53 protein-coding genes (2 of these 53 cut by a window edge) are annotated in these 57671 nt (G+C 35.3%); 26 read left to right on the top strand and 27 right to left on the bottom strand.

Annotated elements, in window-relative coordinates; all coding sequences use genetic code 11:
• The 3 genes from I5168_RS04980 to I5168_RS04970 all read right to left on the bottom strand — a co-directional run.
• A protein-coding gene (locus I5168_RS04980) for an ATP-binding protein (protein WP_431472591.1) crosses the window boundary here: on the bottom strand, window positions 1-1445 show its 5' portion. It extends 13 nt beyond the left edge of the window; the window shows 1445 of its 1458 coding nt (coding positions 1-1445); it begins with the start codon at window positions 1443-1445; its stop codon lies off the left edge, out of view.
• Window positions 1446-1765: 320 nt separating this feature from the next.
• On the bottom strand, window positions 1766-2326 hold the full coding sequence (locus I5168_RS04975; protein ID WP_431472590.1) for a GNAT family N-acetyltransferase: 561 nt from the start codon (window positions 2324-2326) through the stop codon (window positions 1766-1768).
• A gap of 15 nt (window positions 2327-2341) precedes the next feature.
• A complete protein-coding gene (locus I5168_RS04970) occupies window positions 2342-3307 on the bottom strand; it encodes an SPOR domain-containing protein (RefSeq protein WP_105017985.1) in 966 nt (321 codons plus the stop codon).
• A 212-nt stretch (window positions 3308-3519) separates the two neighbouring features.
• Between I5168_RS04970 and pheS the strand changes: the two genes are divergently transcribed.
• From pheS to I5168_RS04955, 3 genes are read left to right on the top strand one after another with little or no spacing between them, the layout of a single operon-like run.
• The gene (gene pheS, locus I5168_RS04965) at window positions 3520-4539 is read left to right on the top strand and encodes a phenylalanine--tRNA ligase subunit alpha (RefSeq protein WP_105017984.1); all 1020 of its coding nucleotides are present in this window, start codon (window positions 3520-3522) and stop codon (window positions 4537-4539) included.
• Window positions 4539-4940 (top strand): GTPase, encoded by a 402-nt coding sequence (locus I5168_RS04960; RefSeq protein ID WP_431472589.1) that lies wholly within the window; start codon window positions 4539-4541, stop codon window positions 4938-4940. Before pheS ends, I5168_RS04960 begins: the two co-directional genes overlap by 1 nt.
• Window positions 4937-5335 carry a hypothetical protein gene (locus I5168_RS04955; protein ID WP_431472588.1) on the top strand — a complete coding sequence of 133 codons (399 nt, stop codon included), beginning with the start codon at window positions 4937-4939 and terminating at the stop codon, window positions 5333-5335. Before I5168_RS04960 ends, I5168_RS04955 begins: the two co-directional genes overlap by 4 nt.
• Window positions 5336-5408: 73 nt before the next feature.
• Here I5168_RS04955 and I5168_RS04950 read toward each other — a convergent pair whose 3' ends face one another.
• The 7 genes from I5168_RS04950 to I5168_RS04920 form a co-directional block, all read right to left on the bottom strand.
• Complete coding sequence (locus tag I5168_RS04950; protein WP_042277147.1) at window positions 5409-5918, bottom strand: OmpH family outer membrane protein; 510 nt, start codon at window positions 5916-5918, stop codon at window positions 5409-5411.
• A 64-nt stretch (window positions 5919-5982) separates the two neighbouring features.
• Window positions 5983-6849, bottom strand: coding sequence for an OmpH family outer membrane protein (locus I5168_RS04945; protein ID WP_060523631.1), 867 nt, complete (start codon window positions 6847-6849; stop codon window positions 5983-5985).
• A gap of 34 nt (window positions 6850-6883) precedes the next feature.
• Complete coding sequence (locus tag I5168_RS04940; protein WP_431472587.1) at window positions 6884-9463, bottom strand: BamA/OMP85 family outer membrane protein; 2580 nt, start codon at window positions 9461-9463, stop codon at window positions 6884-6886.
• A 4-nt stretch (window positions 9464-9467) separates the two neighbouring features.
• Window positions 9468-10202, bottom strand: coding sequence for an isoprenyl transferase (locus I5168_RS04935; protein WP_431472586.1), 735 nt, complete (start codon window positions 10200-10202; stop codon window positions 9468-9470).
• 6 nt (window positions 10203-10208) lie between these two features.
• Window positions 10209-10892, bottom strand: a complete 684-nt coding sequence (locus I5168_RS04930; RefSeq protein WP_042277141.1) for a DUF6089 family protein — start codon at window positions 10890-10892, stop codon at window positions 10209-10211.
• A 99-nt stretch (window positions 10893-10991) separates the two neighbouring features.
• A complete protein-coding gene (locus I5168_RS04925; RefSeq protein ID WP_042277139.1) occupies window positions 10992-11864 on the bottom strand; it encodes an NAD kinase in 873 nt (290 codons plus the stop codon).
• 2 nt (window positions 11865-11866) lie between these two features.
• Window positions 11867-12526, bottom strand: coding sequence for a CBS domain-containing protein (locus tag I5168_RS04920; RefSeq protein WP_431472585.1), 660 nt, complete (start codon window positions 12524-12526; stop codon window positions 11867-11869).
• Window positions 12527-12621: 95 nt separating this feature from the next.
• Here I5168_RS04920 and I5168_RS04915 point away from each other — a divergent pair, with 95 nt between their 5' ends.
• From I5168_RS04915 to clpX, 8 genes are all read left to right on the top strand, one after another.
• Window positions 12622-13338 (top strand): pyridoxine 5'-phosphate synthase, encoded by a 717-nt coding sequence (locus tag I5168_RS04915; RefSeq protein WP_167342664.1) that lies wholly within the window; start codon window positions 12622-12624, stop codon window positions 13336-13338.
• Complete coding sequence (locus I5168_RS04910; RefSeq protein WP_431472584.1) at window positions 13338-14105, top strand: alpha/beta fold hydrolase; 768 nt, start codon at window positions 13338-13340, stop codon at window positions 14103-14105. Before I5168_RS04915 ends, I5168_RS04910 begins: the two co-directional genes overlap by 1 nt.
• Window positions 14106-14209: 104 nt before the next feature.
• Complete coding sequence (locus I5168_RS04905) at window positions 14210-15463, top strand: OmpP1/FadL family transporter (protein WP_042277133.1); 1254 nt, start codon at window positions 14210-14212, stop codon at window positions 15461-15463.
• Window positions 15464-15474: 11 nt separating this feature from the next.
• The gene (locus I5168_RS04900) at window positions 15475-16998 is read left to right on the top strand and encodes a G-D-S-L family lipolytic protein (protein WP_431472583.1); all 1524 of its coding nucleotides are present in this window, start codon (window positions 15475-15477) and stop codon (window positions 16996-16998) included.
• A 76-nt stretch (window positions 16999-17074) separates the two neighbouring features.
• The gene (locus I5168_RS04895) at window positions 17075-17422 is read left to right on the top strand and encodes a phage holin family protein (RefSeq protein WP_105017975.1); all 348 of its coding nucleotides are present in this window, start codon (window positions 17075-17077) and stop codon (window positions 17420-17422) included.
• Between the two features lie 129 nt (window positions 17423-17551).
• The gene (gene tig, locus I5168_RS04890) at window positions 17552-18880 is read left to right on the top strand and encodes a trigger factor (protein ID WP_105017974.1); all 1329 of its coding nucleotides are present in this window, start codon (window positions 17552-17554) and stop codon (window positions 18878-18880) included.
• Window positions 18881-18967: 87 nt separating this feature from the next.
• The gene (gene clpP, locus I5168_RS04885; RefSeq protein ID WP_042277123.1) at window positions 18968-19642 is read left to right on the top strand and encodes an ATP-dependent Clp endopeptidase proteolytic subunit ClpP; all 675 of its coding nucleotides are present in this window, start codon (window positions 18968-18970) and stop codon (window positions 19640-19642) included.
• A gap of 147 nt (window positions 19643-19789) precedes the next feature.
• Complete coding sequence (gene clpX / locus I5168_RS04880; RefSeq protein ID WP_042277121.1) at window positions 19790-21028, top strand: ATP-dependent Clp protease ATP-binding subunit ClpX; 1239 nt, start codon at window positions 19790-19792, stop codon at window positions 21026-21028.
• A 62-nt stretch (window positions 21029-21090) separates the two neighbouring features.
• Here clpX and I5168_RS04875 read toward each other — a convergent pair whose 3' ends face one another.
• Both I5168_RS04875 and I5168_RS04870 read right to left on the bottom strand, forming a co-directional pair.
• Entirely contained in the window at window positions 21091-22242 is a 1152-nt protein-coding gene (locus I5168_RS04875; RefSeq protein ID WP_431472582.1) for a sensor histidine kinase, read from the bottom strand.
• A 33-nt stretch (window positions 22243-22275) separates the two neighbouring features.
• A complete protein-coding gene (locus I5168_RS04870) occupies window positions 22276-22629 on the bottom strand; it encodes a hypothetical protein (RefSeq protein WP_042277117.1) in 354 nt (117 codons plus the stop codon).
• Between the two features lie 181 nt (window positions 22630-22810).
• Here I5168_RS04870 and I5168_RS04865 point away from each other — a divergent pair, with 181 nt between their 5' ends.
• A complete protein-coding gene (locus I5168_RS04865; RefSeq protein ID WP_431472581.1) occupies window positions 22811-23578 on the top strand; it encodes an enoyl-CoA hydratase/isomerase family protein in 768 nt (255 codons plus the stop codon).
• A gap of 63 nt (window positions 23579-23641) precedes the next feature.
• On the opposite strand, the gene I5168_RS04860 is transcribed toward I5168_RS04865, so the two are convergent.
• From I5168_RS04860 to I5168_RS04830, 7 genes are all read right to left on the bottom strand, one after another.
• Entirely contained in the window at window positions 23642-24841 is a 1200-nt protein-coding gene (locus I5168_RS04860) for a metal ABC transporter permease (protein ID WP_431472754.1), read from the bottom strand.
• On the bottom strand, window positions 24835-25947 hold the full coding sequence (locus I5168_RS04855) for a metal ABC transporter permease (RefSeq protein ID WP_431472753.1): 1113 nt from the start codon (window positions 25945-25947) through the stop codon (window positions 24835-24837). The genes I5168_RS04860 and I5168_RS04855 overlap by 7 nt, the downstream gene beginning before the upstream one ends.
• A gap of 48 nt (window positions 25948-25995) precedes the next feature.
• Complete coding sequence (locus I5168_RS04850) at window positions 25996-26733, bottom strand: metal ABC transporter ATP-binding protein (RefSeq protein WP_105017970.1); 738 nt, start codon at window positions 26731-26733, stop codon at window positions 25996-25998.
• Complete coding sequence (locus tag I5168_RS04845; protein ID WP_431472580.1) at window positions 26733-27647, bottom strand: metal ABC transporter solute-binding protein, Zn/Mn family; 915 nt, start codon at window positions 27645-27647, stop codon at window positions 26733-26735. The genes I5168_RS04850 and I5168_RS04845 overlap by 1 nt, the downstream gene beginning before the upstream one ends.
• Before the next feature lie 2 nt (window positions 27648-27649).
• A complete protein-coding gene (locus I5168_RS04840; RefSeq protein ID WP_431472579.1) occupies window positions 27650-28438 on the bottom strand; it encodes a transporter in 789 nt (262 codons plus the stop codon).
• Window positions 28435-29091, bottom strand: coding sequence for a metal-dependent transcriptional regulator (locus I5168_RS04835; RefSeq protein WP_167342671.1), 657 nt, complete (start codon window positions 29089-29091; stop codon window positions 28435-28437). Before I5168_RS04835 ends, I5168_RS04840 begins: the two co-directional genes overlap by 4 nt.
• A 461-nt stretch (window positions 29092-29552) precedes the next feature.
• Window positions 29553-30425: a helix-turn-helix transcriptional regulator gene (locus I5168_RS04830; RefSeq protein WP_042277104.1), complete on the bottom strand. Its 873-nt coding sequence runs from the start codon at window positions 30423-30425 to the stop codon at window positions 29553-29555.
• Between the two features lie 188 nt (window positions 30426-30613).
• Here I5168_RS04830 and hemA point away from each other — a divergent pair, with 188 nt between their 5' ends.
• The 5 genes from hemA (at window position 30614) to I5168_RS04805 (ending at window position 35050) form a co-directional block, all read left to right on the top strand.
• Entirely contained in the window at window positions 30614-31870 is a 1257-nt protein-coding gene (gene hemA / locus I5168_RS04825; RefSeq protein WP_105017965.1) for a glutamyl-tRNA reductase, read from the top strand.
• Between the two features lie 132 nt (window positions 31871-32002).
• Window positions 32003-32425, top strand: coding sequence for a hypothetical protein (locus I5168_RS04820; protein ID WP_431472578.1), 423 nt, complete (start codon window positions 32003-32005; stop codon window positions 32423-32425).
• Window positions 32407-33360: a hydroxymethylbilane synthase gene (hemC, locus tag I5168_RS04815; RefSeq protein WP_105017963.1), complete on the top strand. Its 954-nt coding sequence runs from the start codon at window positions 32407-32409 to the stop codon at window positions 33358-33360. The genes I5168_RS04820 and hemC overlap by 19 nt, the downstream gene beginning before the upstream one ends.
• A 38-nt stretch (window positions 33361-33398) precedes the next feature.
• Window positions 33399-33932, top strand: a complete 534-nt coding sequence (locus I5168_RS04810) for a 3-hydroxyanthranilate 3,4-dioxygenase (RefSeq protein WP_060523618.1) — start codon at window positions 33399-33401, stop codon at window positions 33930-33932.
• 53 nt (window positions 33933-33985) lie between these two features.
• On the top strand, window positions 33986-35050 hold the full coding sequence (locus I5168_RS04805) for a CNNM domain-containing protein (protein ID WP_042277093.1): 1065 nt from the start codon (window positions 33986-33988) through the stop codon (window positions 35048-35050).
• A 1-nt stretch (window position 35051) separates the two neighbouring features.
• Here the strand turns inward: I5168_RS04805 and I5168_RS04800 are convergent, their stop codons facing one another.
• Together I5168_RS04800 and I5168_RS04795 are read right to left on the bottom strand one after the other, a co-directional pair.
• On the bottom strand, window positions 35052-35591 hold the full coding sequence (locus tag I5168_RS04800; protein WP_042277090.1) for a hypothetical protein: 540 nt from the start codon (window positions 35589-35591) through the stop codon (window positions 35052-35054).
• Window positions 35592-35661: 70 nt separating this feature from the next.
• Window positions 35662-36933, bottom strand: a complete 1272-nt coding sequence (locus tag I5168_RS04795; protein ID WP_105017961.1) for a cystathionine gamma-synthase family protein — start codon at window positions 36931-36933, stop codon at window positions 35662-35664.
• Between the two features lie 158 nt (window positions 36934-37091).
• Here I5168_RS04795 and I5168_RS04790 point away from each other — a divergent pair, with 158 nt between their 5' ends.
• Window positions 37092-37520, top strand: a complete 429-nt coding sequence (locus I5168_RS04790) for a hypothetical protein (RefSeq protein ID WP_042277085.1) — start codon at window positions 37092-37094, stop codon at window positions 37518-37520.
• Here I5168_RS04790 and I5168_RS04785 read toward each other — a convergent pair.
• On the bottom strand, window positions 37513-38463 hold the full coding sequence (locus I5168_RS04785; protein WP_431472577.1) for a histone deacetylase family protein: 951 nt from the start codon (window positions 38461-38463) through the stop codon (window positions 37513-37515). The two genes, I5168_RS04790 and I5168_RS04785, sit on opposite strands and share 8 nt — an antisense overlap.
• A gap of 87 nt (window positions 38464-38550) precedes the next feature.
• On the opposite strand from I5168_RS04785, the gene I5168_RS04780 reads away from it, so the two are divergent.
• The 5 genes from I5168_RS04780 (at window position 38551) to I5168_RS04760 (ending at window position 48029) form a co-directional block, all read left to right on the top strand.
• Window positions 38551-39000, top strand: a complete 450-nt coding sequence (locus I5168_RS04780; protein WP_167342677.1) for a hypothetical protein — start codon at window positions 38551-38553, stop codon at window positions 38998-39000.
• 143 nt (window positions 39001-39143) lie between these two features.
• The gene (locus I5168_RS04775; protein WP_431472576.1) at window positions 39144-39635 is read left to right on the top strand and encodes a nuclear transport factor 2 family protein; all 492 of its coding nucleotides are present in this window, start codon (window positions 39144-39146) and stop codon (window positions 39633-39635) included.
• 25 nt (window positions 39636-39660) lie between these two features.
• Window positions 39661-42519: an alpha/beta hydrolase family protein gene (locus I5168_RS04770; RefSeq protein ID WP_431472575.1), complete on the top strand. Its 2859-nt coding sequence runs from the start codon at window positions 39661-39663 to the stop codon at window positions 42517-42519.
• Window positions 42520-42664: 145 nt separating this feature from the next.
• The gene (locus I5168_RS04765; protein WP_431472574.1) at window positions 42665-46036 is read left to right on the top strand and encodes a T9SS type A sorting domain-containing protein; all 3372 of its coding nucleotides are present in this window, start codon (window positions 42665-42667) and stop codon (window positions 46034-46036) included.
• Between the two features lie 85 nt (window positions 46037-46121).
• Window positions 46122-48029 carry a CocE/NonD family hydrolase gene (locus I5168_RS04760; protein WP_431472573.1) on the top strand — a complete coding sequence of 636 codons (1908 nt, stop codon included), beginning with the start codon at window positions 46122-46124 and terminating at the stop codon, window positions 48027-48029.
• Between the two features lie 237 nt (window positions 48030-48266).
• Here the strand turns inward: I5168_RS04760 and I5168_RS04755 are convergent, their stop codons facing one another.
• Genes I5168_RS04755 through I5168_RS04735 form a run of 5 tightly spaced genes read right to left on the bottom strand, consistent with a single transcriptional unit; the run spans window position 48267 to window position 54867 of the window.
• The gene (locus tag I5168_RS04755; protein ID WP_431472572.1) at window positions 48267-49964 is read right to left on the bottom strand and encodes a dipeptide ABC transporter ATP-binding protein; all 1698 of its coding nucleotides are present in this window, start codon (window positions 49962-49964) and stop codon (window positions 48267-48269) included.
• Window positions 49942-50652 (bottom strand): 3'-5' exonuclease, encoded by a 711-nt coding sequence (locus I5168_RS04750; protein WP_431472571.1) that lies wholly within the window; start codon window positions 50650-50652, stop codon window positions 49942-49944. The genes I5168_RS04755 and I5168_RS04750 overlap by 23 nt, the downstream gene beginning before the upstream one ends.
• Window positions 50653-50655: 3 nt before the next feature.
• Window positions 50656-52998: a transglycosylase domain-containing protein gene (locus I5168_RS04745; protein ID WP_431472570.1), complete on the bottom strand. Its 2343-nt coding sequence runs from the start codon at window positions 52996-52998 to the stop codon at window positions 50656-50658.
• A complete protein-coding gene (locus I5168_RS04740; RefSeq protein ID WP_431472569.1) occupies window positions 52985-53482 on the bottom strand; it encodes a gliding motility lipoprotein GldH in 498 nt (165 codons plus the stop codon). Before I5168_RS04740 ends, I5168_RS04745 begins: the two co-directional genes overlap by 14 nt.
• Entirely contained in the window at window positions 53482-54867 is a 1386-nt protein-coding gene (locus I5168_RS04735) for a PSP1 domain-containing protein (protein WP_431472568.1), read from the bottom strand. The genes I5168_RS04740 and I5168_RS04735 overlap by 1 nt, the downstream gene beginning before the upstream one ends.
• Window positions 54868-55131: 264 nt before the next feature.
• On the opposite strand from I5168_RS04735, the gene I5168_RS04730 reads away from it, so the two are divergent.
• The 3 genes in view from I5168_RS04730 to I5168_RS04720 are tightly spaced (at most 4 nt apart) and all read left to right on the top strand, a layout consistent with a single transcriptional unit that may run on beyond the window.
• Complete coding sequence (locus I5168_RS04730; protein WP_431472567.1) at window positions 55132-57330, top strand: DEAD/DEAH box helicase family protein; 2199 nt, start codon at window positions 55132-55134, stop codon at window positions 57328-57330.
• A gap of 1 nt (window position 57331) precedes the next feature.
• Window positions 57332-57547, top strand: a complete 216-nt coding sequence (locus I5168_RS04725) for a hypothetical protein (RefSeq protein ID WP_431472566.1) — start codon at window positions 57332-57334, stop codon at window positions 57545-57547.
• A 4-nt stretch (window positions 57548-57551) separates the two neighbouring features.
• A protein-coding gene (locus I5168_RS04720) for an AAA family ATPase (protein ID WP_431472565.1) crosses the window boundary here: on the top strand, window positions 57552-57671 show its 5' end (the start). Its footprint extends 2073 nt past the window's final position; only the first 120 of its 2193 coding nucleotides appear in the window; its start codon is at window positions 57552-57554; its stop codon lies beyond the right edge, outside the window.

Raw genomic sequence — 57671 nt, 5'->3', positions numbered from 1 at the left:
GGCATGGTCACGGTGAACTGAGTCCACTTTCCATATTCTGTCTCCATTTCTATAGAGCCGTCATAACTTTCTACTATTTGCTTTACCATAGCGAGACCTAATCCCATACCACTGTTCTTAGTTGTAAATTTGGGCTCAAAGATTTTGTTTACATTCTCTGGAGCTACTCCTGTACCGTTATCCCAAACAATTATTTTTATTTTATCATCATGCCTATTCACACTTACTTTGATAATAGGATTCTCCTGCCCTGACAAAGCTTGGGTTGCATTTTTCACAAGATTAGTCACTACCCTAATTAATTGTGTGCGGTCAAATATGGTTTTTAGAGAGCTTTCATTTTGGGTATATTCAATATAATTCTCATTGAATATATCCAGTGCTAGTTGGGTGACTCTATTGACATCTATTTCTTCATTTTTTTGGGCTGGCATTGACGCATAAGTAGAGAATGCACTAGCAATATTGCTCATGACGTCAATTTGTTCTATTAAACTAGCGCTAAACTCTTTTAATTTCTCTTTGGCATTACTATCACTAGGATCAAAACGCATTTCAAAGCTTTGTACAGTAAGCCTCATAGGTGTTAATGGATTTTTAATCTCATGAGCTACTTGCTTTGCCATTTCGCGCCAGGCTTGTTCACGTTCACTGGTAGCAAGTTTTACAGCACTTTCTTCCAGTTGATCTACCATGTTGTTATAGGAATTTACAAGCATGTTGATTTCTTCACTTCCCTTATAATCAATAGGTAGTTTTTTGTTACGGGTGGCTATGTTTATTATTTTAAGTTGATTGCTTATTTTATTGATAGATTGAGTAATGTAATTAGACAAAAAATAACCTAAGACTAATGATATCAAAAACATTATTATGTACACCATGGAGAGTCTTTTGAGAAACTCCTCGAGTTCATAATTCATAAAATCATCGTTTTCCAAATACGGTAAGTTTAAAATCCCAATGTTTTTAAACTTATTATCTGTCAAATAAGAATAGCTACTACGATACTTTTCTCCGTTTTCCTCAAATTTTCTTATGTACCTATTTCCTTCGGCATTTTTTAAATTTTTGATAGTTGCTATAGGAATAGTCTCTTTAATACTATCTGTAGAAAAATTGGCTCTAGAGCTTATTAAAAGCTTTCCGTCCAGATCATAGATATTAATTTCCATTCCTAAAACAGAACTTATTTCTTGAATGCGTTCTTTAAAAATGAACGGAAGATTTTCCGTTTTGATTTCAAAATCAGTTCTACGTAAAACATTTGCGGTACTCTTAAGCACTGAAGCCTCTTTGCGCTCTAAACGGCTTTCATGATAATCTTTTGCCTGTTCCTTGAATTGATAAATGGACATACCAGCAATTAGAACACTAGTAATAACCATAAGTAACATCATGGATATAAATATCCTATTTCGCAGACTGCTGGTGAATAATCTCATTAAAGTAAAAATAGCAAATATTAAGCCATAGTAATAGGATTATTTTAAATCGTCTTTCCTATAAAAATACGTTGAATCCACTTATAATGCGGCTTTTTGTCAACTAGTATTACTCCTTTATATCTAGCTGTTTTTATTTTTTTGAGCACCCTATATGAATAGAGTAAGAAAATAAACAGCAAGACTAATACTCCTATTATAAAATAAGTAAACCGCATGCTAGCAAATTAGCATAAGTCACTCTTAAGACAAATTAATTTGAGTGAAAGGTCTTACAAATTAGCTTAAATGCAAATAAAACAGACAACTAAGAATTAAAATTATGGGAATTTACTATATCGTTGTCTAGTAATCTCGTAAACAGTGAAGGATTCTTGCCCTTTTTGAGGATAAATTTCTGCAGGTTGCATACCGTTGCGCAACGCAACATTAATAGAGCTTTTATTATCGTTATGAATTACAGATATTAATCTGTTTCCAAAATCTAGATCCCATTTTGCTCTAAACGCCTCATTTTTTAAGAATCGAGCGATTTCAGTAGCATATCCTTTGCCCCAATAATAAGGAAGTAATGAATACCCAATTTCTAGATGAGTGTTACCTCCAAATTCCTGAACAAGCAATCCTGCTTGTCCTATAAAATTCCCAGACTCTTTTTCCAGAAGAACGTTCATGCCACCTTTTTCTTCCTTGTAACGACTCATCGACTTTTCAAACCATTTCTCACATTGCTGAAAAGGAGTTAATTCATCACTCATTAAAAAAAAAGCACCTACCTGAACTTTCTCAAAGAGAGGTAGCCAAGAATCAAAATCTTCATAAACGAGTTTGCGTAACCTCAGGCGATCAGTTTGTTCACCGTGAAGCAAGTAGGAATTCATAGTAAGCTTTAATTGTTAGTTATTTAACTGACCAGTTAATAACCATGCTTGATCAAACCCTAGCTTTCTTAAACGGTACAGTTCATTAATGGCATCATTTTTCTCGTGAAAACTAGAAAATGCCACATTGTGCAATCCATACTTATTTATTCCTATTCTTTTAGCGTCGTGACCTGCATTTTTTAATTGAACTACTCGCTTATCAGCATTTTTAGGATCTCTAAATGCACCAGCAACAATATGGTAATTCTTTTTAGGTTGTGCGACTTTAACGGCTACTTGAGGAATGGGATCTGTTATTAAGAAACTAGCTTGTTCAATTTGTTGATCTAGTTTTTGTTCAGCCATTTGCTGTACTAAATCCTGATTTTTTATGGAAGTTACTTCATATTGATTGTAACCTACATAACTTAATCCTAGAAGTAAAGCACCTACCGCGGCGTATTTCCACCATTGAGAATTATTAGAACCTTCGTTTTGAGCTTCAGCTTTTTTCACCTCGTTAATAGCGATAACAGGTACTTCAACAGCTTTACTGTCATTCTCTTGATCGATTACAGCGCGATCTACTTGATATAATTCTTGTGATGATAGACCAAATGCTTCTGGCAAGTAATTCACTAAATACATCGGTGTAAATACCTTAACACCTTCTTCATTAAGCGCTATTCTACCAATCTTAGGTAACGTTATCGATTTACTATTTTCTAGTTCTAAATCTAGTCTTCTAACCTCGTTACGAACCAGTTGTTGCGCATCAGCATAAGGAACTTTCTCAACGCTAGAAACATAATTAATAAGTAATCCATCATTTTGAAGGATTTGACTATTGAAGGAAATCCCTTTTTTGGGTGGATAAAAACTGTTGCTAGATTCAAAATATTGTGCAGATACTCGACGAGTTAAAAAAGCACCAAATTCAGGCACCACTACACAATCATGTCTATATAGTAAATCAGATATGTAAGCTACTAATTGCATAATACAAACATAAAATTTAATCCTAAAGAATCAAGGTCTTTTGTACACTAGTTATTAAGAATTGACATCAAAATCTCGTGAATCATTCATTTTTAGAAATATACCACTTAAAAATTTGACTTATTTCAATCATTTTTTGAATCATTTAATGTAATACTGAACTATAACAGCTCATTAAAAAGAAGTAAATTTGCAACCCAATTTGAATAAGGATGCTTGATCAAGTAAAAGAACACATTAATAAAGTCCAAAATTTTGAAGCTCAATCCAAGGAAGCAATTGAAGCTTTTAGAATAGAGTATTTAGGTAGTAAGGGAATTCTCAAGGAACTTTTTACAAAGTTCAAAGAAGTACCTAATGATCAGAAAAAAGATTTTGGTCAGGCCATTAATGAATTGAAACAAAAAGCCACTGATAAGGTAGCTCAATTAAAAGCATCGTTAGAAGATAAACAAGAAGAAGCTGGACTTTACGGTGATCTTACCCGTAGCGGTTACCCTATTCCAGTAGGAGCACGTCATCCAATAAATGTGGTGAAAAATCAAATTATTGATGTATTCTCCAGAATAGGTTTTAATGTGAGCGAAGGTCCAGAAATTGAAGATGACTGGCACAATTTTACTGCCCTTAATCTTCCTGCACATCACCCAGCTCGTGACATGCAAGACACCTTTTTTATTCAAACTGATCCCGACGTATTACTGCGCACACATACATCAAGTGTGCAAGTGCGTTATATGGAAAATAATCAACCACCTATACGTACTATTTCACCAGGTAGAGTTTTTAGAAACGAGGCCATAAGTGCAAGAGCTCACTGTATTTTTCATCAAGTTGAAGGGTTATACATAGATAAAAACGTGAGTTTTGCAGACTTAAAACAAACCTTACTTTACTTCACTAAAGAGATGTTTGGTAAATCAGAAATACGTTTAAGACCATCTTACTTCCCGTTTACAGAACCTAGTGCCGAAGTTGATATTTACTGGGGTCTTGAAACTGAAACTGATTATAGAATAACAAAAGGTACCGGATGGTTGGAAATTATGGGCTGTGGAATGGTAGATCCAGCAGTTCTACAGAATTGCGGCATAGACCCTAATGAATACAGCGGTTTTGCTTTTGGAATGGGTATTGAGAGAATAGCGATGTTGTTGTATCAAATAGGTGACATACGCATGTTTTTTGAAAATGATGTACGTTTCTTAAAACAATTTAGTAATTCATTGTAATGTCAGTTTCACGCGTCATATTTGTGTATAATGCAAATTCTGGCGCAATAAACGCAGCCTTGGATAGTGTTCATAAGATATTGAGCCCCAAAACCTATAATTGTGCTCTTTGTAATCTTACCTATGGTATTTTTAAAGAGAAAGAAGAATGGTTACGCTTTCGCGAAAGCGTAGACAAACTTTCAAATCTATCTTTTGAGTTTTTGCACAAGGACGAGTTTGAAAAAAACTACAAATCCAAGTGGCTACCTAAATACAGCTATCCAATAATATTAACTACAAACCAAAGACAAGAGATCGAGGTACTAGCATCTAGTCTAGAACTATCAGAATGCAAGGAGACCAAAGACCTCATTTCATTGATCGAATCAAGATTAAAAGAGCATAATATAGAATTATGAAAAAGGATATAATAATACCAGTGGTTAAAGACGTATATGTTGCCATAGTCAAAGAATGGAACGATGATTTTTCATCCAATGACTGGAACAGTTACATCATCAATAATACAAGAGAACCTCTAGAGACCTGTATGATAATGACCAGAGGAAAACATAAGGACGGACGTAAAACCAGCACAATGCGACATGCATTTAAGGTAATTAAAGCACGTAGTTATGAGAAAATAGAACTCATCATGGAAGAGGTGTTTCCTTTTGAAAACGAATTCATTGTTAGTTATTTCAAAGGAGACACTTTATATGACAAAACTTTTATTGCCATCCCTAATTCAATAAGTGAATCTAACTTTAAAGATATTCCTCTAATGGACCAAGAAGGTATCTTATTAGACTAGAATACTTTAAATTAAAAATATAAAAAAAAGAGCCGCTATTAAAAGCGGCTCTTTTTTTATGTCGTTAGATATACTATTGTATTCCTAATTCCTTTTTAACATCAGCAGTGATGTCATAACCATCTGCTAGGATTAAACCAGTACCTGTAGTTGAATCTAGTACGTACTGAAAATTCTTTTCTCTAGCTACTTTTTGAATAGCATTTCTTACTTTTTCAAGTAAAGGCTTAAGGATATCAACACGCTTCTGACCGATAGCTTGTTGAGACTGAGAATAATATTCCTCTAATTTCTTTTGACCTTCTGCAAGTTCTTGCAATACACGCTCATTTTCTTCTTTACTGCGGCTAGGGGCAGCTTGTTGAGCATTTTGGTACTTTGTTTTAAGCTCCTTATCCATCTCGTCTAAACGTGCTAAATAAGTTTTCTCTAGGTTACGTAGTGTTTTTTCTGCCTGTTTTGCTTCTGGCATAGACTCTACGATATCCTGTGATGCTACGTGACATACTCTACTATCTTGCGCTTGTAGACCTACACTAAATATAAAAGCTGCAATGGCTATTATAGTTTTCAATTGTTTCATTTCTATTGCTTTAATTTATTGATGAATTTTTATTGAAGCGGCTGCAAATATAATAAGTTGCTGCTTACTCACCGCCTTCCTTTTTCTTTTGTGCTTCTTCTCTCTTTTTTCTAAGCTCTTCTTGACGTTTTTCTCGTGCTGCTGCTCGTGCTGCCATAACACTGTCACGTTTTTGTTTACGTAATGCCAGAAGGGAATCTCTACGTTTTTGAAAGGCAGCTGCTTTAGCGGCTTTAATGGAGTCTCTTTCTCTTAACCTTTCAGCTCGTTCCATTTCCTTCTGCTCTATTAGCTTTTCCTTAGCCTCTTCTCTCTCTTCAATTTCCTCGGCTTCTTGAACATTTAAATAAGGTTCTTCTCTACGTTTTTCTAGTTCCTTAGCCTTTTTTTCACGCTCTTTCTTTTTACCTGTTCTACCAATTGCTTTTAGTACTAGGTCGCTTATGTCGTGACGCTCTGCACTAAAAAGTAAAGGTGTGTCTGAACTATCAATTATATAATCATACTTTTTGGACAAACCTATCTTCTGTACCTCATTGAACACTTGATCTTGAACTGGTTGAATCAACTGTTGTTTTTGAAGAATGAAATCACCATTTTCAGCATTAAAACGCTTGTTTTGATAGTCTGCTAGATCTTGCTCTTTTAATCTAATATCTTCTTCCTTCTCCTCGATTAATTCTTTTGTAAGTAAGACCTTTTCATTTTCTAGAGATTCTTTCATTTGATTGATCTCTCGCTGCATGGCATCGATTTCTCGCTTCCATTTTTGCATTTTAGTATCTAGTTGTCGTGAGGCTTCTTGGTACTCTGGAACGCTTTCTAGAATATACTCCATATTCACATAAGCAACACGAGCTCCTGCTCTTTGCGCTTTCGCGAAAGCGAAACTTAAACCAACAAATACGACTACTAAAAACTTAATTTTCATGATCTTCTACTTTTATGAAATAACCGTGCCACAATTAGAATTGTTGCCCAATTATAAAGTGAACGTTCCAACCACTAGGTTCATTGTTTGGAAGTGTAGGAACTTTATCAAATCCATAACCAAAATCAACTCCTAATAAACCAAAGGCTGGCATAAATATACGTAATCCTGCACCAGCAGATCGTTGTACTTCAAATGGATTGTAATCATTGAACCTACTGTATGATCCAGCAGCCTCAGCAAATGTTAAGACATAAATTGATGCAGCTTGCTCCAGTGAAATTGGATAACGCAATTCTAGTGAGTATTTATTGTAAACGGTATCACCATCTGAATTTGTGGTTAAGGAACTGTTATCATAACCACGCATTCTAATAATGTCACGACCATCTAAAGAAAAGGCTCCTAAACCATCACCACCGACAAAGAACCTCTCAAATGGCACCAATCCACGATCCTGATTATAGGCTCCTAGGAAACCAAATTCAGTATTTGTTTGAAGCACCAGTTTTTTGGCTAATTGAGTATACCAAGTTCCCTTAAATTTAACCTTATAGTATTCTAGGAATTTAAATCGCTCTTGATCGATTTTTCTAAGATCGGCTTGTCCATTTGTTTGATATCTAGGATCATCTTCAAGATTAGCATAATCTACACCATTCCATAATGAATAAGGCAGTGTAAATTTACCCGTGATAGAAAATGAACTTCCGTAGGTAGGATAAATAGGGTTTACACCTACATTGTTACGACTTAAACCAATTGTATAGGAAAGGTTGTTAGAAAAACCATTAGGGAAATTAAATAAATTACTTTGGAAATTCTTCAAGTTATAATGCTGGAATGACACTGCATGTGAAATTTGAAAATATGGATCTGGCCACTCAAGTCTTTTTGCAAGACCTACTGTACCACCGGTAATTAAAAACCTCTGGTTGCGATCTACTTCTCTAAAATTTTGTTGATTTACCCTAAACTGCTCACTGTGAGAAAATGAAACATTGAAGGACACTGGCTTTTTACCACCTAACCATGGTTCGGTAAAATTAAGACTGTAGGTTCTAAAGATGGTACTTGCTTGTGCTCGTATTGCTAATGTTTGACCATCACCCATAGGCACTGGTTGATAAGCATCTTTCTTAAAAATATTACGTAGACTAAAGTTATTGAAACGCAATCCTAAAGTTCCAACAAAACCACCACCACCGTAACCACCTTGTAGCTCGATTTGACTTGCTCCTGCTTCCTTAATATCAAAATTTACATCAACGGTTCCTTCTTGTTGATCTACATTATTTAATTGTGGATTAATATTTTGTGCATCTATATAACCCAGAGCTCCTAATTCTCGAATGGAATTGATAATTTTTTGTCTGCTGTATTTCTCACCAGGATTAGTTTGCAGCGCACGATAAAGAACATGATCATTTGTTCTAACATTTCCTGAAACCGAGATGTTATTGAAATAAGCTTCTTTACCTTCTACGATTCTAATTTCAAAGTCTATTGTATCATTAGCTACTCTAGTTTCAACTGCGTTAACTGACGAGAATAAATAACCGTTATTTTGATACAAATTTGAAATATCATCAGAATCTGGATCTTGCGGATTACTAATACGTTCATCAAAGGCAACTCCATTGTAAACGTCACCTTTTTCAACCTTTAAGATTCGTTGTAATTGTGCATCGGTATAAACTGTGTTACCTACAAATTCAATATCACCAAAGTAATACTTATTCCCTTCTTCAACCTTGATATTAAGACCGATGGTTTTATCATCTATAACGTATAAGCTATCTGAAATGACACGTGCATCTCTAAAACCGTTTTCCTTGTATTTATCTACAACAGACTCTAAGTCTTCTTGAAAACCAGACTCTACATATTTAGATCTTTTAAAAACTCTAAAAATGTTTTTCTTTTTAGTGTTTTTCATGGCTGCTCTAAGCTTCTTATCAGTAATAAGTTCATTACCTTCAAAATTGATTTGAGCAATTTTTACTTTATTCCCTTTATCTATATCAATACTCATATTAACAAGGTTTGCACCTTGTACTGTAGTATCTTTATTTTCTCTAAGTTTTATTTTAGCGTCGGCATTTAAAAAACCTTTCTCTTTGTATTTATTCTCTATATAATTACGAGTATTGGTAACAAAGTTTTCTGTCGCCTTTTTACCTTTTTGTAGTTTAAGTTCAGTACGCAAGTCTTCTATTTGACCTTTACGCAATCCTGTTACACGAACTTCATTTAGATTAGGGACTTCAGTAATATTAATTTCTAGATTAATCGTATCGATGATATCATCATTAGGATTACCTATGATTTCGGTAGCATAAATACGGATATCACTAAACAACTTAAGATCCCACATTTTTTTTACTACTCCACTTAATTTTTCACCAGGAACGTATATTTCTTCACCTTTACGTAATCCTGTAAAAGCAATTACAGTGTTCTCATTATAACTTTGACTTCCTACTACATTTATTTCTCCTACTACGTATTTGGTAGCGTCTCCAATCGGAATATCTACCTTTTGTGCAAATGAAAAGGCACTTGATAATAAGGCAATAGCTAGAAAGAGCTTTTGTGCTATTTTAAAATTCATTCTATTATAATTGTTCACTGGTTTTACCGAATCTTCTTTCTCGGTCTTGATAATTAAGTATTGCATCTACAAGATGCTCTTTTCTAAAGTCTGGCCATAGCACCTCGGTGAAGTACAATTCGGCATAGGCAATTTGCCAAAGTAAAAAATTGCTTATACGCTGTTCACCACTCGTTCTTATAAGTAGATCCACATCTGGCATAAAGCTGGTATACAAATGATTGTTAATCACATCTGTATTAATTTGATCTATCTCTAGTTCACCATCCTTCACCTTTCCCGCAACATTTTTAATCACATTGATCAACTCTTCACGAGAGCCGTATGATAAGGCCAGAGTTAAATTCATATGTGAGTTTTCTGTTGTAGCCTCAATTACTTCTTTAAGTTCTTTTTGAGCACTACTAGGTAACAATTCCAAAGCTCCAACAGCTTTAAGAGAGATATTATTTTTTTGAAGTGTTTTAAGCTCCTTTTTGAGACTAGAAACTAAAAGTTTCATGAGCGCATCTACTTCTAATTTAGGACGTTTCCAATTTTCAGTACTAAAAGCGTAAAGAGTTAGATTTTTTACACCTAATTCTGCACAGGTTTCTACCGTTTGACGCACAGCTTTGGCTCCTTTTTCGTGACCTCTCACTCGCATGAGGCCTTGCTTTTTTGCCCAGCGTCCATTACCGTCCATTATGACTGCAATGTGCTGTGGTATATTTGAATGGTCCAGTAGATTTTTACTCATACAACATTAAAAATTACAATAACACGGTTGTCGCCCAAAGGTATACGTAAGCGTTATTCCTGAAAAGACATACCAGTCGTTGTTATTCACATTTCCAAATCTTAATTCATCAAAATCTTTACTACGTACTGGATTACTTCCATCCAGGTTATCCGTAAAAGTATATCTAGCGCCTATTTCGGCAGCCAAAATCAAATTTCTGGTCAAAGTCATTTTTGCACCAAAAATGATTGGAATAGCAGCATCAATAGTGCTACCATACTTTTCCAACTCACCATTTTCTAAGGCAAACAAATCGTATTGAAAGGCTGTTAATCCAGTGTACAAATACGGTGTCCATTGCCATTTACCTGAGTATAAGTCCCATTCCCAAAAGGTATACTCCAGACCTACACTTGCCTCAATTAAATTGTAATTATAATTAAGCCCTCTTAAATCTCTAGAAATATCATCACTATCATTGTCATCTCCTATCATGTTAGTATATAGAAAACTAGCTCTAAAACTGTGTCTATCACTTCGGTTCCATTTGGCGATTAAACCAAAGGCACCATCACTAGGATCGATGTATTGTGTACTACCGACATCTCCTATAACACTGGCACCACCAAACATGACTCCTAGCTCATAGGTTTGCGCTTTCGCGAAAGCGAAAACAAGTAAAAAAAGTGTCGTGAAAATGAATCTCATTTTAATCATAAAACGTGCAAATATAACAATTCTACATGCCTACAAGGCTTATTTACTGCTAATGAAGGTTAACAGTGAATTTAACGGAAGTTCTATGAATTAATTGCGCTTGTCCTCGCCCCAAAGTAGCTTGTGTCTAATTGTTTTTATAAAGCTTTGATCTTTAAATGAAACGAGATCAATCGTGAAGCTAGCTTTTTTGACAATAACCTCGGTCTCATTAGGGAAACTAGAAATACGATTATCCAATGAAGTTAAGAAAGACTCTTCTCTACCTATCACTTTGATTTTTATTTCGGTAGTATCTGGAATTACTAATGGTCTTGCGTTTAGATTGTGTGGAGCAATTGGCGTGAGAACCAGCGCACCAGTACTTGGTGAAATAACAGGTCCACCACAACTTAAACTATAACCCGTTGAGCCAGTAGGTGTAGAAATGATTAATCCATCGGCCCAATAGCTAGTCAATAATTCATTGTTAAGATGAGTTTCTATTTGAATCATACTAGTCGTATTGTATCGACTTACTGTAACTTCATTAAGTGCAAAGTTTGGATTTAAATCATCGTGACCCATTGGGGTAGCAGTAAGCAAGGAGCGCTTGGACAATGTATATTCACCATTTACTAAACGTTCTATAGCCTGCTCTAGTGAATCTTTTTGCACCGTTGCCAGAAAACCCAGTCTACCAGAATTAATACCGATCACAGGTATATCTAAGCCTCCTATGTATACTACCGCTCTTAAAATTGTTCCATCACCACCTATACTTAATAACAAATCATAGGAATCATCAAGCGATGTAAAGCCATGTGATTGTTCTACCACTCCATGCTCTTGAAGCAATTGTTTAAATTGATTTTCGACTGAAAAAGAAATCCCAGATTGATCTAGCAAATTAATAAGCTGCTTATAAATTGCAATTGTATCGGCATGTAAATACTGCCCGTATATAGCTACCTTATTAATCATTGTTAGATATTCAAGTATTTGTCTAAATAATCAGAACGCTCTTTAAGGGCATCTAAGTAGGTATCTTCCTCTGCGGCCGATTTTATTTCGTAACTGTATCTTCTAAATGTTTGAAGAATAGCGTTTAAGTTCTGTGGACTCACTTTCAAGGTAATCTCTGTAAAATAATCACGATAGCCACTTACAAACATACCTTGTATTTTAGAATCGTTTGTTTCTACAATTTGTGAAATCTCACTAAAACTATAATCACTTTTTCCTTTTTCAACCACAATCACAGCACCAGCTTCATACATAAAAGGAGCATCATTAAAAATCTCCATGACATCCTTAAGCTCGTAGTAACCTATATATTGTTTTTTCTCGTTGAGCACGGGCATAATATTACATTGATGTTGTGCAATAGCCTCTAACACATCAAGCCAATGAGTCTCTACCGTTACATGAAAAGCATCTAGTGAATACTTTATTTCTTCAACTGTTTGATGTTTTTCAAAACACAATGCATCGTTTTCAGACAAACATCCCACATAAACTCCATTTTCATCCATAACAGGTATGTGAGAGTAAGTTAGTTGTGAGAAAATATGCTGAACTTCCTTAACACTATCCGTCATTGAGATAGGAGAAACATCATTTATAACAAGTTGTTGAAGATTCATTACTGCTTATTTTTTATGCAAAATAACAATTAATTAGAGTTTCTAAGGGTTAAGCTCGTGTGAATCCTTTGTACTTTTGATTTAAAATTATTTCTATGACTGTTTTAAGTGTAAACGTTAATAAAATAGCGACATTACGTAATGCTCGTGGAGGAAACGTCCCTAATCTTATAAAAGTAGCTCAAGACATTGAGCGTTTTGGTGGACAAGGTATTACGATTCACCCGAGACCAGATGAACGTCATATAAGGTATCAAGATGCTCGAGACTTAAAAAAAATTGTAACTACTGAATTAAACATCGAGGGAAATCCTATTGATAGTTTTGTTCAATTAGTAGACGAAGTGCAACCACACCAGGTTACGTTAGTTCCCGATGCACCAGATGCAATTACCTCAAACGCTGGTTGGAACACCATTAAACACCACTCCTATTTATCTGAAATTGTTAAACACTTTAAAAATCAAGGCATAAGGACTAGTATTTTTGTAGATCCTGTGATTGAAATGATAGAAGGTGCCGCAAAAACGGGAGTAGATAGAATAGAATTGTACACCGAAGAATACGCTGTACAATTTTCAAAAGGTAATCCAGAAAAAGGAGTGCAGCCCTATAGAGATGCAGCTTTAAAAGCCCATGAACTTGGCCTAGGCATTAATGCAGGTCACGACCTCTCTCTTGAGAACATTAAATATTTTAAAGAAAATGTTCCAAATTTAATCGAGGTTTCAATAGGACATGCCTTAATTTCTGAAAGTATTTATCTGGGCCTAGAAAATGTTGTCAATATGTATAAATCACGATTAGCATAATGATATTACACAGCTTACAATTAGGAGAAACGGGACAACCTTTCGTGATTTTACACGGGTTCTTAGGGATGGCAGATAATTGGAAAACATTAGGTCGTCAGTGGAATGAGGATGGATTCCAAGTACACATTCTAGACCAGCGCAATCATGGACGCAGTTTTCATAGTGAAGAATTTTCCTATGAATTAATGGCGCAAGATTTAAAAGATTATTGTGATCACCATAGATTGAACAACATTTATTTGTTGGGACATAGCATGGGTGGTAAGGTCGCTATGAAAGCTGCTCAACTTTTTCCAGAACTTATAGAAAAACTTATCATTGCCGACATTGCTCCAAAAACCTATACTCCACATCATAGTGACATTATCAATGCGTTACAAAGCGTAGATTTCTCCAAAATCTCTAGCCGTAAAGAAGCCGATCAAGTATTATCTCAACGTATTACAGATTTTAGTACACGTCAATTTTTATTAAAAAGTTTGTACCGTGTAAATAAGGATACCTATGGATGGCGTTTCAATTTAGAAGTTTTAGGCAATAGCCAATCCATGATCGGAGTTCACGAATCTACCGACATAGCTGTACAAATTCCAACCTTATTTATTAGAGGAGGCAATTCAGGGTACATATTAGATACCGATAAAATGCTTATTGATCACGCTTTCGCGAAAGCGGAATTAAAAACAATCCCAAACGCTGGACACTGGCTACATGCAGAACAACCTCAACTTTTCTACCAATTTGTTAACGAATTCGTAAAATAAATTACATTATGCAAGCATAATAATAACGAAAACGCTTGCGTAACATTAATTTAATATTAAATTTGACTCATTAACAAATTAGATTTTTTCTCAAACATTTGACTATGAACAAATTAAAACTTTTTCTTGTACTAGGTTTGGTTTCAGCAATGGCATACGCCGGTGGATACCGAGTAAGTACACAAAGTAACAAGCAGCTCGCAATGGGACATACTGGTGTAGCTGTAGTTAACAGTGCAGATATTCTGTTCTTCAACCCAGCTGGATTAGTTCATTTAGAAAGTAAATTAAGTGTAAGTGCAGGTGGCTTTGGCGTATTCAGTGACGTAGCTTATCAAAATGCAGAATTTGGAACATTTGCTGACACAGATAGTCCAACAGGAACACCTATTTACTTGTATGCAACTTACAAAGTAACCGATAAATTTTCTGCCGGAATAGGAGTTTATACACCATACGGTAGTAACGTTACGTGGCCTACTGATTGGTCTGGATCGCACTTAGTCAATGAGATTGAATTACAGGCAATTTTTATTCAACCTACCTTATCATACCAATTATTTGATAGTGTAAGTATAGGTGGTGGACCTATCCTAGCTATAGGTGGTGTAGAATTTAATAGAAATGCATCTAGATCACTAGTTGATGAAGAAGGTACAAGATCTAACGTATCCATTGAGGATTCGGGTGTTACCGGTTGGGGTTGGACTGCAGGTTTATTATTCACTCCTACCGATAATTTCTCTTTAGGTTTTAACTACCGTAGTTTAATAAATATTGAGAGTACAGAAGGTACAGCAACCTTCAGCAACTTCCCTAATAGTACACTTGTTCCTTCAAACGGTACACAAGGCTTTACAGCTACACTACCGTTACCAGCTGAAGCAACAGTTGGTTTGTCTTATAAATTAAACGATAAATGGTTGTTTGCTTTTGATTATAACCGTGCATTCTGGAGTGAGTATGAGAACCTAGACATAGAGTTTGCAGATGGTTCTTCAAGTATCAACCCTAGAAACTACAAAGATTCTAGCACATATAGATTAGGAGCACAGTATACTGCAACAGACAAGTTTGTAGTAAGAGCAGGATGGTACTATGATGAGTCACCAGTACAGTCTGGATATTTTGCACCAGAAACTCCACGTAACGATTCACAAGGATATACATTTGGTTTTACTTACCAAGTATCTTCTAAGTTTGCTATAGATGCATCGCTTCTTTACTTAAGATTTAAGGAAATTAATGAGTCTTATGACTTTTATTCAGATCCAGGAGCTCCAGTTAATGCTCCATTTGCCGGAACTTATAAGTCACAAGCAATCATCCCAGGTATAGGTATCACTTATAACATGTAAAACATTAAATGATGAAAAGAATTAATATCAAAAATATATCTCTACTCGCTGCGGCTGCACTAGCACTTACAGCTTGTGAGCCAGAATTAGACAATGCAATTGAAGAAGGTGGTGTTTATACCGCTGGTGATGCAGATTTTTCTAAATTAGTAACCGTAGGTAACTCGTTAACTGCAGGTTTTGCAGATGGTGCTCTTTATTTAGATGGTCAAACCTATTCTTACCCTAATATTCTTGCAGGACAAATGCAATTTGTAGGTGGTAATGAATTTAATCAGCCATTAGTAAACGACAACTTAGGAGGACTACTTTTAAACGGAACACAGATCACAAACAACCGTTTTGTGCTTACCTCAAACATGGGAACTCCAGTAGGTCCTGCTCCATTAGCAGGAACTCCTACAACCGACATTACAAATAAGGTAACAGGACCATTAAACAACTTTGGTGTACCTGGTGCAAAGAGTTATCATTTAGGTGCTCCTGGATATGGAAGTCTTGCTGGAGTTCCTGCTGGAACAGCAAATCCATACTATGCACGTTTTTCTAGCTCAGAAAGTTCAACTGTAATCGGTGATGCTATTGCTGCTGATGGTTCTTTCTTTGTTCTTTGGATAGGAAACAACGATATTTTAGGGTACGCTACTAATGGTGGTGATGGAGAGGATCACAATGAAACAGGTAACATTGACCCTTCAACATATGGAGGAAACGATATTACTAACAACAATGTATTTGCAGGTGTGTACCAACAACTTGTTCAAGGCCTAACTGCAAATGGAGCTCAAGGAGCACTAGTAAACATACCGGATGTAACTTCAATTCCATTTTTTACAACTGTACCTTATAACGCAATTCCACTAGATGCGCAAACAGCAGCATTTGTTAACCAAAACTATGCACAGTACAATGGTGCTATGGCTGCATATGCACAAACGCCGCTTCTTTCTCAAGAAGAAGCTACTGCGAGAACTATAAGTTTTGCCCAAGGTCAAAATGCTATCGTAATACTTGATGAAGATTTGACTGATTTGCCGGATCCTACACAACCGGGACAATTTTTACCAAAATTGAGACAAGCAACCCCTAATGATTTAGTTGTTTTTACAGCTTCTACAGTACTAGGAACACTTGCAGATCCTAGCAACCCAGCTTCAGTAATAGGTGTAGGTGTACCAGCTGGTGACAACCTTGTTTTAACTGAAAATGAACAACAAAGAATAAGCACTGCACAGGCTTCTTACAATGCTACAATTGAAGCATTAGCACAAGCAAATGGCTTAGCTTATGTAGACGCAAGAGCAGTTCTTGCTGATGTTGCAAATGGTGGTGTAGCTTTTAATGGTGGTTTACTATCAAGCACCTATGCTAGTGGTGGAGCATTCTCTCTAGATGCCGTACACCCAACTGCAAGAGGTTATGCTTACACAGCAAACACCATTATTCAAGCAATCAATGAACAATATGGTTCAACTATTCCTACTGTTGACATAGGTAACTATCCGTCTGTTACGGCTAGTGATAACGTTAACTAGAAATAGATTATAATAAATAAGAAACCTGCTTGATTTAATCAAGCAGGTTTTTTTATTTTTATTAAAATTAATATTTATGAAATTTTTACTTAAACTATTAATAACAGCTGCGTTAGTAATCCTTTTATCCAAAATTTTACCAGGAGCAAGCACCACTGGATGGTGGAGTGCTATTCTTGTAGCAGTAGTTTTATCTTTATTGAACTTTACAGTAAAACCAATTCTCCAAATATTAACCTTTCCAATTACCATAGTAACTTTAGGTTTATTTCTGCTAATAATAAATGCTGTCATCATTTTACTCGCTGATTGGTTAGTAGGAGGTTTTAATGTTGATGGACTTTGGTGGGCAATTATTTTTTCATTGTTGCTTGCAATAGGGCGTTCATTATTATTTAAACTACTTGATAGAGACGAGGATTAATCTCTCAAATTCTTTAAGTTTTATTAAAGTTTCAAAGTAATTGAAATTCAAAGGTATAAAGACTTTGTTTTACAACTAAATAAAGACTAATTTTGCACCCCAATTTTAACAGCACTTAAAAGTCTTTAAATGAATTTAAAACGTACTGACGTAGACGCACTTAATGCGGTGCTTACTCTAGAGATAGAGAAGAGTGATTATCAAGAGCAGGTAGAAAAAATCCTAAAGGATTATCGTAAGACTGCTTCTATTCCAGGATTTAGAAAAGGTAAAGTTCCTGCATCATTAATAAACAAGAAGTACAGAGTTCCTGTATTGGTTGATGAGGTAAATAAACTGATCCAGCAAAAACTAAACGAATATATCACTGAAGAAAAACTTAATCTTTTAGGAAATCCATTACCTAAAGAACAAGCTGATATAGACTGGAATGGTGATAACTTTACATTTGACTTTGAAATAGGCCTTGCTCCAGAATTTGAAGTAGAACCTTCAAAAATTAAGGGAATCACGGCTTATGAAATAAAAACAGACGACAAAACCATCAACGATCAAATAGATCGTATTAGAGAACAATACGGAAAGTTAGTTTCTAAAGATGAGGTTGCTGAAGGTGACGAAGTTACTGGTGTTTTTAGAAATGATGAGGAAGAAATCAACACTGACGCAACTTTCCCAATATCAAAAATTAAAGGAAAAACAAACCTTAAAAAGTTTGTTGGGTCTAAAGTTGGCGATTCAATCGAATTAAAAACCAAAAATCTTTTTGAGGACAACAGTGATTTAGCTCATCACCTTAAAATTGATTTTGAAAAGAAAGATGAATTAAATGTACCTGTTACATTTGAAGTAACTGAAGTTAACACCAGAGAAAAAGCAGAGCTTAACCAAGAGTTCTTTGATAAATTGTTTGGTGAAGGAATCATCACAAGTGAAGATGAGCTAAGAGAACGTTTAAGAGAAGACGCTAAGAAGCAATTTTCTCAACAAACTGATCAAAAGTTTTTGACAGATGTTACCGAAGAACTTATTGAAAAAACAAAATTTGATCTTCCAGCAGATTTTCTTAAAAGATGGATTGCAAACAATGGAGAAAACACTTTAACGGCTGAGGAAGCTGAAGAAGAATATAACAAATCTGAAAAAGGATTACGTTATCAACTCATTGAGAGTGCTATCCTGCAAAAAAATGAAGATCTTCAATTAAAGTTTGAAGACTTAAAAGAATATGCCGGAACACAGATAAAAATGCAAATGGCACAATTTGGTCATACAGACGCTACTGATGAAGAAGTTGAGCAAATCGTTGCACGAGTAATGAGCAATCAAGAAGAGGTGAAACGTATGAGTGAGCAATTACAGAACGAAAAAATGCTCCAATACTTTAAGGACAACGTTAAAGCTAAGTCTAAAGAGCTTACCTACGAGGACTTTATAAAAGAAGCTTACCAAGCTTAATACACCGTATAAATTCATATCTTTAGGCGTTATCATTTTACCGAAATGTTAACGCCTTTTTCGTACAAGTTGAAGTAATATTACACTATGGATATAGCTAAAGAATTTGAAAAATTTGCCATCAAGGATCAGGGAATAAACAGTAACTACTACTCAAAAATTATGAGTAGCATGTACCCAACAAATTTAACTCCAAATATTATCGAGGAGCGTCAAATGAACATCGCCATCTTTGATGTTTTTTCACGTCTTATGATGGATCGAATTATCTTTTTAGGAACTGGAATAAATGATCAAGTAGCAAATATTGTGCAAGCGCAATTACTGTTTTTAGAAAGTGCAGATGCTAATAAAGACATTCAGATTTACTTAAATTCTCCAGGAGGAAGCGTTTACGCCGGTTTAGGAATCTATGACACCATGCAATTCATAAAGCCAGACGTAGCAACAATTTGTACTGGCATGGCTGCTAGTATGGGAGCAGTGCTTCTATGTGCTGGTGAAAAAGGCAAAAGAAGTGCCTTACCACACAGTAGAGTAATGATTCACCAACCTTTAGGTGGAGCCCAAGGACAAGCAAGCGATATTGAAATTACAGCAAGAGAAATTGTAACCCTTAAAGAAGAGCTTTATACAATTATTGCAAAACATTCTGGACAATCTTACGATAAAGTATACGAAGATTCAGATAGAGATTATTGGATGAAGGCAGATAAAGCAAAAGAATACGGTATGATTGATGAAGTGCTTAATCGCGATTAATTTCACGATCAAGAATAAGTAATAGAATGTTTAAAGGGTTTTACTCACGCAATAAAAAGCATTTTGGTAATTCACCTTTGAATAGTTCATTATTTTGCTTCAAAAAATGAATACTAGAGATCCCATAGGATCTTAAGAATTAGGAATATGAGTAAGGAAGAATTAGAATGTAGTTTTTGTGGACGCAGTAAGTCCGAAACCAATTTACTGATTGCAGGTTTAGATGCACACATATGCGATCGTTGTATTGAACAAGCTTATGGTATTGTGTTAGAAGACACAAAAACAAGCGACACTGGTGTAACAAGTGATGATCTTAAATTAAGGAAACCACAAGACATAAAAGCTTTTTTAGATACTTATATTATAGGTCAAGAGCATACAAAAAAGGTAATGTCTGTAGCCGTATATAACCATTACAAAAGGTTATTACAACCGCAAAGTGATGACGATATTGAAATTCAAAAGTCAAACATTTTGATGGTAGGTCAAACAGGAACTGGAAAAACGCTTATAGCAAAAACGGTTGCTAAAATGCTTAATGTACCTTTAGCCATTGTTGATGCGACAGTACTTACAGAAGCTGGTTACGTAGGAGAAGATGTTGAAAGCATTCTTACGAGATTATTACAAGCGGCTGATTACAATCTTGAAAAAGCACAAACAGGAATAGTTTTTATAGACGAAATTGATAAAATTGCTCGTAAAAGCGACAATCCATCAATCACGAGAGATGTATCTGGAGAAGGTGTTCAACAGGCACTTCTTAAATTATTAGAAGGAACCGTTGTTAATGTACCACCTAAAGGTGGACGTAAACATCCTGACCAAAAATTTATTGAAGTAAATACAGAAAATATTCTTTTCATTGCTGGTGGTGCCTTTGACGGTATTGAGCGAGTAATAAGGAAACGTCTAAACATGCAGGCTGTCGGATTCAGTGCGGCCAAAAGTAATGACGATGTTCTAGATAGAGAAAACTTACTTAAGTACATCATCCCTAAAGATGTTAAGGATTTTGGTATGATCCCAGAAATCATAGGTAGATTACCTGTTCTTACTCACATGAATCCATTGGATAAAGGAACTTTGAGAGCTATTCTTACTGAGCCTAAAAACGCTATCATCAAGCAGTATGAAAAGCTATTTGCTATGGATGATATTAGTTTTAGTATTACCGATGGAGCACTAGATTATATCGTAGAAAAAGCTATTGAATACAAATTAGGTGCTCGTGGATTAAGATCTTTATGCGAGGCTATTTTAACGGATGCCATGTTTGAGCTTCCTGGTAGTGATGAAAAAGAACTTAAAATCACTAAATCCTATGCCGAATCAAAGCTTAACAATAGTGGCTTACAAAAACAGCTTAAGGCCGTTATTTAAAAGAGAATGACTACACTATATAAATGTCCATTTGATAAATTAAATGGACATTTTTTTTGCTATTAAATTCTATCGATTGTTATTTCAAAGGTAGTACCTACATTTTTTTTACTATCCATGACTTTTATTTTACCCTTGTGGTAGTCATGAATAATTCTTTTCGCTAAAGATAAACCAAGACCCCATCCTCGTTTTTTGGTGGTAAATCCAGGAGTAAAAATACGCTTCCAGTCGTTCTTAGGAATTCCTTTACCAGTATCTGAAATTTGAATTGAAACCTGCCTAACCTCTGCTTTAACAAACACATGTAAAGCTCCTTTCCCTTTCATGGCATCAATACCATTTTTAATTAAGTTTTCTATTACCCAAGCGTACAACTCTTTATTAAGTAAAACAGGAATAGGTTGTTCAGGTAAATCCATAGTTATCTCAACTAGTTTAGAGACGCGATTTTTAAGATAATCAGTAGCTTGCCTAGTTTCTTCTACAACATCAGCTTTTACTAGTTTAGGAACCGATCCTATTTTTGAAAAACGGTCTGTAATAGTTTTCAATCTATTAATATCCTTTTCCATCTCATCGATGTAAGAAGGCTCTACTTCAGAGTCTCTCAAAATGTGTGTCCATCCTACCAGTGATGATAAAGGAGTACCTATTTGATGAGCACTTTCTTTAGCCATACCAGCCCACAACTTATTTTGTTCGCTGGCCTTAGTTGATCTGTAAAAAAACCAAATAACAAAACTAAATAACACCATAACCACAACCAGCGCCAGTGGATAATACTTAATTTTATTTATCACATCACTATTACCATAATATATGGTGCTTATGGGTTTTCCTTCGTAATTAATGATGTATGGCTCATTTTGTGATTTATATATTTCAATAAGCTGTTTTATCCGTACAGTATCTGTCTCTTCAATGTTAGCAGGTAAATTTCTAGTACTTATTTCACCCTTGTAAGTTACCCTTATTAAGGGTATACTTGTCATGTTTTGAGCAACAGTAAAACCCAAATCCCCTATGTAAGCATTTTTAGGAGCGTTTTGTAGATCTTTTACAGCTGTAGCATATTCCGCAATATTTTTACGTTCCATTTCTTTTACACCTTGAAAAAACACATAGGTGTTCCAAAGTATAATACTCACCGTGACCACTGAAAAACCAATGATCACCCATCTCAATACATTTTTATCTTCTGTGATATTCATAGATATGCCTATAACTTAATTACAGCCGTCTTATTATTCCCGTTTAACAATTAAGTAATAATCGTCATCCATAGGAAGATAACCTTGATCATAGACAAAATAGTAAATCGTCCCTTTTTTAGTGGTGTAAATACTAGTAAAAAAATTAAAGTCAAAACCTTCTGCTAGCAGTTTGTTGCGAGTAGTTTTGGTTTTATCATTTACATTAATACTTTTTAGGATACGCCAGTTTTTCCTCAATCGATTATTAATATTACGCATGAGAGCTGTACTATCTTTATTGAGCTTGTTATTGGCAACATTCCTGCAATAATCACTACAAAATCGTTTATCTGCTCGTCCTCGTACCTCATCACCACATTCAGGACACTGTTTAGTTACTTTCATTGCAGCAAGTTACGTAGAAAAATTAAACGTTTGTAAATGATCCTACTTGAACTTGAAACTAGGTTATTTATATTTTTACGCTTTCGCGAAAGCGTAACAACCACAATCATCTCTCAAACATCACACTGCTGTGCTGAAACAAAAGATATAGATACCTTATTTTTACAAGAAAATATTAAACATGGAAAACATTCTAATTGCTGTAGAAAACAGAATCGCAACCATCACTATAAACCGACCAAGTAAATTAAACGCTTTGAATAAAGCTACAATCGCCGAGTTAAGTCAAGCGATAGATGATGTTGAAAATAATCAAGAGGTTAGAGTTGTCATTCTAACAGGTAGTGGCGAAAAAGCCTTTGTAGCCGGAGCCGATATTTCAGAATTTGCCGATTTTTCTCCTGAACAAGGAAAAGAGCTTGCGAGATTAGGCCAAGAATCACTATTTGATAAGGTAGAAAACTGTAGTAAACCTATCATTGCAGCCGTTAATGGTTTTGCACTAGGTGGTGGATTAGAACTTGCGATGGCAGCTCATTTTAGAATAGCTAGCGACAATGCACGAGTAGGTTTGCCTGAAGTATCTCTAGGAGTAATTCCTGGATACGGTGGTACACAACGTTTACCCCAATTAATTGGTAAAGGTCGTGCTATGGAAATGATAATGACAGCTGGAATGATTGATGCGGCGACGGCTCACTCTTATGGTCTTGTGAATCACGTGGTAACAAGTGAAGAATTAATTCCTACTTGTGAAAAAATAGCTGGCAAAATAATGAAAAACAGCCCAGTAGCTATAGGAGCTGCCATTGACGCTGTAAATGCTGGTTACGTAGATGGAATAAATGGTTATCAAACTGAGATTGACTGTTTTGGAGAGAGTTTTGGAACGGACGACTTTAAAGAGGGTACAACCGCCTTTTTAGAGAAGAGAAAGGCTCAATTTTAAACTGAGAGATAACCCTAAAAATTAAAAAAGGACAGTTTTTACTGTCCTTTTTTGATTGCACTTTTAACCTCTAAACAAGAAGAAATCGTCCTTCATATCTTCGATCTTCTCATCCTTGTTAGTAATGATGTAATCCAGGGCTTTTTCAGTAAACTCTTTACCCTTATTGGATAATGTTACTACATCACCATTTTTTGATATCATGTTATTCTCTAGCGCCAGTTTCAATACTTTTTTGGCACGTACTTTACCCCAATTAATATGCTCTTGTAAATGTGTTACACTGCGCTCCTCGATACTGTCGTGATTGTTTAAGTGCAGCAAGAACGTGAGAAGAGAAACCTCGGTACGTTGCCTGCGTTGCCTAAACAACACTGCTAGTAGTCCTCTTGAAGGAGCAAATAAATAAACGAGAAGAAAAATTAAACCTAGAACAGTTGTGATCGAGCCTGATATAGATGCATCTAACCACATGGATAAGTAGTATCCTCCAAAGGCGGCAAGAATTCCAAAAACTACAGAGAGTAGCAACATTTTTTTCAAATCGTTAGTAAGTAAATAAGCGGTCGCTGCCGGCGCGATCATTAATGCAACTACTAGAATGGCGCCTACTGCATCAAAGGAAACCACAGTGGTAACAGATGCGACACTCATTAATCCATAATGAAGAATCACCGGTGAAAAACCTAATGCACTAGTTAAGCCAATATCAAAAGTACTTAGCTTTAATTCTTTATAAAAAAGTCCTAATAACACTAAGGTAACCAACAAAACAGATCCCGTAGTCCATAAGCTTTTAGGGCCCATATTAATAAAATCTTCTGGATTGGTAATTCCTTCCTGACTACTACTTGAATTTATTATCCAATTATCAAATGGAGCGTATTCTAATTTCCCAACTAGCACAGCATCTGTATCCAGATGTACATCGTTTGCATAAATAGCTATTAATAAAACTCCGATGCTAAACAATGCAGGAAAAACTAATCCAATGGCAGTATCCTCTTTAACAAGTCCAGTTTTTTGGATAGCCTCTACCAACCATACTGTTACAATTCCACTAATTGCAGCCAATAATATAAGCCACGGTGACGCTAGATCATGAGTAATAAAAAAACCAATTACTATTCCTGGAAGAATAGAGTGAGAGATCGCATCGCTTATCAAAGCCATTTTACGAAGTACCAAAAACACACCTGGTATAGCACAAGCTACCGCGGTAAGACATGAAATTAAAAGGATTGCTATTTCTGGATTCATGATTGAGGTACGTTGTTGTTATACAAATTTTGTGCAGTATGAAATCCCGATGTAGTCAATGACCATGTATCGCCTTTGATTTCAATCCAGTTTTTTTCTTCTAACTGTCTTAGCGTTCCTTTTGAGTAACCTTGAAACTGATTAAGAATGCGTATTGCGTGTGGTCTACTTATATCGTCATGTTTCTCAACGATAGAGTACATAAATTGTAGTGTTTTTTTAAGGTGTAGATCCCTGCGATTGCGCACTAGTCTAATTTGTTTAAAAAGCAATCCTCTTGAAGGTGAAAAAACAAAGGAGAATCCAACAAATACTGATGCTACCAAAACAATAACAGGACCCGTAGATAAATTATTGTAACTAGCACTTATTCCTGTACCTACAACACCTGCAACAGCTCCAAAAACAGCTGCTAACAACACCATTACACCTAGACTATTTGTCCACTGTCTAGCAGCAGCAGCTGGTGCCAGCAGCATGGCACTCATTAAAACTACTCCTACAGTTTGTAACCCAATTACAATAGCTAGAACTATAAAAAAACTAATAAGCCCATCAATAATTCTGGTATTAAATCCTAAGGTGAGAGCATAATTTTTATCAAAAAGCAACAGTTTAAATTCTTTCCAAAACAGAAGCATTATAACCAGACTTATACTTGTTACAATAATCATTAAGATAACATCACTCTCTACAAGTGTCGCAGCTTGACCAAATAAATACTTATCCAAACCTGCTTGATTAGCGTCAGGTTGTTTTTTTAAGTAACTAAGAACTAACTCTCCAAAACCAAAAAACAAACTCAAAATTAAACCTAAAGCAGTATCTGTTTTAAGGTGCGTTTTTGTTACTATTCCTCTTATCCAAACCGTACCTATAAATCCGCTCACAAGTGCTCCTAACAGTAAAACATTAGAATCTTTAAGACCAGTAAAAAGGAAGGCAAGCGCTATTCCAGGCAGGGCTGCATGAGAAATAGCATCACCCAGCAAACTTTGTTTTCTTAGAACCGCAAAACTTCCTAACATACCACAAATAGCTCCCAGAACAGCCGTTCCCAGTGTTATGGTGCGCAGTGTATAGTCCGTAAAAAAACTTGTTATGTCCATCATGGATAATTTGTATTACGCTTTCGCGAAAGCATCACTTACAACTCATTATTGTTGTACAGCAACCTTGTAATTAATCCCATAGGTTTTGGTTAAATTGTCATCATTAAAAATATCTTTAACCGGACCAGTAGCAATGTGTTTTACATTTAAGAAAGTTACCCAATCAAAATACTCGGGTACCGTTTGTAAATCGTGGTGAACGACAATTACGGTCTTTCCTGCTTTTCTAAGCTCTTTTAAGATATTTATTATAGCAATTTCGGTAGTTGCATCAACACCTTGGAAAGGTTCATCCATAAAATAAATTGACGCATTTTGAACTAATGCTCGGGCTAAAAAAACACGCTGCTGTTGTCCACCAGAAAGCTGATTGATTTGCCTGTTCTTAAAAGGAAGCATCCCTACTTTTTCAAGCGCTTCTAGGGACTGTTTTTTCTGTTTATTACCTGGTCTTTTAATCCAACCTAAGGCACCATAGGTTCCCATCATGACTACATCTAGAGCAGTAGTAGGAAAATCCCAATCTACACTACCTTTTTGAGGAACATATGCTACTAGATGGCGTTGTTTGTGATAAGGTTTATCATAAATTTGAACAGAACCTGCAATGGGATCAATAATCCCTAAAATGGATTTAATCAAAGTAGATTTTCCAGCGCCGTTGGGTCCGACAATAGCCATAAGCACTCCTTCTGGAATAGACAGGTCAATATCCCAAAGGACTGGTTTGTAGTTGTAAGCTACTGTTAAATCATCTACAGCTACTGCAATTTTATCTGCCATTATTTAAGTGCATTTACTATTGTTGCCACGTTATGCTTATACATTCCTATATAAGTTCCTTCAGCTGTTCCTGCACTTCCGAGTGCATCGCTAAATAATTCGCCACCTATATTAACCTCATGATTACGTGCTTGAACTGCTTTTTGTAAAGCTTCGACCGTACGACGTGGCACACTGCTTTCAATAAAGATTGCTTTGATATTGTTTTCTATAATAAAGTCAGTAAGTCGTTGTACATCCTTTACACCAGCTTCAGTCGCGGTTGAAAGCCCTTGTAGACCTACTACTTCAAAATTGAAACTGCGTCCAAAATAATTAAATGCATCGTGTGCTGTTACTAGAATACGTTGCTCTGATGGAAGAGTGTTAATATTTTTATCAAGCTCCTCTTTCAAATTAGATAATTTCTTTAGATAGATTTCTTCATTAGCCTTATAAACCGACTCATTATTTTGATCTAGCTTGATTAATTCTTTAGTAACAAAACTGGTGATTTGTTCCCAGTATTCCAGATTAAACCAAATATGTGGATCATAACTACTTGCAAAATAATCACTACCTATAAGCGTACTTTTGTCCAAGGCATCACTCACTGCAACAGTACGTTTACCTTGTTGATTCATTTTCTCAAAAACTTCTACCAACTTACCTTCCAGATGTAATCCATTGTAAAATATGACATCAGCCTGAGATAGCTTGCGCACATCGCCTTGACTTGCTTTATATAAGTGTGGATCGATACCGCTTCCCATAAGACCTTCTAATTCTATTGCATCACCTCCAATTTCCTGAACTAAGTCGGTAATCATGGTGGTTGTGGTCACTACCTTCAGTTTACCCGATGGTTGTTCTTTAGGTTGCTGTTTACAAGCCGAATTCAGAATTATTAATAAAATGAATAATGTTTTTTTCATGATTACTTCTTTAGTATTCTATAACTGAAACCAGCACTTAGTAAAATATTTTGATCGGCTGCGGTTGAGTTAAATCCTGTTCCTACCGTAACATCTAGCTGTAAATTGTTATTCACTAAATAAGTACAACCAGCATCCCATAAATGATATGCTGTGGTGTCTTCTGGAAAAGCACCATATAATTCTATATAAGCTCCAAATTTCTTTGTAATATCAAATCCATAAGCGATAGTATACAAATATTCTATAGACCGATTATCTGCCACCCTAGCCCCTAAATTATAGGCTATGCTAGTGCTGTTAGAAAGTGTATGATCAAAAGAAAAAATCATTTCCATCCCAGTTTGTTCCGGTTTAAATTCGGTTACGGCTGTGAAGGGTAGCCGAAGGTGAGTCATTAAACCTATTTGAGGAATCCAACCGTTTTCATCGGTAATTTCAATTTTTCCTCCTACCAATAAAGGAGTGAAACCAGTAGCATCAGACAGTTCTCTACCTAGTGAAGTAAGGCGTTCATTTTGATAATCCCAACCCAATCGCAATTCAAAATTATCACTAAGTCCATAACGTAATAGACCTGTGTTAAATACAAATCGCTTTACATTAAAATCATCACCATTTTCAGTAAATAAAGCACCTGTTTCTATTTGAAAATTACCCTTACCAACAGTGTAAGGTGATTCTGTAGCATCTGGTCTGTCAGTAATCAAGGTTTCTGATACTGTGACTGTTTCTTGTGCTAAAACTGGTAAAGCACATATTAGTAAAAGGCTCAAAATTATTTGCTTCATCCTTCTGTTTTTACCAGTAATTTATCTGCTATTTGTTTTGAGATATGAAGTTCCTTATCATCTGCCATTAAACTACAGGACAAATCAAAAACCTCTCTATCAACAACTTTAAGCACACTACCTAGTTTTATATGATGTTTATCTAAGTATTGAAGAAATTCAGTTGATGAATCTCTTATACCTGTGAGTCTAGAGTTCTTATTTAAAGCTAGCTGGGACAAAGGAATTTGTTCCAGATGTTCCATTACACCATTAGAATCTGGAATAGGATCGCCATGTGGATCATGCTTAGGAAAACCTAAATAAGCATCCAGTTGGTTAATCAATTTTTGAGATTGAATATGTTCCAGTTGTTCTGCTATTTCGTGTACTTCATCCCAGTTAAAATTGAGCTTTTCAACCAAAAACAATTCCCATAAACGGTGTTTCCTTATAATTTGAATAGCACACTTAAAACCATCCTCGGTAAGTCTAGATCCCTTGTAGGGAACATACTGTGCTAGGTTTTTATCGGCTAACTTTTTAAGCATATCTGTTACAGAGGATGCCTTGGTATCCATGCGTGCCGCAATATCATTAGTTGCAACGAGGTCCTTACCTTTCTGTAAATGATAAATAGCTTTAATATAATTTTCTTCGCTTACTGAATGCATGATTCAAAATTAAACATAATATTTGTTACGCATAAATAAATTTTTAGACTTAACTAAAAATTTAAGAAAATTAATCAAATGGGGTTTAGATTTTGAATAGAGGCAAGATCATTTCCTTATCCAAGCAGGAATCAGGAGAAATTCTTCTTGAGAAAATAAACAACAACAGTGGAAGACATTTTTTATTCTATCACATTATGGGGTGGTTATCCTTGTTTTTAAAAAAATCGTACGAACCAACCGATCATATTTTAATAACGAAAAACCAGTGTATCTGTACGTACAATGATAAAATCATCTTTCAGGAAAGATTCTCTAGTATACAGGCTTTATCCTACAACCCTATAGATCCTTCCTTATGCCTAGCAACAAATCATCAAGAAATGAAAATACCGTTAAAAGTTTATTGCATACGCTATGAAGAATCCCAACTGATTAAAAAAAGGTTGCTTACATCAATTCTAATTGGATAAATACTTCTTTGGAGTAGTACCGTATTTCTTTTTAAAAGCACTTATAAAGTGACTCGCAGTAGAATACCCAACCTTGAGTCCTACTTCATTTACATTATACTGCCCACTATCAAGCAATTGTCTGGCGTACTCCATTTTATGATCCAGGGCAAATCCATAAACAGTTTCACCATAAACCTCTTTAAAACCTTCCTTCAATTTCTTAAGAGACAAACCTATTTCAAGTGCTAGGTCTTGTAAGGATGGCAAATCAGTCATGCGCTCTAGAACAATATCCTTGGCCTTTTTAATCTTTTTCATGTTCTCCTCATCTGCCAGAAAAGGACAAGCGTCAACATTGGCATCTTCTTCCCTATTGAAATAAAGCGACAACAATTCATAAGCCTTACCCTTGAAATATAATTTTTTGATAGCGTCGTTAAGATTGTAATTCATAAGTTGATGAAGTACAACCGCCATTGAAGGACTTATTTTATCATCAACGTAATACTTCTTATCTGCGTTTTCGGGACTCAAAAAGCTTACGTGTTCAGCATCTGGAGAAAATAATGAGTGAAACTTTTTAATTGAAACTAATACAGAAATAAACCAACTAGAAGGAGCTATTTTAAGATCCATAGGTAATCCTCGTGAAGGATTATAGAGCATGTATGAATTTTGCTCCAATAAATTAAGCTTATAACTACCATTATTAAAAGCCATTTCTACCTTACCCTTTAGGCAAAAATGAAATTGTAAAAAACTTTGATCAACCTCATAATTGAAACCTGTGTTGTTATCAGTATCATTTTTGATTCTAATTACATTAAATCCGTCTTCAATTCTTGTAACCTCGCGGGCACCTATGGCGATATTTTCCATAATAGCTTATTTATATTCACTCTAAATAATAGACAATACGCTTTCGCGAAAGCGTACTCATAACAGTACTTGCCTATACAAGAAGCAAGATTTTAGCAAAAATAACATATAGCGTAGAAAAACGAACTTGTAGCGTTATTTTTCTTTTAAGGACCACAATAACTTTGCGACACTTCCTTAACAAGGGTATGTATTCAGGTAACAACAAACATTTTTCTTTTTACGCAATTGGAATTAGCTATAAAAAAGCTGATGCTGAAATGCGTGGAACATTCTCATTATCAGAAGATGCAACAAGCAATCTTCTTAATGAGGCAAAAAGAGATGGTATCCCATCGCTAGTGGTAATATCCACATGTAACAGGACCGAGTTGTATGGATTTGCCCAACATCCTTTTCAACTTATAAGATTGTTATGTGAGCACAGTCATGGAACTGTAGAAGACTTTCAAAAGATTGCCTATGTTCACAAAAACGAAAAAGCTTGTGAGCACCTGTTTAATGTAGGTACTGGATTGGACAGTCAAATTCTAGGAGATTTTGAAATTATAGGCCAACTCAAAATTGCCTTTAAAAAATCAAAAGCTATCAAATTGGTTAATCCATATATGGAAAGATTGGTTAACGCAGTGATACAAGCCAGTAAACGTATTAAGACCGAGACACAAATAAGCAGTGGTGCAACATCAGTTAGTTTTGCTAGCGTACAGTACATCCTAGAAAATTATCAAGTTAATAATGAGAAGAACATCTTGCTATTCGGTACTGGAAAAATCGGTCGTAATACATGTGAGAATCTCGTTAAACACACCTCAAATAAAAAGATCACCTTAATCAATAGAACTAAGGAAAAAGCAGAAAAAATAGCTGGTAAATTTGATCTAATTGTTAAGGATTATGCTCAACTTGAAGAAGAAATTGCGCAATCAGACATTCTTATAGTGGCAACCGGCGCACAAAACCCAACCGTTTCTAAAAATCTGATTTGTACGACTAGACCCTTACTTATCATGGACCTATCTATTCCTAAAAATGTGAATGAGGACGTGAAGGAATTAGAAAACGTACAACTAGTGCACCTGGATGAATTATCACAAATGACTAATCAAACCCTAGCCAGACGAGAGAAATTCATTCCACAAGCGCTAGCCATTATTGAAGAAATTCATACCGAATTTAAAATCTGGCAAGAATCAAGAAAGTTTGCTCCTACCATGCAAGCGCTTAAGGCTAAGCTTACTAAAATGAAGGAAGCCGAAATTAAAAGCAATCGTAGTAAAATAAACAACTTTGATCAGGACCAAGTAGATTTTATCGCCGATAAAATTATTCAAAAAATTGCCGGCCATTTTGCCAATCACCTGCGTGATGAAAATGAAAGCACAGATGAAGCCATAGACATGCTCAATAAAGTCTTTAAGCTTTCTGACAAAGTAGCTTCTTAAAAATTGAGTGAGCTTTTCCATATACATTATTTACTCAAGTCATTGTTTGTATATCCTGGCGCAAGTATCATTTTAGTTATTTACCTTGCAGAGGTTTATTTTAAGCAAAAATTCTCAATAGCTGTACAAAGTTTGAGGTGGATACTCATCTTACATGTAACATTTTCTTGGATTCTTTTTATATACCAACTAGAAACAGGCGCAACAACCTTCTGGGATCGAGCGACAGATTCTTATGCAGGTATGTACTGGTGGCTACTTTTTTGTTCCTTAGCGCTTCCTTTATTAGTATTACTTCCCAAATTAGGAAAAAATAAATGGGTAATAGCTTTAGTTTGTTGTATATCCGCTTTTGATTTATGGATGGAACGCTTGGTCATAATCATCACCAGTATTCACAGAGATTATACTGACACTACGATTTTTGAAAACTTACCTACAGTATTATTGAGTCATTTGACTTATGCCTTAATAATGGCAAGCTTGTTAATAGGAATTCATATATTATTTTGCTTTATAATCGGTAAATTTACTTCATGGCAACACCCATCATAATAGGAACAAGAGACAGCGAGCTTGCCTTATGGCAAGCTACTACAGTCCAAAAGGAATTAGAAAATTTAGGTTATCATACAGAATTACGACCAGTTAAATCTCAAGGTGATCTCAATTTGAGCGAACCTTTGTATGAAATGGGAATCACAGGCATTTTTACAAAAACATTAGATATCGCTCTTGTTAATGGAGAGATTGATATTGCTGTTCACAGTTTAAAAGATGTTCCTACCCAATTACCTAAAGGCATGATACAGGCAGCTGTGCTGCCGCGAGCGTCTCACAAGGATATACTAGTCTATAAAGAAAACTTCAATCCAGACGATTCTATCACCATAGCTACAGGAAGTTTAAGACGCAAATCACAATGGCTAGACATGTATTCTCATCATAATGTCGTTGACTTACGAGGTAACGTTAATACCAGATTAGAAAAACTTTACACTAATAAGGATTGGAGTGCGGCAATATTTGCCAAAGCCGGTTTAGATAGAATCGGGTTACTTAAAAAGATTAAGGCTAACTATGGTTTTGAATACACAGATTTAGACAGCTTTATTCCAGCACCTGCACAAGGAGCGATGATGGTAGCAGCCATGTCCAAGAACACTTATGCTGTTGAAGCATCGGCGCGACTTAATGATAAAAACACTCAATACTGTGTAGATGTAGAGCGCGCATTTCTTAGAGAACTAGAAGGTGGTTGTACCGCTCCTATTGGCGCACTCGCGCATATTTCTGACAACACGTTAACTTTTAAAGGCTGTCTATTGAGTCTAGATGGACGCACTCGATTTGATACAAATACTTCGATAGATTTAAAATCTGAAATGAATCATGAGGATTATATCGCTTTCGCGAAAGCGGAATCACAAAAAATTCTTGAAAACGGCGGAGCATCCTTAATGGCAGAAATTAAGAAAGAATTGAAATAAGTGGTATTTTTAATCAAAATATTTAAGTATTAAAAGTAATGGCCATAGCACCACCTTTCAACCTGAACAATTGGATAGAAGATAATCGTGATTTACTTAAACCACCAGTAGGAAATAAAAATCTATATACTGAATCTGGTGATTACATCGTCATGATTGTAGCTGGACCCAACGCTAGAAAAGATTATCATTACAATGAAACTGAGGAACTTTTCTATCAATTGGAAGGCCAAATAGAAGTTCATATTCAGGAAGACGGTAAGAAAAGAACAATGAAATTAGGACCAGGCGATATGTATTTACATCCTGCAAAGGTTCCTCATTCACCCGTACGACATGAAAATTCTTTAGGACTAGTCATCGAGCGCAAAAGAGTAAGTGAAGATGCAGTCGATGGGTTATTATGGTTTTGTGACAATTGTAATCACAAGCTTCATGAAACCTACTTTAAATTAGATGATATAGAAAAAGATTTTTTACCTAGATTCAAACAATTTTATGGTAGTGAAGAAATGCGTACTTGTAACAATTGCGGTACTACCATGCCTACAGATCCTAGATTTGTTGATTAAATCTTTCTTATTTTTCCTTTTTTAAAAAGTACCTTTACAAATAAACTATTTTCATGACACTGCTTATCATATATGCAATAGGTTCAATACTATTCTCCTTCTTATGCTCAATACTAGAGGCTGTTTTATTAAGTATTTCACCTACCTTTATTAAAGTTAAAGAACAAGAAGGTGCAGCTTTTGTAAAAGATCTTAAGCAGCTTAAAGATGATGTTGACAAACCTTTGATTGCTATTTTAACCTTAAATACACTAGCACATACAGTTGGTGCTATTATGGTTGGTGTACAAGCTGAGGCTCTTGTCGATGAAGGATATAGAGACAATGTTCTGGGAATTCCACTTGTAGGTGTTATATCGGCATTAATGACGGTACTTATACTTGTGCTGTCTGAAATTATACCTAAAACGATAGGTGCTACTTACTGGCAAGGACTGACGGGTTTTACAACTCGTACTTTAAAAATAATGGTAGCCATCTTAAAGTATACAGGGATATTATGGATGTTACAACTTACTACAAAAGCCATTGGTAAAAGTGCTCATATAAGCACCATGACAAGAGAAGAGTTTGTAGCACTTACAGAAACAGCAGAACAAGAAGGTGTTTTTGAAAAGACCGAAGGACAATACATCAAGAGTTTAATGAACTTTAATCAAATCGAGGTTAAAGACATAATGACACCTAGGTCAGTTATGTTTATGGCGGCACAAAGCACTCCTATCAAAGAGTTTTTTGAAAAAAACCAAGATCTAAGATTTTCGCGTATTCCTATATTCAATAAAAATAGAGATGATATTATTGGTTACGTGTTAAAAGACCACATACTCGCTGATATTATTCACGACAAACCTGCTGAAACTCTAGGAGATTTGAAAAGAGAAATAGCTATGGTACCAGCCTCTTTGCCTATTCCTCAACTATTTGAAAAAATGATAGCCACTAAAGAGCACATAGCTCTTGTGGTAGATGATTATGGTAGTGTTCAAGGTCTAGCCACTATGGAAGATGTTATCGAGACTATGTTGGGTCTAGAGATTATGGATGAAAGTGACAACATAGAAGACATGCAACAATTAGCACGTAAAAACTGGGAAAAACGTCAAAAGAACAAATAACCTACTTCTGTAGTTTTTCTAGAATTTCTTTATAGGTAAGTGTATTGTTTCGATTCTTTTTAAGATATTCCTCAACTTTATCCATTATTTGATTAGAGGATCCTAATTCAATGAACAACTGCTTATCATTTTCCCAATTCTCGTAATTACCTACACGAGTAGATAATTGACCTGATAATTCTGAAAAGGCTCTAATTTTTTTATAACCAGTGGTCGACTTTACCTTTTTAAGCTCTTCTAGCAAATCTTTATAAGTAAGAGATTCAACATTTTTGCCACCTACAGTCATCTTAGAAAGTAATTTTGAAAAATTTCTAAGAGTCCCAAAGAACTGTGCATCAAATCCATCAATCCCACATGGCTCTAGCTTGATTATAGCGTCTTTTACTACTTGCTCATTTTGAAACGTCCCATCTGATAAAAAAGTAAGTTTATCATCTAGAAAATCTAACTCACATAGTGCCTGAGAATTAGTGTCTTGAGCAGTTATGAATGACGTGGTAAATAGTGTAATGAAAAGGGTAAAAAAAAGATGCCTCATAATATGATAACGATACAAGTTGCAAAGTTCGCATATTACAAGGCAAAATAGATGCCAAAATGAAACTTAATTAAGCAGTTTCAATAACATTTATGGTAACCTGGTCAAGAGCTTCCCCAATATCCCAGATAAGATCTTCATAATTTTCAACACCTACCGAGATTCGAATCAATGCATCAGTTACACCTATAGCTTCTAAATGCGCTTCATCTACCCCAGCATGAGTCATCGTTTTTGGGTGTTCTGCAAGACTCTCTGTACCACCTAAGGAAACAGCCAATTTTACTAGCTGCAAGGAATTTAGAAATTTAAAAGCCTCTTTTTCACCACCTTTAATTTTAAAACTTACCATGGCACCAGGACCAGAACATTGTTGCTTGTAAATACGATGATTCTCCGTTCCTTCCTCTAGCAGTCCTAGATACTTAATACTTGCTACTTTATCATGTTGAGAAAGGAATTCTGCTACTTTAATTGCATTTTCCTGCATTGCCTCCATCCTGATTTTAAGTGTTTCTAAACTACGTAACAACATCCATCCAGTATGTGGTGATGCCATATTCCCTAAAAAGGTACGCAAGGTTTTAACTCTCACCATATTTTCAGCATTACCCAAAACAGCACCAGCAATTAAATCACTGTGCCCGCCTATGTACTTAGTAGCACTATACATTACAAGATCTGCTCCATGTTTTAATGGGTGCTGCCATAAAGGTCCCATATAGGTATTATCCACAGCAATAGTAACAGGTTTCTCATCGGTCACAAAACGATCGGCTACTCTACGACACATTTCTATATCAATCAATGAATTAGTAGGATTTGCCGGAGTTTCAAGATGCATGTGGGCAAAAGTCGATGCGTGACCTGTTTCTTCAATCGCTTTTACAAGATCTTCTTCACTCATTTCGGAAGTAAAGCCTAAAGTATGTACACCAATTTTTGGCAAGAAATGATTAATAAAATGATCTGTTCCACCATAAGTTGGTGAACTATGTACTAACAGGTCTCCTGGTTTTAAAAACTCTAATAAAACAGTTGAAATTGCACTCATACCACTTTCAAAGACAGCACAATCATCGGCGCCATCCCACAATCTCAAGCGATTTTCTAATATTTCAAGATCAGGATTATTTATACGGCTGTAAATAAGCCCCATTTCTTCACCAGGTAACTTTTCTCTTTTTCCATAAGCCAATTCAAAATAGGCTTTACCTTCTTCTGCGCTTTTGAAAACAAAGGTTGAAGTAAGAAAAATGGGACATTTTATAGCTCCTTCAGAAAGTTCTGGTTTGTAGCCATATGACATCATTAAACTTTCTGGTTTCATAGATTTATTCATGGTTGTAGGCTGTTTAAAAATAGTGGCTAAATGTAACAAAATTCTAAACTATAACGATATAGTGATAAACTAGCTTTTGAAAATATTTTCTTACACGTTAACAAAGATTTAAGGCTTTTGTTTATTTTTATACCTCAACCCAAAAAACTCTACCAATTATGTCGTACAGTGCAAAACCTAAATTATGGTTCTGGATTTTAGCAATCATCTTTTTATTATGGAACTTAATAGGAGTTGGGTTCTTCATGGGAGAACTCCTTAAACCGGATATCATGTATGCCGACTTTACCGATGAAGTAATGGAATATGTTGAAAACAGGCCTTGGTGGTTCATGATTAATTATGGTATTGCAACCATTGTAAGCTTCTTAGCTTGTGTAATGTTATTATTTAAAAGTAAAATCGCAGTACCTCTATCAGTAATAGGCTTAGTAGGAATCGTAATAAGTACGATTTATTTTTTCACATCTGGAATTACTCAAGTGATTACAGGAGCAGAACAAGGTTTCACGATTTTTATACTTTTAATGGGTATTTTTCTGTGGCTTTTTGCTCGCAGTTCTCGTAAAAAAGGATGGCTTAGATAAGATATTCCTTTGCCACTTTAAACGTATTCGTATGTGCGTTTACTATGTGTTTAATCTCAGGAGAATATCCACCACCCATACTACACTGGACAGGGATTTTGGCAAAGTTCCTGTCTAATTTTTTTATAGCTGTAGTTGATAATTCCGCTTTCGCGAAAGCAGAAAAAGCAATTTCATCGCGCTTTTTACAACCTTCTTGAGACAAAGAAAGCCTTCCTAACTTATCGGTCTCAACCACATCCACACCACAGAGGTAAAAAATAAAATCAGGGTTTACCGTATTGATCAAATCGGGTAAGGTTTTTTGTAGAAGTTCCAAATATTCTCGATCACCTGTTCCATCGGGCAAGGCAATGTCTAGATCGCTTTCTTCCTTTTTAAATGGGTAGTTGCCTGCACCATGCATGGAAAAAGTAAAAACACTATCATCTTCCTTAAAAATTTGGGCCGTACCATTACCTTGATGAACATCTAGATCAACTATAAGAATTTTTTGAGCATAACCCTTATTCTGAAGATACCTTGCAGCTATCGCTTGATCGTTTAGTAAACAAAATGCTTCCCCATGATCTGTGTAGGCATGATGTGTTCCTCCTGCGATATTCATAGCAACTCCATTTTTAATAGCATGCAAGCAACCTTCAATAGTACCCTGCGCTATAAGTAATTCTCGGTGAACCAATTCTTCACTTAGAGGAAATCCCAGCTTGCGTGCTGCTCTACGTTCTAGATTTAGCGTTATTAAATCATTGTAATACGTGTTTGTATGAACCCGTAACACATCGTCCAGTTCACATTTCTTTGATGGTTCAAAAAAATCAGTAGCTGTAGCTACTCCTTCATGAATTAATTGTTGCGGTAACAACTCATATTTAATCATGGGAAATCTGTGACCATCTGGCAATGGATGCTTGTAAATGGGATGAAAGGCTATAGGAAACAAGTATCTCGTGAATTACAGGATTAAATCAAATTCAAAAATAAAGGGATGAACTTTTGTTGTAGTTTATCTTTGTAAAAATTTAGCGTTATGAAAAATATTATAGGCCTTTTACTAATTACTCTTTTACTTTTTTCATGTAAAGAAGAACCTAAGAATGAGGAGCAACTTCAATTAGAATCAAGAATTGAAACTTATGATTCACTTATGAAGGAGGCTATTAAAGCACACGATGTTATTATGCCAGACATGGGAAGATTACTTTCTTTAAAAAAGAAATTAGAAGCTCAAAAAATAGAAGGTGACCAGGCAATGGAAATTGAGAATGTTCAAATGGATCTCCAAAAAGCTTATGATGACATGTTTACTTGGATGGAAGATTACAGCTCTAAGTTTCCTTACGGTGAACCATCGCCTTCTACAGCAGAAGAATTAAATAAAAAAATGCCCATTCTAGAAGAAGAAGTAAAAGAAATCAAAGAACTTAAGGATTTTACTTTACAAACTATAGAAAAAGCTGAAATCCTATTACAGAAATAGATTTAAAGACCATACATTTTTAATAGAGCTAGCAATAATTGCTAGCTCTATTTGTTTTCAAAATACAGATTTCCTAAAAAAACATTCAAAATCAACATATTTTAGACTGAATTACACTTGTAGTTTTGTCATTATCTTTAGGCATGCAAAAAACTATTCTTTATTTTGTTTTGGGGCTGGTTATGACCAGCTGCGCAACGATTAAAAATGTATCAAACAAACAAGTAAATCAAGTACTAGACGACTGGCATAATGCAGCTGCTAGGGCCGATTATGAGACTTACTTTTCATTAATGACACAAAATGCTGTTTTTATAGGTACAGACGCTACAGAAAACTGGTCAAGGACGGAATTTGAAGCTTTTTCAAAACCCTATTTTGATCATGGTAAAGCATGGTCCTTTACACCGCTTGAACGTAATATTTATACGAAGAACGGCATCACTTATTTTGACGAATTATTAGAAACTCAAATGGGTATTTGTAGAGGCAGCGGTGTATTGTTTGTAGAAAACAATCAACTCAAAATAGCACATTATGTTCTCTCTATAGCTGTGCCTAATGAAAATGTAAAATCTCTCACTCAACTTAAAAAAGATTGGGATCAACAGTACATCTCAAAACTTAAAAACTAATACCATCAAAGTACCTCAAATGAAAATGAAAACAATTTTTGTGTGCTTACTATTGCTAGTAGGCGTTACCGTTCATGCTCAAAAGAAATCACTTACTCATAATGATTATGATTTATGGAAAAGCGGTCGTAATGTTCAAATATCAAATAACGGTAACATAATAGTATATAGTGCTGTCACAACTACCGGTGCTGGTGATGGATATCTACAAATTCATCATATAAACGACAACACAAGCAAGCAATTTTTTAATGGTGTGTCACCTGTGATTTCAAAAGATGAGAAATTTGTTTTCTTCCTAAAAAAACCAGCTTACGATATAACTAGAAAAGAGAAAAAAGATAAGTTTAAAAAAAATGAGCAGTCCAAAAACGTCTTCATGGTTTACGAGGTTGCTACTGGTAGAATAATTGATTCTGTCACCAGAGTTAATAAATTCAATACGGTTAAGGATGTAGAAGATTTTGTAATCATAGAGCACTACAAAGACTTAAAACCTGAAAAGAAAGAAGAAGCCAAGCCTACTGTGCCTGAAAATGAGTCTAAGCGAGAAAAAAGACGCAGGTTGCGACGTGAAAAAAAAGAAGGTGTTTTACCAGCGGTTACTCCTAGTTTACCACCGTATGAAAAAGAAGATTATTTGATAATATATCAACCTAGCACAAAAAGAAGAGATACTATTTCTAATATTAAAGATTACACCTTATCAAAGAAAAGTAGCAATTTCATTTTTTCAGTAAAGCAGTCCAAAAAAGAGAAAGATAACGGAGTTTATTTGTGGAATGGTGATACCAAAAAGGTAGACACATTATTACAAAGCGCATGGAGATATTCTAATCTAAGTATCGATGAAAAAGGTGAACAAATAGCCTACCATGTTGCCATGGATAGCGCACACAAAGACTCGCTTCATTATGAACTATTTTATCAAAAAAACAGTCTTGCAACTACTCAACAATTGGGTTATGGCAGTAACACCATTAAAGAAGATTGGCGTTTAACTTCAAAAAAGGCCAGATTTTCTGAAGACGGAACAAGACTTTTCTTTTACACTCAGCCTAAAATTGAATACACCATAGACACAACTTTATTGGAAGAAGAATTGCCTGATGTTGATGTATGGACCTACAAGGATCGATTAACCCAACCAGAGCAAAAAGTTAGATTCTCTTCTTTAAAAAACAAAAGCGCTACTACCGTTTTTAATACAGAAGACAATAGATTCATCCCGTTCAACAATTATGAATGGAGTGATCCTATAATGGATCGAGATCTTAATTCGAGATATGCGTTATTCGCAGACAACACCAAATATGATATTGAAAGATCATGGGAATACCCATGGCGCAGCGACTATTATTTACTTGACATACAAACTGGTAGGTTTGCTCAAACTTTAGCAAACTCAGGAAGCAGACCCATCTTAAACCCAGCATCTAATCATATTGTCTATTATAATTATGACACAGAGGACTGGCATAGTATAAATCTAGAAACTAACATCGGGCGCAACCTAACTAAATTCTTGAAAGTGAAATTTAGTGATGAAGATGACGACCATCCTGCTCCAGTTGCTTCAAATGGTTATGGAGGATTTGATAAAGATGGTAACTTCTATGTTTATGATAAGTACGATATCTGGAAATTGGATCCAACTGGTAGGCAACAACCCATAAAAATTACACCCGATGGTCGCGAGAAAAAAATAACATATCGACTTAATCGAATGGATAGGGATAAGGTCAATCAGGTTACTCTTATAGATGGTAAATTTTTAGTTTCTGTTTTTGATCACAAGACTAAAGAAAGCTCCATTTCATTACTAGGTAATAATAATTTACAACCTTTATTGAAAGAAAGTGATTATGCCATTAACGCTTTCGCGAAAGCGAAAAACACCAACGCCTTACTTTACACAAAAGGCAATTTCAAAACATACCCAGACTACTACGTTTTCATAGATGGAAAAAGTGAAAAGATATCCGATCTAAATCCACAACAATCTGATTTTAAATGGGGTACTGTGGAATTATTTACTTGGAACGCCTATGATGGAACTCCATTAGAAGGATTATTGTATAAACCTGAAGATTTTGACCCAAACAAGAAGTATCCTTTAATTGTTTATTTCTATGAGAAATACTCAGATCGTTTACACAGTTATCGATCTCCTCAACCTAGTGCAAGTACTGTAAACTTCAGCTATTTAGTGAGTAATGATTACCTCGTTTTTGTTCCAGACATTGTATACAAGGATGGTTATCCTGGACAAAGTGCCTATAACTGTATCGTTTCAGGTACTGAAGCTTTAGAGAAAACGGGTTATGTAGATTCAAAAGCCATGGCTCTTCAAGGTCAAAGTTGGGGTGGATATCAAACAGCCTATTTAGTGACTAAAACCAATAAATACGCTGCTGCTATGGCAGGTGCTCCCGTATCAAATATGACAAGTGCTTATGGAGGAATAAGATGGGGCAGCGGACTGAGTCGTGCTTTCCAATATGAACGCACGCAGTCCAGATTAGGTAAAAATTTGTGGGATGGATTTGACTTATATGTAGAGAACTCGCCATTATTTAGTGTACCTAAAATTGAAACTCCATTATTAATGATGCATAATGATGAAGATGGTGCCGTTCCATATTACCAAGGTATTGAAATGTTTATGGCCATGAGAAGGTTGAATAAGCCAGCCTGGTTACTTGTATATAATAAAGAAGCTCACAACCTCAGAAAAACTAAGAATCGTCGTGATTTATCTGTAAGAATGATGCAATTTTTTGATCATTATCTTAAAAATGAACCAGCTCCTGAATGGATGACTAATGGATTATCCCGTTTAAAGAAAGGCAAGCAACTAGGCTATGAATTAAATAACGAGTAATGTCTATACATTTGATCGAATAATAGAGTTAAAGTTCGTCAAAAGATTAATATCACTCGATAAAATACATCTTTGATGTATAATGTGATACTTTTTTGATGTTCTATCACTATTTTGCTATCCCTTAAAAAAATATTAAAGTTTAATGAAAAAATTTATTAGCCTTTTCATAGTGTTGTTTTGCAGCACGATGGCCTTTTCTCAATTAGGAAGTGATGCTCCATGGATGAAGGAACTACAACTACAAAAGAAAGATGGTTCCATTACTTTAAAAGATATCAAACTCGCTGGAGATGCCTACTGGCAAACACATGACAAAAACAAAAAAGGTAGTGGTTATAAACCATATATGAGATGGCTCAATCAAATGGAAGCATTTGTTAAACCTGATGGGACCTTGCAATCAAGCAAGGAAATAATGGATCAATTAAATGCAATATCGGTGGCAAAATCAACCATGATGGATGAATCCAATTGGGTGCCTGCTGGACCATTTAATTATACTAATACAGGTTCTTGGTCTGCCGGACAAGGTAGAGTAAATACCATAAAAGTTGACCCTAACAATCCTAGCACCTATTACATAGGAGCTCCAAATGGTGGAATATGGAAATCTACTGACGCCGGTATTAATTGGACACCATTGTCGGATTTCATAGGACGTATAGGTGTAAGCGCTATTGAAATAGACCCTAATAATTCTAATATTATTTACATAGGAACAGGTGATGACGATGCTGGTGACAGTCCGAGTATAGGAATGCTTAAATCTACTGATGGCGGATTGACCTTTAACCCTACTGGACTTGTTTTTGCTGGCAACTCTAGAAACATTTCAGAAATTTATGTAGATCCTAATGACTCTAATAAGCTATTTATTTCTGCAAATAATGGATTTTACAGGTCTACAAATGGCGGACAAACAGTCGTGAGAACTTTTCAAGGTAACGTAAAGGATATAAAATTAAATCACGCAGATTCTAATATAATTTACCTGGCTACTGATGAATCTTTTTACAGATCTACCGATAATGGGGTAACATTCACTTCAGTTACCGCTGGCCTTCCATTGCCTAATAATGTAGGTCGTATAGTTATCGGTGTTACACCTGCAAATAGCAACTATGTATATTTACTGTATGCGCAAGGAGACATGAGTTTTGGTGGAATTTATAGATCAACCAATGGAGGTTCATCATTCACAAGACGTGATAATGGCTCAACTGATATTTTAGAAAGTTCACAAGCCTGGTTTGATCTTGCTCTTGAAGTTTCAGAAACTGATCCTAATTCTATATACACTGGCTGTTTAAATGTATGGAAATCGACAACAGGTGGTTCTTCATTTTTTAAAATCAATGATTGGAACAACCCAACAGGAGCTGCTTACACTCATGCCGATATTCATCAAATACGTCAATTTGGAAACGAACTATTTGTTTGTTCTGATGGTGGTATCTATAAATCTACTGATACAGCAGTAACTTTTACTGATTTGACTGGTAGTGCTCAAATAAGCCAATTTTATAGGATTGCAGTGAGTCCAACTAACAGTGCCGATATGATCGGTGGATTACAAGATAACGGAGGTTTTACAAGAACAAATAATGCGTGGAGCAATTATTATGGCGCCGATGGTATGGACACCGGAATTAATCCTCAAAACACCAACATAAGATATGGGTTTACTCAAAACGGTGGCGGATTGTATTTTACAACTAACGGAATTTCTAATGCTGGATCCATAGGTGGTCCAGAAGGTGGTAATTGGATCACACCATTAAAAACTGCTAGTGATGGAACTATTTATGCAGGATACAGCAGGTTATACACTGTGGATCCTTCAAGTGGTTTTACTCCTGTTTCATCTTCCTTTGGTAGCAATATAGATGTGATAGAAATTGATCCATCAAACAATAACAGAATATATGTAGGTGTAAATACTAGACTGTTTCGTAGTGACGATGCTGGATCAACCTTCAACCTTGTTTATACCGATTCCAGTAACATCCAAGCTATTGAAGTGAGTAATATTGATAGTAATGTTGTTTATATTACCACTAGTGGTATTAATGGTAGAGTTTTGAAGAGCACCAATCTGGGTGTAAGTTTTACTAACATTACAGCAAACTTACCTTTCCTAGGTAAAAACACGCTAGCTCACCAACCTTTAAGCGCTAATGACGCGTTGTACGTAGGTTGTACTGTAGGTATTTATAGACTTACCAATTCAAGCAACCAGTGGGAACCATTCATGAATAATTTACCTAATTCCAACATAAGAGATTTAGAGATTAATGCAGTTGATAATACACTGACTGCGGCAACCTATGGTAGAGGAATATGGCAAACTGCAGTTACAGTTGTTCAAGCACAAGACGACGCAAGTATACAAAATGCAGCCTTATTAAGTGGCAGTACTATAAGCTGTAGTAGTGATGATGTAGATGTAACCGTGAGAAACAATGGTCAGAATATCATATCAACACTAGACATCAATTATACTATAAACAATGGAGCTGTAGTTTCACAAACGCTAAATACAAATATTCCAGCAGGTAGCAGTTCTACGTTTACTCTTTCAGGAATACCTTTTACCGTTGGTGACAATGAATTAAATATACAGATTGTTGCACCCAATGATCAATTCCCAGGTAATAACAACTATAACCTAAATATTATAAGAAATCAAAGCTCGGTAGGAAATGATATATATTCCTTTGCTAGCAGGGACTTCTTAACAGAAAATGCCGATGGGTCTAGCCCTTTATGGGAACGTGGTGTGCCTGCAGGAAGCGTATTAAATAACGCTGGTGCAGGAAACGATTCAAATGTATACGCAACTAACTTAGATGGAGATCATGGAAACAACACTATTGCTTATTTATATAGCGGTTGTTATGATTTAACGTCCATGAGAAATCCGGTAGTTCAATTTGATATGGCTTTTTCTATTGAATTAAACTGGGATTTATTATACATGCAATATTCAGTAGATGGAGGAATAAGCTGGTCTGTACTAGGAACAGCAAGTGATCCTAATTGGTACAACAGCAGTAGATCACCTAATGGTCAAAATTGCTTTAACTGTGTAGGAGCACAATGGACTGGTTTTTCAACAACGCTTTCAACATACAGCTACAATCTTGCAGCCCTAAGCAATGAAAACAGCATTATATTTAGATTTGTTTACCATTCTGACCAATTTGAAACAGAAGAAGGTGCCGTCATTGATAATTTTGTGGTAACAGGAACATTATCAAATGAAAATAATACTCTTGAAAATTCTTTTACGATTTATCCTAATCCTAGCAAAGGAGCTTTCAATTTAAGATGGAATAATGAGCAATCTTTTGATTATTCGATTTATGACCTCAGCGGTAAACTTATTCAATCACAATTCAACAACACAGGAACCGATCATAAAATTGATTTGAATAACGTGAGTCAAGGATTGTATTTGATAAAAATAGCTACAAAAGACAGTGTTACCACTCAAAAACTTTTAATAGAATAAATTTCTCAAACTTAGATTATCAATTAAAAAAGCATCTCTTCAACGAGATGCTTTTTTGTTATTATCTTAGAGCAAAAATTTAACCATGAGAAACTTTTTTCTATTCTTGATTATAGGATTTTTCGCTTTCGCGGAAGCGAGCTGTCAAGAAAACTACGTAAAAGAAAATTACGACAAAACTACCTACCAAATCCCGATGCGTGATGGCGTGAAACTATATACTGTAGTTTATAGTCCAAAAGACACCAGTCAAGATTACCCAATCATGATGCAACGCACCTGTTATAGTGTAAGACCGTACGAAGAAGGAAAATACAAACGCAGTCTAGGACCTAACCCATATATGATGAAGGAAGGTTACATTTTTGTGTATCAAGACGTAAGAGGAAGATGGATGAGTGAAGGAGAATTTGACAACATGCGACCTCATGTGCCAGGAAATGACCCTAAGAATAAAAATGACATAGATGAAAGCTCTGATACGTATGACACTATAGAATGGTTACTTAAAAATCTTAAAAACCATAATGGTAAAGTCGGGCAATGGGGAATTTCATATCCAGGTTTTTATACAGCAGCTGCTTTACCAGAAGCTCACCCAGCTCTAGTAGCTAGCTCACCACAAGCACCTATTGGAGATTTCTTCTTTGACGATTTTCATCATATGGGAGCAACATTACAATCTTATTTAATGGCTTATCCAGTATTTGGACATCAAACTGAAGAACCAACTACTCAAAGCTGGTACAATGATAAATGGAATAAACTGAGGGAAAGAGGTGGAATGAACGATTCATACACCTTTAATATGAATATAGGACCGCTTTCAACGGTAACTGATAGTATATATCCAGATAACTTCTTCTGGAATGATGTGGCCACACATCCTAACTATGACGAATTCTGGCAAAAAAGAGCCATTATAAATCATTTAGATAACGTCGATCATGCTGTAATGACAGTAGGTGGGTGGTTTGATGCCGAGGATTTATACGGTCCACTTAACATATATAAGAACGTAGAACAGCGCAATCCTAACAATCCTAACAACATGATTGTAATGGGGCCATGGAGCCATGGTGACTGGTCTAGAGAGCGTGGTAAACAAATGGTTAATCACATTCACTTCGGTGATAGTATTTCCGATTTTTACCAAAAAAACATCGAGAAACCATTTTTTGATTATCATTTAAAAGGTAAGTCAAACCCTAATTTGCCAGAAGCTTACATGTTCGACACTGGTAAAAAAGAATGGAAACAATTTGCGCAATGGCCACCAAGAGATGGAAAAATCACTTTAGGATTTCAGGAAAATGGCAAATTGGTGATCAACCCTAAAAGTACTTCGCAAGCTCAATTTTCCTACATAAGTGATCCTAACAAGCCTGTACCGTTTAGAAGTGAGATTAAACCCGTTACATTTACTCCTAGGGCTTACATGACAGATGATCAACGTCATGCTAGTTTTAGACCCGATGTTCTTACTTTCAAAACTGACATTTTAGACGAGGATTTAACCTTGAGTGGAGAAATCCTTGCCAAATTGGATGTTATTCTTAAAGGAATTAATGATGCCGATTTTATTGTTAAACTAATCGATGTTTACCCTAATAATATGGAAAATGGAGAACACACTCCTGATCATATCTCACTTGCAGGATATCAACAACTGGTAAGAGCTGAAACTTTTAGAGGAAGATTTAGAAATAATTTTGCACAACCAGAAGCATTTAAAGAAGGTCAAGAGGAAGAGGTAAACTTTCCTTTACAAGATATTTTACACACATTTAAAAAAGGACACCGTATTATGATACAAATACACAGCACTTGGTTCCCTTACATCGATCGAAATCCACAAAAGTATGTTGAGAATATTTTTGAAGCAAAACAAGAAGATTTCACTACAGGTACGATAATCATAAAAGGTTCAAGTACAGTTGAAATTGGAGAAAATGATGGTATTGAACAAAAGTTACCTCAAATAAAGATGTAATAAACTTTAAACGACAATTTTACCACATTGTCTTGTTTATTAAGATTTTTTTTAGATATTAGCGGTATCAAGATTTAAAAATGGCAACTAATTATCCCCTTAAAAAACCTAACGCATTGATACGTACGTATTTATTAGCAAAAGGAGTTTTTAAACTAATTACGAAGACATTTTTTACATTTTGATAATCTTAACTAACAAACGTAATAAGCCTAGCTTTCCCTAAAGCTGGGCTTTTTATTTTGGAATAGCTTGAATCAACTTTTTAGTGTACATTTTTTGAGGATTTTTATACAGCTGTTCTGATTCTTGAATTTCTTCAATTTCTCCTTTATTCATGACAACAATACGGTCACAAAAATGCTTCACTACTGCCAGATCATGAGAAATGAATAAATAACTAAAACCAAATTCTTGCTTAAGTGTGTTCAATAGATTTAAAACCTGTGCCTGTACTGAAATATCTAAGGCGCTCACACTTTCATCACACACTATAAATTCTGGTCGTAAGGCTATGGTCCTAGCGATACCTATACGTTGACGTTGACCACCGCTAAATTCGTGTGGATATCGATAATAATGCTCTTCTTTAAGACCTACTTTGACCAGCAGTTCTTTAACCATTAATTCTCTCTCCTTATTAGAACTACCTATCTTGTACCAACTCATAGGTTCTAAAATGGCAGAACCTACAGTCAATCTAGGATTTAAACTAGCAAAAGGATCTTGAAAAATAATTTGCATTTGACGACGCATCTTTCTCAAAGATTTTTGAGATTGTCCTACAACCTGCGTTCCTTTATACAAAACACTACCCGAGGTAGCTTCTTTTAATCCTAGGATGATATTGCCTAGGGTGCTTTTACCACAACCACTCTCTCCTACCAATCCCAAACTTTCACCAGGAAAAATATTAAAGCTCACTCCATTGACAGCAGTGAAAGCGTTAGATTTATTAAACCAGCCGTTTTTTACCTCATATACTTTTTTCAAATCCTTTATTTCAATTAAAGGTTCTTGTGTATACATGGTTTTAAGTGAGTGCTCTCTTTGTACAGCATCAACAAGTTTCTTTGAATAATTATTATCTAAAAAATCAGATATTGTAGGTAAAACCTCAACACGTTCATTAAGATCAGGTCTCGCGGCTAATAATGCCTTTGTGTATCGTTCCTTTGGCTCATTAAAGATCGATTGAACTGTACCTTTCTCAACAATGTGACCTTGATACATCACCATTACCTTATCTGCAATAGATCTTACAAGAGATAGATCATGTGAAATGAATAAAACACTCATGTTAAACTCTTGCTGTATATCCTTTAGTAATTTGATAATTTCCTTTTGAACAGTAACATCAAGGGCTGTTGTAGGTTCATCGGCTATTAATAAAATGGGATTGCAAGCAACAGCCATTGCAATCATAACGCGTTGCATTTGCCCACCACTTATTTCATGAGGATACTTATAATACAAAGACTCTGGTTGTGGCAAGTAGACTTTTTGGAATAAGGAAATTACTTTATCCTTTATTTGGGCTTTAGTAAGATCAGTGTGTTGCTTTAAAATTTCAGCTACTTGTTTCCCACATGTAATAGTAGGATTAAGTGCGCTCATAGGTTCTTGAAAAATCATGCTTATTACGCTTCCGCGAAAGCGTGACCAATCACCAGAAGAGAAATGCAAAACTTCCTTATTATTAATAACCAACTGTCTAGCGGTAATTATAGAGTTCTCAACAGGCAACAAGCCCATTAAAGCTTTACTCATTACCGACTTACCACTACCCGATTCTCCAACAACTGCGACAAATTCATTAGATAATATTTCAAAAGAAACATCATGAAGAACCTGTGTAGAGTTTTTACCTGTGCTGAAGCTTACATTTAAATTTTCACAAGTGACCAGTGTATTATTTTGAGATAATTTGGTCATTCGACAAGATAGGTTGGTTACGTAATTTTAGAAATATTTGAGCTATTGCGACTACATCTTTTTCACAATAATCTGAAATACGCTTGATGTCATTTTCCTTGTAATATACATCTCGTACCTGGTCACCACTGATATCATCTTTAGGTGATGGAATACCCAAAACCCTAGTTAACAACTTAAGGCTAGTAAAATGTTTATAATCCCCAAATTTCCATAACTCCATGGTGTCAAGATGAGGTACTTCCCATGGCTTCTTTCCAAATAAGTTTAGTTTTTCTGGTAAATCCATCCCTAGGATGATCATTCTCCTAGCAATATAAGGAAAGTCAAATTCCTTTCCGTTATGAGCACATAATAGGTGCTGTCTAGAAGAAAAATGTTCTTTTAATAATTGAGAAAACTCTATTAAAATGTCGCGTTCATCACCCACAAAACTTTTGGTTCTAAATTGTGTGTCGCTTGTATAAGCAAAATACCCTACTGATATACATACAATTTTACCAAACTCTGCCCAAATGCCAGCACGCTCATAAAATTCATGCGGCGTAAAATCTTCTTTACGCTGGTATTTTGTTTTATCAGAATATAGCTCTTGATCTGCTTCATCTAGTTCTTCAAAACTTGCATATTGAGGAACCGTTTCAATATCCAGAAACAAAATATGGTGCATGTCAATTTTATTAATCATACTTTAAATTTCTAATTCATCGCTGTCATCTTCTTCATCTAGTCCTCCAGATTGTTGAGCTTTATATTCTTCACAGTCGGTTTCAATGGATAGGTTATCTGGTTTTTTGAATTTCTCTTTTGATATGTCCAGAGATTCTTCGTTATAAAGATTTTTCATGTAAAGACCCCAAATAGGTAATGCCATTGTAGCACCTTGACCGTATTTTGTAGAGTTAAAATGGACCGATCTATCCTCGCCTCCTACCCATACTCCAGTAACTAAATCAGGAACCATTCCCATAAACCAACCGTCGGAATTGTTTTGTGTTGTTCCTGTTTTACCTGCAATGTCATTCTTTAATTCATAAGGATATCCAGTGATGACATTCTTATAAATATATTGAGATTTTCTCCAGCTGTCCTTTAATCTACTACCACTACCGTAGTTTACCACACCTCGCATGAGGTCAACGGTAACATAGGCCGTTTCCTCATTCATCACATCTTTAGAATCAGGCACATATTGATAAAGGATTGTACCATTTTTATCTTCAACACTAGTAACGAGAACTGGCTTATTGTAAATTCCTCCATTAGCAAAAACGCTATAAGCTCCTGTCATTTCAAATAAATTAACATCAGGTGTACCCAAAGCAAGAGATGGAACAGCATCCATTTTATCGGTATTAATTCCTAATTGAGAAGCTCTATCGATGACAGGTTGAGGACCTACCTCGTCAATTAATCTAGCCGATATTGTATTCTTTGATTTTGCCAAAGCTTCCTTTAAGGTAAGAATATTACCGTAATCACCACCAGAATCTTTAGGAGTCCAGTCTTTCAAGTTACCCCATTTGCCTGCTGGTATCGTATACTCACCATCTGGTAATTCTTTACATGGTGAGTAGTGCAACAAGTCTACAGCAGTAGAATATAAGAAAGGTTTAAAGGTAGATCCAGCTTGTCTTTTTCCCTGTTCTACATGATCGTATTTGAAATGTTTATGGTTTATTCCTCCTACCCAGGCTTTCACGTGTCCACTTTGTGGATTCATAGACATTAATCCTGCTCTTAGATATTTTTTATAGTGAACAATACTGTCTCTAGGCGTCATTAATGTATCTACTTCACCTTTCCAAGTAAAAACAGTCATGTCTGTCTTTTTCTCAAAGCTGGCGTAAATTTCCTTTTCAGATTTACCTGCAGCTTTCATAATACGCCATCTATCAGACCTGCGCATAGCAGCTTTGATTATGTTTTCGGTTTCCTTTTTGGTTAAATCTCTAAAAGGTGCAGTTTTGTTTTTGATATTTTGTTTATCAAATTCGGCCTGCAAGTTTTTCATGTGATCTTGTAAGGCTTGTTCTGCAATTTCTTGCATTCTGTAATCGATGGTAACATTTACGCGTAGCCCATCATTGTAGATATTGTAATTCTTTCCTGTATCTGGATTCACGTGATCCTTTGCCCATTCTTTCAACCAATCTCTTAGGAATTCTCTAAAGTAGGTAGCAAGACCATCATCATGCCCTTCTGGTTTAAAATCTAGGACAATAGGTTGTTCACGCAAACTATCCTTCAATTCTTCAGTCATTTTACCATTGCGCACCATTTGAAAAAATACCTGGTTACGTCTATTAAAAGACTTCTTTTTTGATATTTCTCTTTGTGGATTATATTGTCTTGGGTTTTTAAGCATTGCAACTAGTACAGCGCTTTCCTCAACCTTGAGGTCTTTTGGCTCTTTCCCAAAGTAAATACGAGCCGCCGATCGTATACCTATGGCACCTTTAAGAAAATCAAACTGATTAAGATATTGAACTATAATTTCTTCTTTGGTGTACTGTTTTTCCAATCGAGTAGCAATAATCCACTCTCTAATTTTTTGAATTCCTCTTTCAAATTTGTTTGCTCTGGGCTCGACAGTAAAATAAAGTTTTGCCAACTGCTGGGTAATGGTACTTGCACCACCTTTACTTCCTAAATAAGCAAATGCTCTAGCTGTTCCATAGCCATCAATACCGCTGTGATCCCAAAATCGTTCGTCTTCAGTTGACACTAATGCATCAACGAGGTTTTGTGGTAATTCATCATAAGTTACAGGTGTCCTATTATTCCCTGGATTGTAAAACTTTCCCAGTGTTTTACCATCGGCAGTAATAATCTCTGTAGCCAGGTCTGTTTGAGGATTTTCTAATACCGTGTGATCAGGTAAGGCTCCAAAAATTCCCCATGCTGCTAGGAGGAATAACAGTACTACCAGCCCGATACCCGTGAAAACTAGTTTCCAAAATAATTTTACGTTTTTACTTACGGCTTCTTTATCTTGTACTTTTTGTACTTTTTGTGCTTTAGTCTTTGCCATAATTTTTAGGTTTTTCAATACTGTAACCTAGGTCTACAATACCGTTTAAATTTTGTACTGGTGTTATTTCACCTGTCTTACGCATTACGTGTCTTAAGGTTAGATGGTAGGTTCCGCTTTCGCGAAAGCGTATTCCTTCTCTTAACCATAATTTGTTTTCATATAAATCACCTCGTTCTCTACCCAAATAACGACCGTAATTATCGGTCATATCAAACTCTAGGGTATCAACAAAAGTCCTACCTTGGGGAAATTTAATTTCTGAGATTAAAAAGAGGTTACTAAAAGCGTACTCGTGGTTATTTCGCAGGTTTATAAAGAGGTCATAAGTATTTGTTGTGTCTGGTGGAGACACTTTAAAAACTGGTGCCTGATTAATATTCCATTTTGCGTTTTCCAATGAAACAGTTTGCGAAGAAACTAAATAATCATCACAGCTTATAAGAATCACAAGGAGTGTGCATATATAAATTATCTTTTTCACTAATTTGAAGAGTCTTTAGGCTTGTTGTTACTGTTACCTTTTGGACGATTGTTACGTCTTTTATTTTGAGGCTTCCCTTTAGTTCCCGTTTTTTTCTGGTTACTAGCGTTATTGTTCTGATTTGGGTTTTGGTTATTGCTGCTTTTTGCGTTTCTGTTAGTGTTAGAACGTTGTTTATTCTTGTTTCTGTTATTTTGAGTCCCTTTTTTTGCTGGTGTTTCTTTAACAGTAGCTACTGTTTCCTTTTTATTAGAGCCCGGTTTTCTTCTATTTTTACGCTTGTTACGTTTTGATTTTGGCTTGTCAAACCTAGTAAGGCTGTCCTGTCCAACTACATTTTCAAAGGAAGCTTCTTCTTCTATTATCAATTCACTTGCGTACTCCTCTATGCTAGAAACTTTATCTCCTGATTTATTTACAGCAACTATTTGGTGTACCTGATCAGTAGTCAATACATGCCAGTTCATCCATTCGCCTTCATAACAATACCACATTATACCTTTAAAAATATCTACCTTTTGACAAACGGCAGTTCCTTTATGAGTATATAGCTTTTGATTTTGTTTAGGAAATGAACTTAATGCATCTAGATAAGAATCTAACTCATAATTTAAACAGCATTTTAATTTTCCACATTGACCAGCAAGTTTTTGCGGATTGAGAGAGAGGTTTTGATAACGCGCAGCACCAGTTGTAACCGATCTAAAATCGGTAAGCCACGTGCTACAACATAATTCACGACCGCAAGAACCTATACCACCTAATCTGGCGGCTTCTTGCCTAAGTCCAATCTGGCGCATTTCTATACGTGTTTTAAACTCAGATGCATATTGCTTAATAAGCTCCCTGAAATCTACACGGTCATCGGCCGTATAATAGAAAGTAGCTTTGGAACCATCACCTTGAAACTCAATATCAGAAATTTTCATTTTAAGTTTGAGCTCGATGGCGATTTGGCGAGCTCTAACTTTCATAGGTTCTTCTCTATCGCGAGCATTTTGCCATTTCTCAACATCTCTTTCATTGGCAATGCGATAAATTTGAGGAAAAGTTTCATCTTGAAACTTTACTCGCTTCCTTTTCATTTGAACCCTAACTAGCTCTCCGGCTAGAGTTACCATTCCAATATCGTGACCATTTTGTGCTTGTGTGGCAACTAGATCACCTATCTTGAGATTTAGGTCGTTATTGTATTTAAAATATTCTTTACGACTGTTTTTAAATCGAACCTCTACATAAGGAAAACTTTCCTGTCCGTCAGGAAGCTCCATGTTAGAAAGCCAATCAAAAACGGTTAATTTATTACATCCACCTGTTCCACAGGTTCCGTGATTTTTACATCCACCCGGCACGCTACCGCCAGATCCACAACTACTACAGCTCATTCACTTATCCTTATATATTGACGCCTAGCGGTTTACTACCCTAAGCGGAATCATTATTGTTTAAGGTAAAGATAGGGAAAGTTGTGAGAACTAAAATCAAATGAAAAAGGGATTAAAACATATCTATCCGTAAGAATTATTCCAACCCAAATATCCTAATAGCTTTGTCTAGCTTAGTTTAGAAGGTTAATTAAATCTTAATTTGTGCTCTTAAGATCTAAAAATTTATGTTTTTTGAAATAACCACCAATCTTCTTAAAACTAATGTCTTTTTTTCGAAACATAGAGTTTCCTCCTACCTATAAATATAGTTCTGACTCCAAAAACATTCCATTAGAATTTTATGAAGATGCCTTCCCAATATCCAAAACAATAGACTTACTCCTTGGATATTTTAGTTCTAACGCGATAAAGGTTTTATCTCAAAGCATTGCTGAATTTGTTTTTAATGGTGGAAGAATGAGATTAGTTACTAATCATGTTTATAGTGAATCTGATTACAAAAATTTAATAGAAAACACCACTATTAATGATGAAGACAAAGTGCTTGATATATTTGGAGACCTATCTGAATTAGAAAGTAATTTAAGTCAAGAGGGAAAACACTTTTTTGATTGTTTAAAGTATTTACTCAAAAAAGAAAGATTAGTAGTTGTTCCTGTAAAATTTAATGGGTCTAATCTGGCTCACAGAAAAAAAATGCTTCTTTTTGATGGTGAGACCTATATAAGCACAGAAGGAAGTATTAATTTCACTCTACCTGCTCTTTTAAAAAATTCAGAAAGCTTTCAAGTAAATGCTCCTTGGGTTAGCAATGTTGCAAAAGCTATTATAGAAGAAGACAAAAAACAATTTGAAGCAATTATAAGTAAAGAGCATACAAGCTATAATTATATTGACAAAGAACAGATTGAAGTAATAATAAATTCTATAGGTAGAGATAAAAACATTAATGACCTATTAGATGACTCTCTTAAATTAGATAATGATATTTATGGTGAGAAAGTTAAAGCCATTGTACGTAAAAAAAAGGAAAGGTTTGAAGCAAAACTTGAAGAAATAATAAATACACCTAAATTTCCTTTTCCACAAGGTCCTAGAGATTATCAAAAAGATGCTTTTATAGCTTGGAGGAAAAATAATTATTCTGGTGTTTTTGCTATGGCTACAGGAACAGGTAAGACCATAACTTCTTTGAATTGTTTATTAAATATATATATTGACGAGGGAAACTATAGAGCTATAATTCTAGTACCTTCTATAGCTCTATTAAATCAATGGGAAGAGGAAGTGAAATCCTTCAATTTTCGTAATATTTTAAAAGTTGGTGGAGGAAATAATTGGGAAAAAGATTTTGCAAATTACTGTAGCAACTTCTCATGGGGACTAAAAGAAGACCTAGTAATAATTTCCACATATGGTAGTTTCACATTAGACAGATTTCAAAACCTTTACAAAAAAATCCAATCAGAATTTCTTCTAATTGCAGATGAAGCTCATAATATGGGAGCTAATAATATTAAGAGTAAACTATCCAATCTTAATGTTACTAGAAAAATTGGTTTATCAGCTACACCTAAAAGAATTTATGACCCTGAAGGAACTATAGCAATAGATCTTTTTTTTAATGATACTCCTCCATACACATATAACTTTAGTATGGAAAAAGCTATGGAATTTGGCTTTTTAACTGGTTATAAGTATTATCCATTAATTATTGAATTAACAGAAGAAGAATTTGAGGAATATTCTATTATTTCTAAACGCTTATTAAAATATTTTGACTTTAAGAATGGGGTTTTTAGAGATGACCCAATGGTAGAAATGCTATTATTGAGAAGAAAGAATATCATTCATAAGGCTCATAATAAAATAGACTTATTTAGCTCTATAGTTGGGGAATTAAAGAAAACTAATAAAGACAAATATGTCTTTGCTTATATCCCAGAGGGATACGCAAATAATGAAGAGGGTGAATCAACTAAAATATTAAATGAGTATTTAAAAAGAGTACACAAGGATTTCCCTGAAATAAAAATGAACTCCTATACTTCTGAAGACCAAGATTTAAATGATATATTGAAAGGGTTTGAAGATGGAAAGATAGAAATATTGTTTGCAATGAAAATGTTAGATGAAGGTGTTGATGTTCCAAGAGCTGAAGTAGGCATATTTGCAAGTAGCACAGGTAACCCTAGACAGTTTATTCAAAGAAGAGGCAGACTATTAAGAAAGCATAAAGACAAGGCTTATTCAACAATATATGACATGGTAGTGATACCAAAACTGGAATCACCTACAGATGAGTTCTTCAATATAGAAAAGAGCCTAGTTCGTAATGAATTAAATAGGGTTGCTTATTTTTCAAGTCTATCAATGAATTTTTATGATTCAAAAAACACTTTATTAAGTGTTTGTAGAAAATATAATCTAGATTTAGATACCATAATTAACGATTTATAATATGGAAAGAAATGACATTCTAAAAGAAATTCTATCAGACCCAGATTTGATGGAGAAATATGATATTAAGGAGAAGGACCTTGAGGGGCTAACTACAAATGCTCCATACAACAAGAAAATTATTGAAGTCCTATCTGTCATTATTAATGAGAATGACAATCATTTGAATAGTTCAATGATTTATAAAAAGATTAAAAAAGTACATAACATAGGATAATTTTATGGCATCAATTATAAATAGTATTTCATTCAAAAATTTCTTCAATTATTATGGAGATTATGATACTACAAGGTATGACTTTGAAGAAGGGGTCAATATTGTAGTAGCAGATAACGGTGCT

The organism is Nonlabens sp. SCSIO 43208 (assembly GCF_050703575.1).
GTDB classification, from domain to species: Bacteria; Bacteroidota; Bacteroidia; order Flavobacteriales; family Flavobacteriaceae; genus Nonlabens; species Nonlabens tegetincola.
The sequence above is the reverse complement of the archived record's forward strand: the minus strand, read 5'-3'. Positions and strand labels throughout refer to the sequence as shown.

Coding starts and splice junctions, on each gene's coding strand:
- tig (WP_105017974.1), top strand. CDS start 17,552: ATGAATTTAAAACGTACTGACGTAGACGCACTTAATGCGGTGCTTACT.
- I5168_RS04830 (WP_042277104.1), bottom strand. CDS start 30,425: ATGGAAAATATCGCCATAGGTGCCCGCGAGGTTACAAGAATTGAAGAC.
- I5168_RS04850 (WP_105017970.1), bottom strand. CDS start 26,733: ATGGCAGATAAAATTGCAGTAGCTGTAGATGATTTAACAGTAGCTTAC.
- I5168_RS04935 (WP_431472586.1), bottom strand. CDS start 10,202: ATGAGTAAAAATCTACTGGACCATTCAAATATACCACAGCACATTGCA.
- I5168_RS04735 (WP_431472568.1), bottom strand. CDS start 54,867: ATGAGCTGTAGTAGTTGTGGATCTGGCGGTAGCGTGCCGGGTGGATGT.
- clpP (WP_042277123.1), top strand. CDS start 18,968: ATGGATATAGCTAAAGAATTTGAAAAATTTGCCATCAAGGATCAGGGA.
- I5168_RS04915 (WP_167342664.1), top strand. CDS start 12,622: ATGACTGTTTTAAGTGTAAACGTTAATAAAATAGCGACATTACGTAAT.
- I5168_RS04730 (WP_431472567.1), top strand. CDS start 55,132: ATGTCTTTTTTTCGAAACATAGAGTTTCCTCCTACCTATAAATATAGT.
- I5168_RS04795 (WP_105017961.1), bottom strand. CDS start 36,933: ATGAATAAATCTATGAAACCAGAAAGTTTAATGATGTCATATGGCTAC.
- I5168_RS04920 (WP_431472585.1), bottom strand. CDS start 12,526: ATGAATCTTCAACAACTTGTTATAAATGATGTTTCTCCTATCTCAATG.
- pheS (WP_105017984.1), top strand. CDS start 3,520: ATGCTTGATCAAGTAAAAGAACACATTAATAAAGTCCAAAATTTTGAA.
- I5168_RS04800 (WP_042277090.1), bottom strand. CDS start 35,591: ATGAGGCATCTTTTTTTTACCCTTTTCATTACACTATTTACCACGTCA.
- I5168_RS04855 (WP_431472753.1), bottom strand. CDS start 25,947: ATGGACATAACAAGTTTTTTTACGGACTATACACTGCGCACCATAACA.
- I5168_RS04975 (WP_431472590.1), bottom strand. CDS start 2,326: ATGAATTCCTACTTGCTTCACGGTGAACAAACTGATCGCCTGAGGTTA.
- I5168_RS04760 (WP_431472573.1), top strand. CDS start 46,122: ATGAGAAACTTTTTTCTATTCTTGATTATAGGATTTTTCGCTTTCGCG.
- I5168_RS04945 (WP_060523631.1), bottom strand. CDS start 6,849: ATGAAAATTAAGTTTTTAGTAGTCGTATTTGTTGGTTTAAGTTTCGCT.
- I5168_RS04925 (WP_042277139.1), bottom strand. CDS start 11,864: ATGATTAATAAGGTAGCTATATACGGGCAGTATTTACATGCCGATACA.
- I5168_RS04790 (WP_042277085.1), top strand. CDS start 37,092: ATGTCGTACAGTGCAAAACCTAAATTATGGTTCTGGATTTTAGCAATC.
- I5168_RS04900 (WP_431472583.1), top strand. CDS start 15,475: ATGAAAAGAATTAATATCAAAAATATATCTCTACTCGCTGCGGCTGCA.
- I5168_RS04955 (WP_431472588.1), top strand. CDS start 4,937: ATGAAAAAGGATATAATAATACCAGTGGTTAAAGACGTATATGTTGCC.
- I5168_RS04770 (WP_431472575.1), top strand. CDS start 39,661: ATGAAAACAATTTTTGTGTGCTTACTATTGCTAGTAGGCGTTACCGTT.
- I5168_RS04780 (WP_167342677.1), top strand. CDS start 38,551: ATGAAAAATATTATAGGCCTTTTACTAATTACTCTTTTACTTTTTTCA.
- I5168_RS04765 (WP_431472574.1), top strand. CDS start 42,665: ATGAAAAAATTTATTAGCCTTTTCATAGTGTTGTTTTGCAGCACGATG.
- I5168_RS04725 (WP_431472566.1), top strand. CDS start 57,332: ATGGAAAGAAATGACATTCTAAAAGAAATTCTATCAGACCCAGATTTG.
- hemC (WP_105017963.1), top strand. CDS start 32,407: ATGGCAACACCCATCATAATAGGAACAAGAGACAGCGAGCTTGCCTTA.
- I5168_RS04930 (WP_042277141.1), bottom strand. CDS start 10,892: ATGAGATTCATTTTCACGACACTTTTTTTACTTGTTTTCGCTTTCGCG.
- I5168_RS04895 (WP_105017975.1), top strand. CDS start 17,075: ATGAAATTTTTACTTAAACTATTAATAACAGCTGCGTTAGTAATCCTT.
- I5168_RS04960 (WP_431472589.1), top strand. CDS start 4,539: ATGTCAGTTTCACGCGTCATATTTGTGTATAATGCAAATTCTGGCGCA.
- I5168_RS04970 (WP_105017985.1), bottom strand. CDS start 3,307: ATGCAATTAGTAGCTTACATATCTGATTTACTATATAGACATGATTGT.
- I5168_RS04775 (WP_431472576.1), top strand. CDS start 39,144: ATGCAAAAAACTATTCTTTATTTTGTTTTGGGGCTGGTTATGACCAGC.
- I5168_RS04870 (WP_042277117.1), bottom strand. CDS start 22,629: ATGAAAGTAACTAAACAGTGTCCTGAATGTGGTGATGAGGTACGAGGA.
- clpX (WP_042277121.1), top strand. CDS start 19,790: ATGAGTAAGGAAGAATTAGAATGTAGTTTTTGTGGACGCAGTAAGTCC.
- I5168_RS04950 (WP_042277147.1), bottom strand. CDS start 5,918: ATGAAACAATTGAAAACTATAATAGCCATTGCAGCTTTTATATTTAGT.
- I5168_RS04940 (WP_431472587.1), bottom strand. CDS start 9,463: ATGAATTTTAAAATAGCACAAAAGCTCTTTCTAGCTATTGCCTTATTA.
- I5168_RS04865 (WP_431472581.1), top strand. CDS start 22,811: ATGGAAAACATTCTAATTGCTGTAGAAAACAGAATCGCAACCATCACT.
- I5168_RS04840 (WP_431472579.1), bottom strand. CDS start 28,438: ATGAAGCAAATAATTTTGAGCCTTTTACTAATATGTGCTTTACCAGTT.
- I5168_RS04875 (WP_431472582.1), bottom strand. CDS start 22,242: ATGAATATCACAGAAGATAAAAATGTATTGAGATGGGTGATCATTGGT.
- I5168_RS04755 (WP_431472572.1), bottom strand. CDS start 49,964: ATGACCAAATTATCTCAAAATAATACACTGGTCACTTGTGAAAATTTA.
- I5168_RS04805 (WP_042277093.1), top strand. CDS start 33,986: ATGACACTGCTTATCATATATGCAATAGGTTCAATACTATTCTCCTTC.
- I5168_RS04845 (WP_431472580.1), bottom strand. CDS start 27,647: ATGAAAAAAACATTATTCATTTTATTAATAATTCTGAATTCGGCTTGT.
- I5168_RS04810 (WP_060523618.1), top strand. CDS start 33,399: ATGGCCATAGCACCACCTTTCAACCTGAACAATTGGATAGAAGATAAT.
- I5168_RS04905 (WP_042277133.1), top strand. CDS start 14,210: ATGAACAAATTAAAACTTTTTCTTGTACTAGGTTTGGTTTCAGCAATG.
- hemA (WP_105017965.1), top strand. CDS start 30,614: ATGTATTCAGGTAACAACAAACATTTTTCTTTTTACGCAATTGGAATT.
- I5168_RS04835 (WP_167342671.1), bottom strand. CDS start 29,091: ATGCATTCAGTAAGCGAAGAAAATTATATTAAAGCTATTTATCATTTA.
- I5168_RS04745 (WP_431472570.1), bottom strand. CDS start 52,998: ATGGCAAAGACTAAAGCACAAAAAGTACAAAAAGTACAAGATAAAGAA.
- I5168_RS04910 (WP_431472584.1), top strand. CDS start 13,338: ATGATATTACACAGCTTACAATTAGGAGAAACGGGACAACCTTTCGTG.
- I5168_RS04750 (WP_431472571.1), bottom strand. CDS start 50,652: ATGATTAATAAAATTGACATGCACCATATTTTGTTTCTGGATATTGAA.